The organism is Frigoribacterium sp. PhB24 (assembly GCF_003755185.1).
In the GTDB taxonomy this organism is placed as follows: domain Bacteria; phylum Actinomycetota; class Actinomycetes; order Actinomycetales; family Microbacteriaceae; genus Frigoribacterium.
This window is the reverse complement of sequence record NZ_RKIC01000009.1, coordinates 690,576-746,262: the sequence shown is the minus strand read 5'-3', so window position 1 is coordinate 746,262 and position 55,687 is coordinate 690,576. Positions and strand designations below refer to the sequence as shown.

The following is a 55,687-nucleotide window of genomic DNA, read 5'->3' as shown; positions in this document are numbered from 1 at the left end:
CGCTTTGCTGCTTCTGAACTGCTCGACGACGGACTGGATCGTGTCGATCGTGGCATCCGCGATGAACTGCTGGAACTGTCCGAACTGCCCGACATCAGCAGCTTCAAGCGCGTCGATGTAGAGGTTTTTCTGGTCTGCGAAGATGACCAGCGGCACGCCGGGCTGGCGGTAGAGGTAGATCGACGCCAGTGCACGAGACACCCGGCCGTTGCCGTCAGCGAAGGGATGGATGCATACGAACGCGTAGTGCGCATACGACGCCTGCGCCACGGGATGTGCCGATGCGAACTCGTCACTCGACAATTCGGCGATGAGTCGTGCCATCTCGGGCGGTGTGTCGAGCACCGATGCGTAGGCATGTACCGTCTCGGTCGCGATGTTGAACGGGCTGTTGGCGTGCTTCTTGTATTCACCCTTCGGCATCTCCTGTTTCTGCAGGCCGACGGCCGTCACGACCGAGTGCTCGTCCTGCGACCGGCAGATGATCTCGTGGATCGTCTTGATCAGCATCTCGGAGATCGGCGTCCGTCGAGTCGCCGCGTCGAGGACGAAGTCGTAGGCCTCGAGCGCGTCCTTGATGGCCCGCTCTGTCTGCTCATTCTTGGCCAAGTGGATGTTGTCCCACGCCGCCGCCGTTGCCGCGACCGAGAACGTGAACCCACGGTCGACCTCGTAGAGTCCCTCGATCGCTCCGGTGTCGATGGCCGCCCACTTGGTCGCGGTCTCGATCGCCTCCCTCAATGACTCGGGGTCAGCGCCGTCCTTTGCCGTCGACAGACGGGTGGCGAAGGTCGCGAACAGTCGTTCGTCCATCGAGAAGGACCGCATCCACGTTGCGAAGGACGGGAACGGCGTATACACAGCTTCGGACGAGGAGGCGCGGGTCGGCTCGGCGGCATCGGTCACCCCGTCAGCGTACCCAGCCCGCCCTGCTCGTCGGCGCCCTGTCCGCCGGCTCGACCCGCGCCTCCTGCGCCTCGTCGCACCGCGTTTCGTGCACGGCACCGCGACTAGTCCCGGTGTGCTGCACGGAACGCGGTACGACAGCGCACGTCCGGCCCGTCGCCGGACGACGCGGGTGTGCGCTAGCCGAGCTCGTCGCTGCGGGCGTCGTCGGCGGCCGCGGCGAGGTCCCGACCGCTCACGCCGCCCTTGGACTGGAGCAGCGACTGCAGCGACTCGAGCCGTTCGCGGCCGACGTCGCCGAGCTCACCGGCCTCGACGCGGTCGACGATCTCCCAGTCGTGGGCCTCGGCCAGAGGGATGCCGTCGACCGGTTCGCCCTCGGCCGGGATCGCGTGCGCCGCGAACGACTTGAGGATGTTCTCGGGGTCGACGTGCCCGAGCCCGAACGACCGCACACCCGGGGTGTCGACGATCCAGCCGCCCGTCGGCACCTTGAACGACACCGTCGACGACGACGTGTGCCGCCCGCGCCCGGTGACGGCGTTGACCACGCCCACCTCGCGTCGCGACCCGGTCAGCGCGTTCACGAGGGTGGACTTGCCGACGCCCGAGTGGCCGACCGTGACCGTGACGTGGCCGTCGAGGACACCACGCAGCTCGTCGAGCGCGGGGGAGACCTGCCCGCCGGGCGCGACCTCGTCGAACGAGGTCGACGTCGTCGTGACGATGCGCAGGTCGAAGCACGAGAAGTGCGCCGCGAACGGCGCCGGGTCGGCGAGGTCGGTCTTCGTGATGCAGAGGATCGGTTCGACCCCCGCGTCGAACGCCGCGACCATGTACCGGTCGACGAGGCGCGGGCGCGGCTCGGGGTCGGCCGCGGCCACGACGATCAGCATCTGGTCGGCGTTGGCGACGATGACGCGCTCGACGGCGTCGCTGTCGTCGGCGCTGCGCCGCAACAGGGTGGACCGCTCGTGCACCTTGACGATCCGGGCGAGCGACCCCTCGGAGCCGCTCGTGTCGCCGACGACGCCGACCCGGTCGCCGGTCACGACGCTCTTCTTGCCGAGTTCGCGCGCCCGGGCCGTCGTGATCTCACGCTCGTCGGGAGTGCCCGCGTCCATCAGGACGCCGTAGCGGCCACGGTCGACCGTCCAGACGACGCCCTCCTCGGCGTTCGCGTAGGCCGGCCGCTGCTTGGTGCGCGGCTTGTTGCCCTTGGGGTTCGGGCGCACCCGCACCGAGCTCTCGTCGTACTCGCCGTAGTCGCGCTCGTCGTCGGCGTCGTCGCCGTCGCTCCACCAGCTCATCGCGTTCCGCCCATCGTCGACCGTGCCCCGCTCATCGTCGTCGGCCCGGCGCCTAGAGGAACCCGAGCAGGTCGATGTCGGCGGGGCTCTGGTGGACGGCCCGGCCGAGCATCTCGTCCCACAGCTCGACGAACTGCGGCAGCGTCTTGGCCACGACGCGGACGTCGTCGAGCTCGACCCCCTCGACCGCGAGGCCGATGATCGCCGCGGCGGTCGCCATGCGGTGGTCCTCGTAGGTGCGCCACTGGCCCGCGTGCAACGGGGACGGCTCGATGCGCAGGCCGTCCTCGAGCTCGGTCACCGCGCCTCCCAGGGCGTTGATCTCGGCCGCGAGGGCCGCGAGCCGGTCCGTCTCGTGACCACGCAGGTGACCGATGCCGGTGATCGTGCTGGGACCCGACGCGAGGGCGGCGAGGGCGACCAGCGCGGGGGCGAGTTCGCCGCCCCGCGAGAGGTCGACGTCGACGCCGGGCAGCGAGCCGCCGCCGACGAGGCCGACTCCGCCGTCGACGGTGAGGGTGTCGTCGTCGAGCGTGACGGTCGCCCCCCAGAGCGGCAGCAGGTCGATCAGGTCGGCTCCGACCTGGGTGGTGTCGGCCGGCCAGTGCGCGATCGAGACGGTCCCCCCGGCGACGAGGGCGGCCACGAGGAACGGCGCCGCGTTCGACAGGTCGGGCTCGATGACGACCTCACGCCCTGCGATCGCGGTCGGCGGGACGACCCAGGTGCCGGCGGTGGGCGACTCGACCTCGACCCCACGCCGCGCGAGCGCGTCGATCGTCATCTCGATGTGCGGCAGGCTCGGCAGGCGTTCGCCGGTGTGCGTCAGCGTGAGGCCGCGCTCGAAGCGGGGCGCCGAGAGCAGCAGACCCGAGACGAACTGGCTCGAGGCCGAGGCGTCGATCTCGACGGCGCCGCCCTCGACCTCGCCGGTGCCGTAGAGGCTGAACGGCAACATGCCCCGGCCGTCGTCGTTCACCTCGACGCCGAGAGCACGGAGGGCCTCGATCGTGGTGCGCATCGGGCGCTTGCGGGCACCGGCGTCACCGTCGAACGTGACCGGTCCGAGCGCGAGCGCCGCGACCGGGGGCAAGAACCGCATGACCGTGCCGGCCAGGCCGCAGTCGATCGTGGCGCCGCCCTGCAGCTCGCCGGGCGTGACGACCAGGTCGGGCCCGAAGGGGGAGTCGGACGGGAACTCGGCGACCGTCGTGCCCAACGCCTTGAGCGCCTCGATCATGAGCGCCGTGTCGCGGGAGTGCAGTGGCAGGCGCAACGTCGACGACGACGACGCCAGCGCCGAGAGCACCAGTTCGCGGTTCGTCAGCGACTTCGACCCGGGCAGGGACGTGGAGGCGCGCAGCGGCCCGGAGGCGGTGGGCGCGACCCAGCGACCCTCGTCGACCTCGGGAACCTTTCCGTCGCCGTAGGGGGAGAACTCGGGCCCGGAATACCTGTACACCTGCATCGGTTCACCACAGTAATGCAGCAAGAACCTGGAGGACCTGTGCCTGTCGCACTCGCACCGAGGGAAATCACCGTCGCCGAACTAGAATCGGCCCTGATGAGCACCCCCGAGGGCCACGAGCCCACACCGACCGATGCCGCCGTCGAACCGACCGAGGCCGACGTCGACGCCGCCCTCGAGGCCGTCGACGCCGACGCTGAGAAGCGCGCCCTGTTCGAAGAGCAGGCGCTCCCCTTCATGGACCAGCTCTACGCCGCGGGCATGCGCATGACGCGCAACCCGGCCGACGCCAGCGACCTCGTGCAAGAGACGTTCGTCAAGGCGTACGCGGCGTTCGCGCAGTTCCAGCAGGGCACCAACCTGAAGGCCTGGCTGTACCGCATCCAGACCAACACGTTCATCAACACGTACCGCAAGAAGCAGCGCGACCCCTACCAGGGCACGATCGACGAACTCGAGGACTGGCAGATGGGCGGCGCCGAGTCGGCGACCCGCGCCTCCGGCTCGACGCGCTCGGCCGAGGCCGAGGCGATCGACCACCTCCCCGACAGTGCCGTGAAGGACGCCCTGCAGAAGGTCCCCGAGGACTTCCGCATGGCCGTGTACTTCGCCGACGTCGAAGGCTTCTCGTACCAAGAGATCGCCGACATCATGAAGACCCCCGTGGGCACCGTGATGAGCCGCCTGCACCGCGGCCGTCGCCTGCTCCGTGAACTCCTCGCCGACTACGCACGCGATCGTGGCATCGCCGTGCCCGCCGGCTCGTCGAAGGGCGGAAAGAAATGACCGACTGCGGTTGCACCAAGGCCAAGGCAGAGCTCGAGGACTACCTGCACAACGAGTTGTGCCGCGAGGACGCGGCCGACATCCGCGAGCACATGGCGAACTGCTCCGACTGCTCGGGCGAGCACGAGGTCGGCGTCGTGCTGACCGAGGCGGTCCAGCGCGCCTGCCGCGAGACGGCACCCGAAGACCTGCGGGCCACCGTGCTGGCCCGGCTCCGCGAGTTGCAGTCCGCCCACCGCTAGCCCCGGCCACCAGGCGCACCCGGTCGTCACACGTCGAGCGCCTGCGCTAGCGTCGTGGCATGACCGCACCGGTGCAGCCCCTCGGCATCCCGACCACCAGCGACCTCGACGACCTCGTGTCGTTGATCGGACTGCTGGGCTACACGCTCGACACCGACGTGCTGTCGACCCGCCTGGCGCGGCTGACGGCCGACGCGGGGCACGAGACGTGGGTCGTGCGCGGTGACGAGGGGCGCATCACGGCGGTGGCCGGCGGTCACGTCGTGTGGGCCTACAACGACGACGCGCCGACGGCCGAGCTGTTGCTGCTCGTCGTGTCCGCCGAAGCCCGACGTGACGGCGTCGGCTCGTACCTGCTCGGGCACTTCGAAGCCTGGGCCCGGGGGCACCGGGCGCGGGTGCTCAACGCGGTCTCGGCCGCGGCCACGGATTCGGCCAACCGCTTCTACCGCAAGCGCGGGTACCACGAGGCCGGCGTCCGCTACTCGAAGCTGATCTGACCGCCGCGGTTTCCTGCCGCCGCGACAGCGGCATCACCGTGGGCTGAACCTGCCGCCCGCGGTCGTCGACTCAGGACTCCCGTTGCGCTTCGTGTGAACATGCCCGGACGCGCACATGCTTCCGAGCCACCGCCCCTGCGCTGCCGCCGACGTCCCAGGTCACAGGTCGCGGGGCGCGTGTCGCGGGGGCGTACGTCGGCAACTCCTGGCTGGTGTCGTCGGGCGGCGGTCTGAGGGGTACTGCGCGTGCAGGAGTCCTGAGTTGCCGACAGCAGGGCCGAAACAAGGGCCCGGGCCGAGTTCGGCTCGGAGTGTCGGCGCGGGAGCGAACGTGCCTGCGGGCGTGGTCGGGCGCGTGTCGGCGACTCAGGAGAACGGTCGAGGATCGGGCGGTGGTCGGGCGGCGCGGCGACAGGAGCCCTGAGTTGCCGACGCGCGACGTCGGCGACGGAGACGGAGACGAGAGATGAGAGACGAGGCGGGGACGAGCGGCCACGGTCGTCCGGGCGGTGGGCGTCTACAGGTCGAGCGCCTCGGCGATCAGGGCCGCTTGCTGCACCGCGCTCGCCTTGTTCGACCCGGCGGCCGGCGAGGCCGACGCGGGACGTGAGGCGACACGGATCTGTCGGTCGAGGTGCTTCTGCAGCTCGAGCACGACGAACGGCCAGGCTCCCTGGTTCTCGGGCTCTTCTTGCGCCCAGACCAGCTCGGCCGACGGGTAGCGGTCGAGCACGCGACGGATCTCGTCGAGCGGCAGCGGGTAGAGCTGCTCGAGGCGGACCAGAGCGACGTCGTTCTGGACGCCACGCTTGTCGAGCTCGGTCGAGAGGTCGTAGTGGATCTTGCCGCTGTGCAGCACGACGCGCTTCGTGGACTCGGGCTCGGTCACCCGCGTGCAGTCGAGCACCGGCTCGAAGCGACCCGTGGTGAACGCGTCGACCCCGCTGGTCGCTCCACGCAGTCGCAGCATGGCCTTCGGGGTAAAGACCACGAGCGGACGACGCGGGCGGGCGTAGGCCTGACGACGCAGCAGGTGGAAGTACGACGCGGGCGTCGACGGCCGCGCGATCGTCATGTTGTCCTCGGCGCAGAGCTGCAGGAAGCGCTCCATGCGGGCGGACGAGTGGTCGGGGCCCTGGCCCTCGTAGCCGTGCGGCAGCAGCAGCACGACGCTGGACCGCTGGCCCCACTTCTGCTCGGCCGACGAGATGAACTCGTCGATGACGGTCTGGGCACCGTTGCTGAAGTCGCCGAACTGGGCTTCCCACAGCACGAGCGCGTCGGCCCGTTCGACCGAGTAGCCGTACTCGAAGGCCATGGCCGCGTACTCGCTGAGCAGCGAGTCGTAGATCCAGAGCTTCGCCTGGTCGTCGGCGATGTTCTGCAGCGGCAGCCACTCCTGGCCGTTCTCGCGGTCGTGCAGCACCGAGTGTCGCTGCACGAAGGTGCCACGCCGGCTGTCCTGCCCCGCGAGGCGCACGGGGGTGCCCTCGGTCAGCAGCGAGCCGAAGGCGAGCAGCTCGGCGAAGGCCCAGTCGATGCCGCCGTTGCGGCTCATGTCGACGCGCTTCTTGAGCAGCTGCTGAAGCTTCGGGTGCACCGAGAACCCGGCCGGCGGGTTGTCGTGGGCGTCGCCGATGTCGTGCACGAGCTCGAGCGAGACGCCCGTGCTCTCGGGCTCGCCCCGGGCGTCGTCCTGCTGGGCGGCGGGCCGTTCGAGGTCGGCGACGTCGCCGTCGTCGCTCGTGACGACCGGGATCGAGCCGGTCTGCGCGGCGTGCGTCTCGGCGAAGGCGCGCTCGAGACGGTCCTGGAAGTCGCGGTGGGCGCCGTCGTACTCGTCTTGCGTGATGTCGCCGCGGCCGACGAGGGCCTCGGTGTAGAGGGTGCGCACCGAACGCTTCTGCTCGATGAGGTTGTACATCAGCGGCTGGGTCATCGAGGGGTCGTCGCCCTCGTTGTGGCCGCGTCGGCGATAGCAGACGAGGTCGATGACGATATCGCGCTTGAACTGCTGACGGTACGAGAACGCGAGCTCGGCGACACGGGCCACGGCCTCGGGGTCGTCGCCGTTCACATGGAAGATCGGCGCCTGGATCGTCTTGGCGACGTCGGTCGAGTACACCGACGTGCGCGACTCGGACGGCGGCGTCGTGAAGCCCACCTGGTTGTTGATGACGACGTGGATGGTGCCGCCCACGCGGTAACCGCGCAGCTGCGACATCTGCAGCGTCTCGACCACGACGCCCTGCCCGGCCATGGCCGCGTCGCCGTGGATCAGGATGGGCAGGGTGCTGAACGCACCGGCCGTCCCCCTGTCTTGCTTGGCGCGCACGATGCCCTCGAGCACGCCGTCGCCGGCCTCGAGGTGCGACGGGTTCGCGGCCAGGTACACGGGGATGGTCTCGCCGACGGCACTGGTGAACTCGCCCTCGGTGCCGAGGTGGTACTTGACGTCGCCCGACCCCTGGACGGTCTTGGGGTCTTGCGTGCCCTCGAACTCGCGGAAGATCTGGCCGTACGTCTTGCCGGCGATGTTCGTCAGCACGTTGAGGCGGCCGCGGTGGGCCATGCCGATCGCGACCTCGTCGAGACCCTCGCGGGCGGCGTGCTGCATGACCGTGTCGAGCAGCGAGATGGTGGACTCGCCACCTTCGAGGCTGAAGCGCTTCTGGCCGACGTACTTCGTCTGCAGGAAGGTCTCGAAGGCCTCGGCCTCGTTGAGTTTGGCCAGGATGCGCATCTGCTCGTCGTGCGAGGGCTTCGTGTACGGCACCTCGAGGTGCTCTTGAATCCACGTGCGCTGGGCGGGATCTTGGATGTGCATGTACTCGACGCCGATGGTGCGGCAGTACGAGTCGCGCAGGATGCCGAGGATGTCGCGCAGCAGGGCGTGCGTCCGGCCACCCAGGCCACCGGTGACGAACTCGCGGTCGAGGTCCCAGAAGGTGAGCCCGTGGCTCTCGATGGCCAGGTCGGGGTGCGTGCGCTGGCGGTACTCGAGCGGGTCGATGTCGGCCATCAGGTGGCCGCGGACCCGGTAGCTGTTGATCAGCTCTTGGACGCGGGCCGTCTTGCTGACGCGCTCGGCCAGGTTGACGTTGATGTCGGCGTTCCAGTGGATCGGCTCGTACGGGATGCGCAGCGCCGCGAAGATGTCCTCGTAGAAGCCGCGCTGCCCGATCAGCAGTTCGTGCACCTTCTTGAGGAACTCACCGGAGCCCGCGCCCTGAATCACACGGTGGTCGTAGGTGCTGGTCAGCGTGATGGTCTTGCCGATGCCCAGTTCGACGAGCGTCTTCGAGGCCGAACCCTGGAACTCGGCCGGGTAGTCGAGCGCGCCGGCGCCGATGATGGCCCCCGCGCCCTTCATCAGGCGCGGCACGCTGTGCACGGTGCCGATGCCGCCCGGGTTGGTCAACGAGATCGTGTTGCCCTGGAAGTCGGCGGCCGCGAGCTTGTTGTCGCGAGCACGCTTGACGATGTCCTCGTAGGCGGTAAGGAACTCGCCGAAGTGCATCTCTTCGGCCTTCTTGATGCCGGGCACGAGCAGGGCGCGGGTGCCGTCGGGCTTCGGGATGTCGATCGCGAGGCCGAGGTTGACGTGAGCCGGCGTGACGACCGACGGCTTGCCGTCGACCTCGTCGTAGTAGACGTTCTGGCTCGGGAACTCTTTGAGCGCCTGCACCAGGGCCCAGCCGATGAGGTGCGTGAACGACACCTTGCCGCCGCGTGCGCGCTTGAGGTGGTTGTTGATGACGATGCGGTTGTCGATCATCAGCTTCGCCGGGATCGTGCGGACGCTCGTCGCGGTGGGCACCGTGAGGCTGGCGTCCATGTTGGTCGCGAGCGACTTGGCCATGCCACGCAGCGGCGAGACGACGTTCTCGGCCTCGGGCGTGGGCTGCTCGCCGGGCGTCGCGGGCTTCGCCTTGGCCTTGTCGGGCACCTGGGCCGGGATCGGCTTCGCCGCCGGTTCGACCGAGGTGGTGCGCGCGGCGGCCTTCTGGCCTGCGGCCCCGGCGGCGGGCGCGGCGGCCTCGGCCGCGGGCGCGTCACCGCTCGACGACGCAGAAGGCGCAGGTGCGGTCTCGACGGACGGCGCGGCGGGCGACACGGGGGCGGACCCGCCCTCGGGCGGCGTGTAGGCCTCGAGGATCGGCCACCACGATTCGTCGACCGAGTTCTTGTCGACCACCCACTGCTCGTAGAGCTCGTCGACGAGCCACTCGTTGGCCCCGAACTCCGCCGCAGCGCCGTCGTCAGTTGTACCGGTCACGTGGCTTGACACAGCCGATCGCCCACTCTCCGTTGATTGTTGATCAGTGCGTGGGCAGCGACGCCCACCTCGCCCAGCTTAAGCGCAAACGGCTCGACCTCGGCGGGACGACTCACAGGGATTACCGTGGACCCATGCGGTTCTACGAGACGACCCCCACGCACGATCTGACCTACTCCGACGTGTTCCTCGTCCCGAGCCGGTCGTCGATCACCAGCAGGCTCGACGTGTCCCTCGCCCCGGGCGACGGCACCGGAGCCACGATCCCGATCGTATCGGCCAACATGAACTCGGTCACGGGCCCGCGCCTCGCGGCGACCCTGGCCCGGCGCGGCGGCCTCGGCGTGCTGCCGCAGGACATGCACCTGCAAGACCTCGACGCGGCCATCCGCTGGGTCAAGGCCCAGCCCGTCGACTACGACACGCCGTACTCGCTCGACGCGGCGCAGACCGTCGAGCAGGCGCTCTCCGTCGTCCCGGCGGTCGAGGGTCACGGCATCGTGCTGCACGACGGCACGGGTGCCTACCTGGGCTGCATCGCCACCTCGCGTCTGGCCACGGCCCCGCGTGACGCCGTGCTCGGCGACCTGCTGCACGGGGCCCTGACCTCGCTCGACGCCGACGACGTCGACAGCCCACGCGACGCGTTCGACCGCATGGTCGCGGCCGACATCCACTTCGCCCCCGTGCTCCGGCACGGTCAGGTCGTCGGCACGGTGAGCCGCAAGAGCGCCTTGCGGTCGACGATCTATCAGCCCGCCGTCGACGCCGACGGTCGCCTGCGGGTCGCCGCGGCCATCGGAATCAACGGCGACGTCGCGGGCAAGGCCCGGGCGCTCGCCGCAGCGGGTGTCGACGTGCTCGTGATCGACACGGCGCACGGCGACCAGGACGGCATGATCCGGGCCGTGCAGGCGGTGTCCTCCCTCGACCTGGGCCTGCCGATCGTCGCGGGCAACGTCGTCACCGAAGAGGCCGTCCGGCACCTCGTGGCGGCCGGCGCGTCGATCGTCAAGGTGGGCGTCGGACCGGGCGCCATGTGCACCACGCGCATGATGACCGCCGTCGGTCGCCCCCAGTTCTCGGCCGTGCTCGAGACGGCCGCCACGGCTCGCGCCCTCGGCGCGCACGTCTGGGCCGACGGCGGCGTGCGGTACCCGCGCGACGTGGCGTTGGCCCTCGCGGCGGGTGCGTCGTCGGTGATGATCGGCTCGTGGTTCGCCGGCACCATCGAGGCGCCGGGTGAGCTGGCGAGCGACGAGCGGGGTCTCTACAAAGAGAGCTGGGGCATGGCCTCGACCAAGGCCGTGCGCGGTCGCTTCGAGCGCCTCGACCCGTACGAGCTGGCCCGCAAGACGCTCTTCGCCGAGGGCATCTCGTCGTCCAAGATCTACCTCGACCCGCTCCGACCCGGCCTCGAAGACCTCCTAGACATGATCACGTCGGGCGTCCGCAGCTCGTTCACCTACGCCGGGGCGACCTCCGTCCCCGAGTTCGCCGATCGCGCGCTCGTCGGCGTCCAGTCGGCGGCCGGTTACGAAGAGGGCAAGGCGCTCCCCGTCAGCTGGTGAGGCCGCGTGAGGACGAACGACGGAAATCGTGCACGTGCCGTAAGATCTCCCGTCTATGGATGACCCTCCGTCTCAGACGACCGCACCCTCGCACCATCGCACGCCGCGCCTCCTGACCACGGGCCCCATCACCTCCGAGCGGGGTGAGGGCACCCGGTGAACGAGTGGATACTGCTCGCGTTCGGCCTGCTGCTCACCGTCGGCACCGGCCTCTTCGTGGCCAGCGAGTTCTCGCTGGTCAACCTCGACCGGTCCGACCTCGAGGCCCGTCAGTCCCGGGGTGAGAAGGGGCTCGCGGCGACCATCGGTGCGCTGCGCATCACCTCGACCCACCTGTCGAGCGCCCAGCTCGGCATCACGTTGACCACCCTGCTGACCGGCTACACGATGGAGCCCGCGATCTCGCGGCTCCTCTCGCCGCCGCTCACCGCCGTCGGGGTGCCCGAGGGGGTCGTCGCGGTCGGCGCGCCGATCGTCTCGATCGTCGTCGCCACCCTGCTGTCGATGATCATCGGCGAGCTCGTTCCCAAGAACTTCGCGCTCGCGTTGCCGCTCGAGACGGCGAAGCTGGTCATCCCGTTCCAGGTGCTGTTCACCACGGTGTTCAAACCCGCCGTCGCCCTGCTCAACAACACGGCCAACGCCGTGTTGCGTGCCATGGGCATCGAGCCGAAAGAAGAGCTGTCGGGCGCTCGAACGGCCGAAGAGCTCTCGTCGCTCGTCCGTCGTTCGGCGACCGAGGGCAGCCTCGACCGCGACACGGCGACCCTGCTGGCCCGGACGCTCGTCTTCAGCGACCACACCGCCTCCGACGTCATGACGCCGCGACCCCGCCTGTCGACCGTCGCGCGCGGCGACTCCGCCGAGACCGTCCTCGAGCTGGCTCGGCGCACCGGCTACTCGCGGTTCCCGGTGACCGACGACGGGATCGACGACGTCGTGGGCCTCGTGCACGTCAAGCAGGCCGTCTCGGTGCCGCGCGAGAAGCGGGCCGACGTGCCCGTCTCGGCGCTGCTGACCGACGCCGTCCGGGTTCCCGAGACGATGACCCTCGACAACCTGCTGGGCGAGGTCCGTGGTCGCGGCTACCAGATGGCCGTCGTGGTCGACGAGTACGGCGGCACCGCCGGCGTCGTGACCCTCGAAGACCTCATCGAAGAATTGGTCGGCGAGGTCAGCGACGAGCACGACCGCAGCCGCGTCGACGTGGTGCGGTCACGCAACTGGTTGACCTTCCCCGGTCTGCTGCGCCCCGACGAACTGCTCGAGCGCGCCTCGGTCAAGGTGCCGGAGGACGGCCCCTACGAGACGGTCGGCGGTTGGTTGATGAGCGAGCTCGGACGCCTGCCCAAGATCGGCGACGTGGTCGAGACCGACGACGGGGTCTTCCGCGTCGAACGGCTCGACGGCCGACGCATCGACCGCATCCGCTTCACGCCCACGCCCGACGAGGTGGCCGAGGCCACGGCGATCGAGCCGGGCCGACGGGACGGGCGCGACGGGCGCGACCGCTCGGGCCGACGTGACCCCAAGGTGCTGCCCGAGAAGGTGCGCACGGGCGTCGAGGACGACCGGCGCGCCGTCCGCACGCGAGAGGTGACCCGATGAGCAGCGACTGGTGGGGCATCGTCTGGCTCGTCGTGCTGCTCGCCGGCAACGCGTTCTTTGTGGCCGCCGAGTTCGCCGTCATCTCGGCGCGACGGTCGCAGATCGAGCCCAAGGCCGAGGCGGGCAGTCGGGCCGCCAAGACGACGCTGTGGGCCATGGAGCACGCGACGATGATGCTCGCGACGACCCAGCTCGGCATCACGATCTGCTCGCTGCTGATCCTCAACGTGTCCGAGCCGTCGATCCACCACCTGCTCGAGGGGCCGCTCGGGTGGACGGGGCTCAGCCCCGAGCTGGTCAGCGTCGTCGGTTTCGTCATCACGCTGGTGCTCGTGTCGTTCCTGCACGTCGTGTTCGGCGAGATGGTGCCGAAGAACATCTCGTTCTCGCTGCCGGACCGCGCCGCACTGCTGCTCGCCCCGCCGCTCGTCGCCATCGCCCGCGTGCTGCACGTGGTCGTGCTGGCCCTCAACCATTCGGCCAACGCCGTGCTGCGGGCATTCAAGGTCGAGCCGAAGGACGAGGCGACGAGCGCCTACACGGTCGACGAGGTGGCCACCATCGTCGCCCAGTCGCAACGCGAGGGCATGATCACCGACGCCACCGGTACGGTGCGGGCCGCGTTCGAGTTCACCGAGAAGACCGTCGCCCAGACGGCCGTCCCGATGGACCAACTCGTCACCCTGCCCGAGGACGCGACCCCGCACGACGTCGAGCGCGCGGTCGCCCAGCGCGGCTTCTCGCGCTACGTGCTGGTCGACGACGCAGGAGACCCCACGGGGTACCTGCACCTGAAGGACGTCATCGACCTCGCCGAGGACGAGTTCGCCGACCCGGTGCCGCCGAAGCGCATCCGTCAGCTGATCTCGATCTTCCAGGGCACCGAGCTCGAGGACGCCCTGGCGACCATGCGTCGCAGTGGGGTCCACGTCGCGCGCTCCTTCGACGAGTCCGGCGCCACGCGAGGCGTGCTGTTCCTCGAGGACATCCTCGAAGAGCTGATCGGCGAGGTGCAGGACGCGACCAGGCGTCGCTGAGCGAGCCCGCGCGGACGACACGACCCGCGCCTCCCGACCCCGAGAGGGCGAGGAGGCGCGGGTCGCGTCGTGCGTGGCCGGTACGGCCCCGGCGACTCAGCGCACGCGGAACGGCGCGCGCTGGTACTGCGGTGGGGTGTAGTCCAGTTCGACCCCGAGCTCGGCCGCGGCGCGCAGGGGGAAGTGTGGGTCGCGCAAGAACTCGCGGGCCATCAGGACGACGTCGGCCCGGCCGCTCGCGACGACCTCGTTCGCCTGCTCGGCTCCGACGATGAGGCCGACGGCCCCGGTCTCGACGCGGCCCTGCGTGCGGACGTGCTCGGCGAAGCGCACCTGGTAGCCGAGGCCGACCGGGATGCTCACCCCGGCGACGAGGCCGCCGGTCGAGATGTCGAACAGGTCGGCGCCGGCGTCGCGCGCCCAGGCGGCGACGGTCGCGGTGTCGTCCTCGTTCCAGCCACCGTCGGCCCAGTCGGTCGCCGAGAAGCGGACCAGCAGCGGGTACTCGTCGCCGACCTCGGCACGGACGGCCGCGACGACCTCGAGCAGGAAGCGCGCACGGTTCTCGAGCGGCCCGCCGTACCGGTCGTCGCGCTCGTTGCTCAGCGGCGAGAGGAACTGGTGCAGCAGGTAGCCGTGGGCCGCGTGCAGCTCGATCAGCTCGAAGCCTGCGTCGATCGAGCGGCGCGCGGCGACGCGGAACGCCTCGACGAGGCCCCCCACCGCCTCGGTGGTCAGCGCGACGGGCTCGTCGTAGCCCTCGAAGGCCACGGCCGAAGGGGCGACGGTGGTCCAGCCGCCCTCGTCGGCGGGGACGGTGCCCTGCGTCTCGCTCCACGGGCGGAAAGTCGAGGCCTTGCGGCCCGCGTGCGCGAGCTGTACGCCCGGCACCGAGCCCTGGGAGCGGATGAAGGCCGTGATCGGGCGGAACGCCTCGACCTGGGCGTCGTTCCAGAGTCCCAGGTCTTGCGGCGAGATGCGTCCCTCGGGCGTGACCGACGTGGCCTCGGCGATGACCGCACCCGCGCCTCCTCGGGCGAGCGAGCCCAGGTGCACGAGGTGCCAGTCGGTGGGGACGCCGTCCTCGAGCTCGGCCGAGTACTGGCACATGGGCGCGACCCAGAGCCGGTTGCGGAAGGCCTGCCCGCGGAGGGTGATCGGGTCGAAGAGGCCGACGGGGGCGTCGGAGGGGGTCGTGGGGGCGGGTGCCGTCTGTGCTGCGTTCGTCACGAGGGGGGTCAGCGCCTTTCGGTGGGGAGGGCCGCGAGCTCTTCGACGAAGCGCCGGAGGGGCTCGGGGCCGGTGAACAGGTGCCCGGTGATGCCGAGTTCCTGGGCGGCCTCGACGTTGTCGGACCTGTTGTCGATGAACACCGTGTCGGCGGCCGTTGTTCCGAGTTCGGCCAGGAGGTGCTCGAAGATCGTGGCCGACGGCTTGAGGTCGTCGAGCTCGGCGCTCACGAAGACGCGCTCGAACAGCTCGCCGAGGGGCGAGTGGCGAAACGGCGACGCGAAGTCGAGGCCGGCGTTCGAGAGGACGGCCAGGCGCGTGCCGCCGTCGGCCAGATCCGAGATGACGTCGAGGGTGCCGGGCTCGGGGACGAACCACGACGGGAAGTCGGCGGCCCAGAGTTCGTGCACCCGGGTGCGGGTCCACACGGCGCCGGTGTCCGCCTCGATGGCTCGCCAGTACCCGCCGGCGCCGAGCGTGCCGCGGTCGAGGGCGTGCCGGTGGCGGCCGTAGCTGGGCCAGAGCACGCCCGGGTCGACGCCGGCCAACTGCTCGATGCGGCGGCGGGAGGCCTCGTCGGGGAAGCGCGCGATCACCTCGCCGTAGTCGAAGACGACGGTGCGGCCGGGGAGGGAGATGCTCATCGCTCCACCGTATCGGCGGACCCGGTGCAGGCGGGCCCGACTACCGTCGAGGCGTGACCATCGACACCCGCTTCGCCGACTGGACCCCCTCCGACGCCTCCGACTGGATCGCCGTCCCCTCCGAGAACGACGACAAGTACAGCCGCGGCGTACTCGGTGTCGTGACCGGCTCGAGCGCGTACCCGGGCGCCGCCGTGCTCGGCGTCGAGGCCGCACTGCACACCGGGGTCGGCATGCTGCGCTACCTCGGCCCGGCCCGCGCCTCCGACTTCGTGCTGCACCGTCGGCCCGAGGCGGTGACGAGCCCGGGGCGCGTGCAGGCGTGGTTGCTCGGTTCGGGGGTCGATCCCGACCACCTCGACGACGAGACGCGCGACGGGTTCGCGACCGGCGCCTCCTCGGGGCTGCCGCTCGTGCTCGACGCCGGTGCGCTGGCGCTGCGCGAGCAGGCGACCGGGCCCGTCGTCCTGACACCGCACTTCCGCGAGCTGGCCCGGGCCTCGGGGCGTGAGGTCGACGACGTCGCCGCCGATCCGGCCGGCGCCGCCGAACGGGCCGCGGGGGAGTGGGGCTGCACCGTGCTCGTCAAAGGGCACCGCACGTACGTCGCCTCGCCCGGCGGCACGCGGCTCGTCGCGGCCAGTGCCCCGTCGTGGCTCGCGACCGCGGGGGCGGGTGACGCCCTCGGGGGAGTCCTGGGCGCGCTGGTCGCGACACACGCCGACGAAGTCGCCGAGGACGAGGAGGCGCTGGCCCGGTTGGCCGCGACGGCCGCGGTCGTCCACGGCCTCGCCGCGTCCCGCGCCAGCGCCGGCGGGCCCGTCACCGTGCTCGGCCTGATCGACGCCCTGCCCGCCACGATCGCCGAGCTGCTGAGCCCGGCCTGAGCCCGGCCGTGTGACACGGCCCCACGAACCGAGCGTCGCACCACCGAAGTCGGTGGTGCGACGCCCAGTCGGTGGTGCGACGCCCGCCGACGAGCGCGGGGGTCAGGAGGCGGGGGTCGCCGCCACGAGGAACTCGACCGTTCCCTCGTCTTCGACCTTGACGAAGCCGAGGCTCGGCGCCTCGACGCCGTAGTCCGAGAAGGTCACCGGGATCGACCCGCTCACCTGCACGCCGTCACCCGAGAGCGCCGCCTGCAGCGGGACGGTCACCGTCTTCGTGACGCCGTGCATGGTCAGTTCGCCGGTCGCGTCGACGCTCGCCACCTCGCCGTCGGACGGAACCGCGGCCTCGATCGGCTGGGACAGCGTGAAGGTGGCCGTCGGGTACTGGTTCACCTGCATGGCGGTGCCCCGGAAGTAGTCGTCGCGGTTGCCGCTGTCGGTCGCGATCGAGGCCACGTCGACGTCGATCGTCGCGGCCGAGATGGTCGTGCCGTCGACCGTGATGGTGCCCGACACCTGGTCGGTGCTGCCCACGACGGTGACGTCGGTGCCGTTGAGCACCTCGTCGACGCGGTAGCCGGCGGTGCTGCCGTCGCCGATGGTCCAGTCGCCGGTCAGCTGGTCGGGGTCGAGGGTGCTCGCTCCGGGGGTGAGGGCGGCGGTGGGCGCCGCCTCGGGTTCGCCCACGACGAGGTCGCGGTAGATGACGGGGCCGGCGAAGGCTGCGGTGGCCCCCAACACGACGACGACGGCGGCGACGCCGAGCACGATGGTGGTCTTCTTCTTCATGGTGGTCGTCCTTCGGAGGGGTCGGCGTGACGCGCGGCGAGTCCACGGGGCTGACCCGATGGTGACGCGTCACCCTCGCAGGAGCCTGGGAGGCGCGGGTGAAGACGGTGGGGGTCAGGGCGCGGTGAAGCGGGTGAGGAACTCGCGCGTGCGGGCCTCACGGGGCGCCGTGAAGAGCTGGGCGGGCGGCCCCTGCTCGGCGATGCGGCCGCGGTCGAGGAAGACGACCCGATCGGCGACGTCGCGGGCGAAGGCCATCTCGTGCGTCGCCATCAGGATCGTCGTGCCGACCTCTTTGAGCGTGCGGACCAGGTCGAGCACCTCGCCCACCAGCTCGGGGTCGAGCGCGCTCGTGATCTCGTCGAGCAGCAGCACGGCGGGGCGCGGGGCCAAGGCCCGGGCGATGGCGACCCGCTGCTGCTGCCCGCCCGAGAGGCGGTCGGGATAGGCGCCGGCCTTGTCGCCGAGGCCCACGCGCGTCAGGACCTCGAGGGCGCGCTCGTTCGCGGCGGCCTTCGGCTGGCGCAACACGTGACGGCTGGCGAGGGCGACGTTGTCGAGCACGGTCAGGTGCGGGAAGAGGTTGAAGTGCTGGAACACGACGCCGATGCGGGCCCGCACGGCGTCGACGCGCACGCGGGGATCGGTGATGTCGTCGTCGCCGAGCACGATGCGGCCGTCGTCGACCCGCTCGAGCAGGTTCACGGTGCGCAGCAGCGTCGACTTGCCCGAGCCGCTGGCGCCGATCAGGGCCACGACCTCGTCGCGTGCGACGTCCAGGTCGATGCCGTCGAGCACGACCGTGTCGCCGAACGACTTGCGCACCCCGTCGAGGCGCAGCACGATCTCGGGGTGGCGAGCCGTCGCGGGGGGCTCGACCGTCTCGGGGCCGGTGACGGCGGGGGTGGCGGGCACCGCGCCTCCTGGGGTGGGGTCGGGGGTGTGCGTGCTCATACGACGCTGCCCGCCTGTTCGCGACGACGGAGGCGCGCCGACAGCCAGTCGGTGAGCCAGATCGTCGGCAGGGCGAGCAGGACGAAGAGCAGCCCGGCGAGCACGTAGGGCGTGAAGTTCGCCGCGGTGGCGGTCTCGATCTGGGCGGCGCGGACCGCGTCGACGGCACCGAGCACGGAGATGAGGCCGACGTCCTTCTGCATCGAGACGAAGTCGTTCATCAGAGCGGGCGTCACCTTGCGCAGCGCCTGAGGGAAGACCACGAGTCGCAGGGTCTTGGCGTGACCGAGGCCGAGCGACCGGGCCGCGAGGCGTTGCGACGGGTGCACCGCGTCGATGCCGGCGCGGATGACCTCGGACACATAGGCGGAGTAGGTGAGGACGAGCGCGATCGTGCCCCAGAACTCGGCGGGGAGACGCGGGATGCCGAGGCCCAGCCCCGGCACGCCGAAGCCGACGAGGTAGAGCACGATGATCAGCGGCATGCCCCGGAACAGGTCGGTGTAGCCGCGCACCAGTGCCCGGACCGGGAAGAACACCGGCCCCCGCAGGGTACGGAGCGCCGACAGGACGGTGCTGAGGACGGCCACGCCGACCGCGGCGACCAGCAGCACCCGGACGTTCAGCCAGAGGCCCTCGATCACGCGCGGCCAGGCCGAGGCGAAGGTCGCCCCGTCGAAGAAGCTGAACTGCACGCGAGACCAACCGGGCGTGCTGGTGACCGCCCACCAGGCGAGCGCGGCGAAGGCGACCGTGCTGACGGCGGCGATCACGACGGACCGGGTCGACTGGCGTCGACGGAAGGCACGACGGTCGAGTTCGAGGTCGCTGACCACCACGGGGTCGGCCGCGACCGTGCGAGGCGCTACGAGAGCTCTTTCACGTCGTAGTCGGCCAGCCACTGCTTCTGCAGCTCGGCGAGCGTCCCGTCGGCCGTCAGGTCGTCGACGGCCGTCGTGACGTCGGCGGTCAACGAGCTGCCGAGCGGCAGGACGATGCCGAGCTGGTCGCTGGCACCGTCGACCGCGGGCAGCTGACCGAGCACGACGCCGCCCTCGATGAAGTAGGTGGCGGTGGGGACGTCGAGCACGATCGCGTCGACCTGACCGGCTTCGAGGGCCGCCTTGGCGTCGTCGTTCGAGTTGTACGCCTGGACGCCGTCGTCGGGGTCGATCGCGTTCTCGGCGGCGGTGAAGCTCGTCGTGCCGCTCTGGGCGCCGATCGCGAGGCCCTTCAGGTCGGCGATCGACGTGGCGCCGGCCGCGGCCGTGCCGGGCAGGGTGACGACGGCCTGACGGGTCTCGTAGTAGGCGGGGGAGAAGTCGACGGCCTTCGTTCGCTGGTCGGTGATCGAGAACTGCTGCAGGTTCAGGTCGAAGGTCTTGGGACCGGGCGCGATGGCCTCGTCGAAGGTCGTGCGCACCCAGACGACGTCGGAGTCGCCGTAGCCGAGCTTCTCGGCGACGGCGTAGGCCACGGCGGCCTCGTAGCCCTTGCCCGACGTCGGGTCGTCGTCCTCGACCCACGGGCCGTAGGCCGGTTCGCCCGTGGCGACCGTGATCTTGCCGTCGGTGACGGGGCCGACGGCCGACCCGTCGCCGCCCGAGCCCCCGTCGGACGAGCAGGCGGCGAGCGACCCGGCCAGCACGAGGGCGGCGGCGGTCGCGACGAGTCGGAGGGAGGCGGGTCTGCGCATGAGAGGGATCGTAGCGGCGACGGCCGACGTCGGCCGACGCATGACGTCCGGTGTCGGGGTCGGCGGCTAGCCTGTGGGCATGCCGACCTCCGTCCCGCCCGCGTCGGCCGACCCCGGGGCGCCGCCGGCCGTGCCCGACGCGGGGTCGTCCCGCACCCCTGCCGTGGCCGACGATCGCATCGGCCTGGTCGACCGGGCGAGGTCGCTCGCCGCGTCACCGGTCGTCCTCGGCATCGCCTTCGTGCTGGTGCACGCCTGGCTCGTCCGGCTCAACCTCGTGGGTGGCAACCGCACCCTGGGCGACGTGGACGTCGTCTACCGCACGTGGATGCAGCAGGGCGTCGGGGGCGGCGACTGGGTGGGCGTCGACCGACCGTGGGTCTACCCCCTGCTCGCCGCGGTGCCGATGCTCGTCGCCCGGCTCGGGGGTGACCCGGGCTACGGAGCGGTGTGGCTCGTGCTCGTGTCGTCGCTGAACGCCGGTGCCTTCGGAGTGCTCGTCGCCCGACGACGCGCCGGGTCCGTGGTCGCCGCGTGGTGGTGGCTGGCGTTCCTCGTCGCCCTCGGGCCGATCGCCCTCGGCCGCATCGACGCGGTCACCGTGGCGATCGCGCTGGTGGGTCTGCTGCTGGTCTCCACCCGACCCACGCTGGCGTCCGTCCTGCTCACGATCGCGGCCTGGGTCAAGGTCTGGCCCGCCGCCCTCGTGGTGGTCGCCGTCCTCGCCGTGCGTCGTCGGGTCGAGGTCGTCGTGGCCGCCGCGGTGACCAGCGCCGTCGTGGTGTCGATCTCGCTCGTGCTCGGCAGTGGCTGGAACGTCGTCGGCTTCGTGGGCCAGCAGGCCGGCCGGGGGCTGCAGGTCGAGTCGCCGGCGGCGGTGCTCTGGCTCTGGCGTGCCGCCGCGGGGGTCCCCGGCACCTTCGTCTACTACGACCGCGAGATCCTCACCTACCAGATCGCCGGCGACGGGGTCGGCTTCGCGGCGAAGGCCATGAGCCTCGTGATGGCCGCGGTCGTGCTGGGTGTCGTGCTGCTGGGTCTGCGGGCGGTGCGTCGCGGGGTGACGGCCACGCGCCTCCTGGGCCCGTTGTCGCTGGCCGTCGTCGTCGCGCTCATCGTGACCAACAAGGTCGGCTCGCCGCAGTTCGTGGCCTGGCTGGCCGTCCCCGTCGTCGTCGGCGTCGTGCTCGCCCGGGCAGGAGGGCCGCGGTTCGTCGTGCCGGCGGCGTTGGCCGTGGTCGTCGCGGGGTTGACGCAGGTGGTGTACCCGTTCGAGTACGACGCCCTGCTCGCCGCGCGACCCGACCTGGTCGCCGTGGTCACCGTGCGGGCCGTGCTCGAGCTCGGACTGCTGGCGTGGGCGGTCGTCACGCTCTGGCGCGTCCGCCCCGCACACGCGAGGATGGACGCATGATCGTCGCGTTCTCCGTCTCGCCCAGTGGTGCCGCCCCCGAGGGCGGGCCGTCCGCCGGCTCCGAGGCCGACTCGGTCCATTCGGCCGTGGCCGCCGCGGTCGCGGTGGTGCGCGCCTCGGGGCTGCCCAACCACACCTCGTCGATGTTCACCGAGGTCGAGGGCGAATGGGACGAGGTGATGGCCGTCGTCAAGGCCGCCACCGAGGCCGTCGGTGCCTTCGGATCGCGCGTGTCGCTGGTGCTCAAGGCCGACATCCGGCCGGGGCGCACCGGCGAGTTGAGCGGCAAGGTCGAGCGGCTCGAAGCGGCGCTCGACGCGACCGTCACGAGGGGCTGAACCGCGGGGCCGACCGCCGCGCCGGGTCACCGCCGACCGCGTCGCCCGGGCCCGCCCCGCGGGCCTGCACCGCGGGCCCGACCCTCAGCGGATCAGGATCGGCGTCCCCAGGGGGAGCATCCCGGCCAGGGTCGTGATGTCGGCGTCCAGCAGACGGATGCAGCCGTGGCTCGCGGACCGGCCGACGCTCGCCGCGTCGTCCGTGCCGTGCAGTCCGATCTGCCCCGGGCCGCCGCCGAACGAGTTGAGGACGTCCGAGAACGCCGAGAGCCCGTAGGCGTACGGACCGTAGCCTTCGTTCGTCGGTGCGAGCAGCTCGGTCAGGTAGAAGTCACCCAGCGGGGTGGGGGTCCCGCCCGTCCCCGTCGCCGCGGGGTAGGTGTCGACCAGTGCCCCCGCGTCGAAGAGGCTGAGCTCGTTGGACGAGGTCGAGACGACGAGGGCGTACGACGTCGAGTTGAGCGTCACGTCCGACGCGCGGACCCACCCGGTGCTGCCGTTCGGCCTCTGGGCGAGGTCGACCTCGATGTCATCGCCTCGCTGCTCGACGACACGGAAGACGAGCGGGGTGCCGCTGGGTCGGGGAGGCTCGAGGACGGTCGTCGTCGGGCCGCCCGGGGTCGACGACACCGAGATCCGGGCGACGTCGGCCGTCGCGATCGTCGTCGACGCCGGGACGGGCGTCCCCGCGTCGCCCGACCCGCCCGTCGACGGGGCCGGCGACGGGGACGCTTCGGGCGAGGTGGTCGCCGCCGGAGTCGTGGCCGTGGGCGCGGTCTCGTCGGTCGAGGAGCATCCTGCCAGCAGGACGGCGGCGACGATCGCCGTGAACGCCACGACGGGAACGGACGTCGATCGGCGACGGGTCGGCGTCGCGTCGTGCTTGGTCACCTGGAGCCGTGCCGCCGCCTCAGCCCGTGAACGCCGCGTCGGCTCGGACCGGCGTGGCGATCGGAGCCGGAGGCGCGACCGGCGTCGTCGGTGCGGGCGACACCATGTCGGCCGTGACCGCGACGGTGCTCGCCAGGCTGATGCCCGACTCCGCACCGACGAGCACGAGCGTGTACCCGCCGGTGCGCGTGGCGGTGCCGGCGACGACGTCGCCGGTGACGGAGCCCGCGTCGTCCGCGGTGAACGTGACGACGGTCGTGGGCGTCCCCGAGTCCGATTCCGTCGGTGCGAGAGACGCCTCGACGGTCTCGCCCGGGAAGAACCCGTCGGCGGACACGGCGACGCCGGACGTCCGGAGCTCCGACAGGGCCAGGGTCGACGGGCGGAGGCTGCCGGACGGTGTCGGCGTGAAGTACGTCGTCTGCCCCCCGACCGCGATCGCCTGGACGTAGCCCGTCAGGCCGGTGCCGGCCTCGAACCCGTACGCGGTGATGCGGGCGTCGGCCGACCGGTCGCCGGCCGCGTCCAGGGCGGCGACCTCGGTCTGGAACTCCGCCAGGGGCCGGGCGGCACCGGCGGGGATGGTGCCGAAGGGCTCCGAACTGGTCCAGAGGCCGGCGGAGGAGGGGTCGACCGTCGAAGGGTCGCCCACGGGCGCCAGGATCGTGCTCTCCGTGCCCGACCCCGTGACGTTCTCGTCGAGCCTCAGCTGGAACGAGACCGCGACGTCGCCCCGCAAGGACGCACCGTCGACGAGGGCCGTCAGGTCGGTTGCCGGGGCATCGCGGTCGTGGAGGACGACGACCGTGCCGAGCGCCACGAGCCCGCGCTCGTCGAACGAGATCGTCCCCGTGCTGCCGTCGCCCAGGTACCAACCCGACGCCGGGCGGGCCCCGGCCTCGTCGCCGATCTGCTCGCGCGTGTTGACGACGAGCGCGCCGTCCGGGTCGAAGGCCGCGTTCGCGGCACCGACGGGTGTCACGGTGGCGAGGGCGATCGCCGAGGCGGCGACGATGCCGGCGGCGGTCAGGGCAGGGCGGATGCGGGGCATGAGGACCTCATGTCTGGGGATGCCGTCCGGTCGACGACGCGAGTGGTCGCGCCGATCTGGCGCTGATCGATTCTCACGCAAATCGCGGCGAATTCCAAGGCTCACCCCGCGAGGGGCCGACCCCCCTTGTCGGATGGGCCTCCCTGGGGCATAAACTCGTCATCAGGGCGTCGATCGAATCGATACGACCGCCATCGCAGACGCGTTCCGCCGAGGCGGAACCGCTGCATCGCACCTCCCAGCTCGACGGCGAGCCGTGGCAGGCTCCCTCGCTGACACCCCCTCGATCCTGAAGGCCCCGCTCGTGACCCATCTCTCCCGCCGTCGCCGCACGGCCGCCCTGATCGCCCTCGCCCTGGGCGGCTTCGGCATCGGTTCCACCGAGTTCGTGGCCATGGGCCTGCTGCCCGACATGGCCGGCGATCTGCTGCCCGACCTGTACTCCCGGTCGGCCGACGCCGGCATCGCCCAGGCCGGCTGGTTGATCAGCGCCTACGCCCTCGGCGTCGTCGTCGGCGCCCCGACCATCGCCGCGATGTCGTCGCACTTCCCGAAGAAGAAGCTGCTGCTCGCCCTGCTGGCGGCCTTCACGGTGGGCACGATCGCCTCGGCCCTGCTGCCGTCCTTCGGCTGGGTGCTCGCCGCCCGCTTCGCCGCCGGCCTGCCTCACGGCGCCTACTTCGGCATCGCGTCCATCGTCGCCGCCTCGATCATGGGCCCGGGCAACCGCGGCAAGGGCGTCGCGCTCGTGCTGAGCGGCCTGACCATCGCCAACGTGATCGGCGTGCCCACGATCACCTGGCTCGGTCAGCAGGCCGGCTGGCGCGTCGCCTACCTCGCCGTCGCCCTCATCTTCGCGCTGACCTTCGCCGCGGTCGCCCTCGCGGTGCCGCACCAGGACGGCGACGCGTCCGCGTCGATGAAGCGCGAGCTGCGAGCCTTCAGGCAGCCCCAGGTGTGGCTGGTGATGGGCATCGGAGCCATCGGCTTCGGCGGGTTCTTCGCGGTCTACAGCTACATCGCCAACGCCGTCACGGAGGGGGCGGGAGTGTCCGAGGGCGTCGTCCCCTGGGTGCTCGTCACGGTCGGTGTCGGCATGACGATCGGCAACCTGCTCGGCGGCTGGTTGGCCGATCGCTCGCTCAAGCTCGCCATGTACCTCGGCTTCGTCGGCCTCATCGCCGCGCTCTCGGCCTACGCGCTCACCTCGAGCTCGATCGTCGGCATCTTCGTCAGCACGTTCTTCGTCGGCCTCGTCGGCTCGAGCGTCGGCCCCTCGGTGCAGTCGCGCCTGATGGAGGTCGCGGGCGAGAGCCAGGTCATCGGCGCCGCCCTGAACCACTCGGCCATGAACCTCGGCAACAGCTTCGGCGCCTACCTCGGTGGAGCGGTCATCGCGGCCGGGCTCGGCTTCTCGGCACCCGGCTGGGTCGGCGTCGTGCTGGCCCTCGCCGGAGTCGTCCTCACCACGATCAGCTTCGGCATGCAGCGGGTCGACGACCGACGCGGGGCGGCCCGGGCCACCGCCGACGAACGCGAGTCCGTCTCGGCGTAGGCGGTCCTCGGGGCGCCGCCCGCGCCTCCTGGGGTCGTGCACGACCTCTCGCAGAGGAGGATGCAGATGCTCTGCGCGTTCGGGTGCGGACTGCCGGCCCCGGGGTGACCGCTGACTCGTGCGCCGTGCCGACCCCGATCTCGTGCCGTCGGGCGTGCCGAACCCGACTCGTCTCGGGCCCCCAGGCGTGCCGAACCCGACAGAGAGTGTCCGACACACCGCTCATCTCTGCGGGCCAGGGCGCGGCGGGCGGTGACTCGTCGCGATGTGCACAAGGCAGGAAGGCAGGCAGGCGGCAGGGGCGGGGGAGGGCCGGAGCAGGAGGCGCGGGTGCGGAACCGGCGACGGCCCGGCCCACGAGGGGGCCGGGCCGTCGCGCGGGGTCGCGCCGCAGGTCAGAAGCTGGTCTGTGCCGGGGTGTCGGTCTGCAGCAGGATGCCGTCCTGGATGGCGCGCTTCCGCAGAGCGACCTTGGTGCCCACGTCGTAGCCGGCCACGCGGTACTTCTCGCGGATGCGCTTGAGGTAGCTCTTGGCCGTCTCTTCGCTGATGCCGAGCTGGTAGGCGACGGCCTTGACGGGCTCGCCGCCGCCGTAGAGCGCCATGACGCGGCGCTCTTGAGCGCTGAGCTTCGGCACGCCGCCGACCTCGGCGGCGTTGAGGGCCAGGTCGAGCTCGGCCGAGATGTACGACTCGCCCTTGGCGGCCGAGCGGATCGCCTCGACGATCATCTCGGCGTCCTCGCTCTTGACGAGGTAGCCCAGGGCGCCGGCGGCGAGGGCTTCGCGCACGACGTTCGGCTCGGAGTAGGTGCTCATCAGCACGGTCTTGACTCCGGTGGTCTTGAGCGTGTTGATCTTGAGCGAGATCGGGATGTTGTCTTTCAGGTCGAGGTCGAGCAGCACGACGTCGACCGGGAACTCGGGGTGCGTCAGCAGCTCGGGCCAGGACGCGACGGCGGCGACCATCGAGATGTCGCTCGCGGCACCCCGGATCCATTCGCTGAGGGCGCCCAGCAGCATCTTGTGGTCGTCTACGAGGGCGAGGCGGATGCGGTCGTCGGGGTCTGTCACGTCGGGACCTTCTTTCAGGGCGGAGTGGTGTTCATGCTACGGGCGGAGGCGATGGTCGGGGCCGACCACGCGGGGGTCTCGTCGGCTCAGGCCTCGGCGGGGTTGTCGACGATGCAGTTGACCGAGATCTTGACGCTGGACTCGTGGGACGACACGACGTACTCGCCGGCGCGCTCCAGGGCGTTCCAGGTGGCGGGCGTGACGCGGTTACGGCGGATGCCCGTCGTGGAGATCACCACGGGGACGCACACGCTGCGACCGGCGAACGACTGGGACGCGGCGGTCACGGGGCCGAGGGCCAGCTGGATCGTCGTGCCCGGGGCGCGGCTCTTCGAGTCGCCGAGCAGCAGCCAGACGCCCTGCAGCAGTCCGTCGCGCTGCGGAGGGGCGAGCAGGCCCGCCAACGACGAGGGGTCGACCAACGTGACCGACCGGCCGAGGTACTCGGACTCGGTGACGGCGTGGTGCAGCCAGGTCTCGCGTCGGCCCTCGATCAGGTGCAGCCGGAGTTCGGTGGCGAGCGACGCCGCCTGTGAGGCGACCTTGGGGGACAGGGGCAGCGGGACGTCGCCGTTGGACACGCCGTCGAGCAGCTTCTCGGCCGCGAGGTCGAGACGCGCGAGCTCGTCGCTCGCGAGCATGCCCACGGCGAACCGGGGTTGCGAGACGTTGCTCTGCACGAGCACCCGGTCGAGCTCGACCTGGACCATGAGTCGGAACCGGTGGACGGCGAAGGTGGCGATGGCGCTGGGCAGGACGGCCAGGGCGACGATGCAGATCTGCTGCGGCCCGGAGTCGCTCGTGACGGGCGTCGACGCGGCCACCATGACGACGAAGGCCACGAACAGCAGGGCGGTGGCGACCACGACCTCGCGGACGGGCCGCAGGGTGACGATCGGCAGCAGACCGAAGCCGACGGCGACGCTCGACGTGGCGTAGGCGCCGACGTCGTGCAGGGGCCAGATGGCGACGAAGTCGAGCGCGACGACGACGGCGAGGACGACTCCGATGACGGCGAAGACGCCGGTGGTGAGCCGATCGCCGCGCACGGTCACGAGGACGGCCGTGCCGATGAAGGTCGCGATGTAGAGCAGCCACGCGACCAGCGCGGGGGCGACGTCGGGATACGCCGACAGGTGGCTGAGGAAGAACGTCAGGCCGTACACGGCCTGGAGGGCGGCGACCACGGCCGCACCGACCCCGAGGTAGCCGGTGCCGAGCGTCGCGCCGGCCGCCCGGGCCTGACGGAGCGAGCGCGCGCCGGTCGAGCTGATCGGCAGGCCGCGGGCGGCCCGGCGGCCGCGGACGACGCCGAGCGTGTTCTCGTCGATGCTCATCGTGGTGCCTCCAGGACGACGGTCGTGCCCGAGCCGGGGGACGAGAACAGGCGCGCGCTGCCGCCGACCTCGTGCAGCCGTCCGACGACGGACTCCTTGAAGCCCAGACGCTCTTCGCTGATGCCGGCGAGGTCGAAGCCGACGCCTGCGTCGGTGACCATCGCCCGGACCATCGAGTCGTCGTGGATGATCGTGACGTGCGCCTCGGTGACGCCGGCGTGACGTCGCACGTTCTCGAGGCACTCGGCGAGGGCCAGCAGGAAGGCGTCGAGGACATGGGTGGGCAACAGCACCTGCCCGGTGCCGTGCCAGCTCACCTCGAGGCCCATACGGCCGAAGCGCTGCTTGACCGACTCGAGGGTCTGGCCGAGCGGGGACTCCTCGACGGTCTCGAGGCTGTAGTCGCCCGAGGCCTGTGGCTGGGGCGTGCCGCCGAGGCGCAGGTGGCGCAGCAGGCGCGCGTCCTCGGCCGCCTGGTCCTGCAGGGCCTGGGCCGTGACCCCGAAGCCCGAATGGGCCAGCAGGGTGAGCGTGGCCAGCACGGTGTCGTGCAGCAACCGGGCACCCTGACGACGTTGGGCCTCGGTCTCGCTGGCCTGGCGCTCGGCCCGGTGGGCGTTGCCGATGCTGTAGATGCGACGTGCCGCCAGGGGGACGGCGCGTCCCAGCCAGAGGCCCGTGACGAAGCAGGACACCCAGCCGAGCAGGACGGCCGCCACGGGGAAGGTGAAGGGCGAGCCGGTCGCCAGGGCGACGAGGGTGAGTTCGACGAGGAAGGCCACGATCGCCGTGGTGAGTCGCGGTCGACTCGACGACAGCATCAGGCTGAAGGCGGCGGTCGCGCCGCCGGCCAGAGGGATGATCGCCGTCGCGAGCGGGCCGTCGTCGGGGCCGCCGGCGGGCAACAGGGCGACGACGGTCGCGGCGATGCCGGAGGCCAGTCCGACCGGCACCCAGACACGGGCGCGGGGGCCGGTGACGAAGAGCAGCGAGACGATGAGCAGCGCGGCGAGCGGTGCGATCGCCGCCAGGTGCAGGGGGTCGGTGACGCCGGGGATCGCCAGAGCCACGATCGAGACCGCCGCGCAGGCGAGACCCAGGGTGCGGGTCGTGCTGCTGAGCAGACGATCGCGCTCTTGGGCGAAGATGTCCATGGTTCGTGAGTGGCTTCCGACGGGGTCGTCGCTCGTGCCGGGTGGCTGGCGACCCCTCATGTTTTCACATCCAGCCCCCTCTCAGGGGGTCATGCAGGGTCGGAAACGCCGATCCGACGGGTAACGATCCGGTCGCGGCGCGGAACTGTACCCCGGGGTGTCCACCGAAGTGGGGTCAGTCGAGCAGGCGGCGCAGGTGAGCGCCCACCGCGTCGGCCTCGATGAGGAATCCGTCGTGTCCGTACGGGCTCTCGACGACGGCCACGTCATGACCGTCCAGGCCGTGCCGCAGGTGTCGTGCGACCTCTCGCTGGTCGGACACGGGGAACAGCCGGTCGCTGTCGACGCCGAGGACGAGCGTCGGAGCCGTGATGCGGTTCAGGGCCGCGGCGACGCCGCCCCGGTCGCGTCCCACGTCGTGCGAGTTCATCGCCCCGAGCAACGTCACGTAGCTGCCCGCGTCGAAACGACGGGTGAACTTGTTGCCGTGGAAGTCGAGGTAGCTCTCGACCTGGAACCGCCCCGGGCCGCCCAGCGGCGAGATCTCGCTCTGCCAGCTGCGTCCGAACCGGGCGTTGAGCTCGTCGGGGGAGCGGTAGTTCAGCAGGGCCATGCGGCGCGCGAGGGCGAGGCCGCGGTAGGGGCCGTCGACCGCGTCGTAGTAGTCGCCTCCGTCGAAGGCGGAATCCATGCGGATCGCCTCGTACTGCACGGTGTTGAGGCCGATCTGGTCGGCGCTCACGACCGGCGGCGCGGCCAGCACGGCGAGGCGGGCGACGCGCGACGGGTACGTGATCGCCCACTCGAGGGCGTGCATGCCCCCCATCGAGCCGCCGACGACCGCGGCCCAGCGGTCGATGCCGAGGCGGTCGGCGAGGGCGGCCTGGGCGGCGACCTGGTCGCGGATCGTCAGGTGCGGGAACCTCGAGCCCCATTCGACGGCGTCGGGGGCGAACGACGAGGGGCCCGTGCTGCCCTGGCAGCCCCCGAGCACGTTCGGTGCGACGACGAACCAGCGGTCGGTGTCGATCGCGAGGCCCGGGCCGACGACGCCGTTCCACCAGCCGGCCGTGGGGTGGCCGGGCCCGGCCGGCCCGGCGACGTGGCTGTCTCCGGTCAGGGCGTGCGAGACCAGCACGGCGTTGCCCCGGTCGGCGTCGAGCTCGCCCCAGGTCTCGAACGCCAGTCGCGCCCGGGGCAGCACCACACCGCTCTCGAGCGCGAGCTCGTCCAGTGACCCGAACGACCGCCCTCCGGGGTCGTCGCCGTCACGCCAGGCTCCGGTGACCGGCGGGCGCCCCAGCATCGCCAGCCGGGTGCGCTCGCTGACGACGCTCGACGGGACGGTGTCCTCGGGTGTGCTCTGCCAGTCCATGTGTCGTCCATCCTGGACGAGCCGAGGAGGCGCGGTGCGTTTGTTACGCGCACCGCGCCTCCTCGGGTCCGCCGCGACCCGCGCGACCCGCGCGGCCGTCCTAGCTGCTGCGCAGCGCCTCCCGGGTGACGGCGCGTGCCGCGGCGAAGCCCGCGTCGAGGTCGGCCTTGAGGTCGTCGACGTTCTCGAGGCCGACCGAGAGCCGGACGAGTCCCGGGGTGACCCCGGTCGTCAACTGCTGCTCGGGGGTGAGCTGCGAGTGCGTCGTCGAGGCGGGGTGGATGACGAGGCTGCGCACGTCGCCGATGTTGGCGAGGTGGCTGAACAGTCGCAGGTGGTCGACGAGGGCGCGGCCGGCGTCGACACCCCCCTTCAACTCGAACGAGAGGACGGCCCCGACGCCCCGGGGGGCGTACTTGTTCGCCGCCGCGTACCACGGGCTGGTCGGCAGGCCCGCGTAGTAGACCGCGGCGACGTCGTCGCGGGCGTCGAGCCACTCGGCCACCTCCTGCGCGTTCTGGACGTGTCGTTCGATGCGCAGGCTGAGCGTCTCGATGCCCTGGATCAACGAGAAGGCGGTGTCGGGGCTGTTCGACGCGCCGAGGTCGCGCAGCAGCTGCACGCGGGCCTTGATGACGTAGGCCAGCGCGTCGCCGACCGCCTGGGTGTAGACGGCCCCGTGGTACGAGGGGTCGGGCTGCGTCAACCCGGGGAACCGAGCCGCGTTGGCCGACCACGGGAACGTGCCGCCGTCCACGATGAAGCCGCCGATGACCGTGCCGTGCCCGCCGAGGAACTTCGTCGCCGAGTGCACCACGATGTCGGCGCCGTGCTCGAGCGGTCGGATCAGGTAGGGCGTCGCGATGGTGTTGTCGACGATCAGCGGCACGCCCTCGGCGTGCGCCACCCCGGACACCTTCTCGAGGTCGAGGATGTTGATCTTCGGGTTGCCGATCGTCTCGGCGAAGAACAGCTTCGTGTTCGGGCGCACGGCGCGGCGCCACTCGTCGGCGTCGTCCTGGTTCTCGACGAAGGTCGTCTCGATGCCGAGCTTCGCGAGCGTGTACCTGAACAGGTTGTAGGTGCCGCCGTAGATCGACGACGACGACACGATGTGGTCGCCGGCCTCGGCGATGTTCAGCACCGCGAAGGTCGAGGCGGCCTGACCCGACGACACGAGCAGGGCACCCGTCCCGCCCTCGAGCGCGGCGATGCGCTTCTCCACGACGTCGTGGGTGGGGTTCATGATGCGCGAGTAGATGTTGCCGTTCTCGGCCAGGGCGAACAGGTCCTGCGCGTGCTGCGCGTCCCGGAAGACGTACGACGTCGTCTTGTAGATCGGGGTCGCGCGGGCGTGCGTCGTGGGGTCGGGCTGGGCCCCGGCGTGGATCTGCTGCGTCTCGAACTTCCAGTCGGGCTGGGCGTCGGTCATGGTCTGCTCCTGCGATCGGGGTGCGTGGGCCGGGGTGGTCGGCGGGGTCTGCGGTGACAGCCACGCTACGGACCGTGTCCTCGGGCGTCCACGATGCCGGACACGGGGCGTAACGGGGCCGCTAGCGTGGGCCGGGCGCGTCCGCGACGGGCGACGACGACGAACGAGACGACAGGAGGCGCACATGGTGGGACGGGTCGTGGTGACGGGGGCCAGCTCGGGTATCGGAGCGGCGACGGTACGGCTGTTCCGCTCGCGCGGCTGGGAGGTGCTCGCGGTCGCCCGGCGCGAGGACCGCCTCCGTGCGCTCGCCGACGAGACGGGGGCGACCTGGTTCCGGGCCGACCTCACCAGCGACGACGACGTGGCAGCCCTGCGGGCCCACGTCGAGTCGACCGGGCCGCTGCACGCCCTCGTCAACAACGCCGGCGGCGCCTTCGGACTCGACAGCGTCGAGAACGGCTCGATCGACGACTGGCAGCGCATGTTCGAGGTCAACGTGCTCGGCACGAAGCGCGCGGTCACCGCCCTGCTGCCGTCGCTGCGCCACGGAGCCGAGGAGGCGCGGGGCGCCGACATCGTCACGGTCACCTCGATCGCCGGCCACGTCGCGTACGAGAACGGCGGCGGCTACAACGCCTCGAAGTTCGCCGAGCACGCCCTCGTGGCCGTGCTGCGGCTCGAGCTGGCGGGGGAGCCGATCCGGGTGATCGAGATCGCGCCGGGAATGGTGCACACCGAGGAGTTCTCGCTCGTGCGCTTCGGCGGTGACCGGGACCGCGCGGACGCCGTGTACCGTGACGTCGAGTCGCCGCTGACGGCCGACGACGTCGCCGAGTCGATCGTGCACTCCGTCGAGCTGCCGGCCCACGTCAACCTCGACCTGGTGACCATCAAGCCCGTGGCGCAGGCGGCCACCTACAAGGTCGCCAAGGGCGAGCTGAAGGTCAGGAAGGACTGACTCGCGGGGGGCCGTCCGGGTCGGCGGCATCCGACCGGGCCCGGCGCAGCGCCGCGAGGTCGCCCTCGACGAGGTCGCGCAGCCGTTCGTGACGGCCGTCGTCGTAGTCGTCGTCGGGACGGGCGGCCCAGCCGAGCCGATCGACGACGGTCTGCCCGACGTCGTCCCACGCCCGTGCGCGGGCGGCCGCCACGACCTCGGCCACGAAGTCGTCGTCGTCCCGGCGGGCGGCCAGTGCCCGGGCCACGCCCTTCGAGGCGGCCTCGCGCAGCTTCAACGCGTCGACGTCCTCGGGGCGGTAGTCGAACTGGTGGCGTGACTGCCCGTACGACCGCCCGGTCATCCGGCGCAGCCGGCGCACCCGGACGGCGGCAGCGGTCTGCTCGTCGGTCAACCGGTCGATCTCGTCGCGGGCGGCCCGGGTGGCGACGTCATCGTCGAACGGCAGGTGCTCTTGCAGGGCCCGGCGGATGATCCGGTTCGTCACGGCGACGACCAGGGCCGACCGGACGATCAGGAGCCCTTCGTCGACGGCGCGCTCGAGAGCGGTGCGTTCCGCGCGGCGGCGCGTACCGGGGCCGTGGGGCACTCGTCGACGTCCTCTCGTGTTGGTGGGTCGGTCCCGACCCTACCGGCGCCCGCGCGGGTGCCGACCGGGTGACGGGCCGGGGCCACGGCCGGACGCGCGACGCGTCGCGCGGGTCACCAGGGGGTGGTTCCGACCTGGGGCGACCCGATCGGCGACCGGACGGACGGCAAGGACGGCACCCGCGCCTCCCGCGGTCCCGGGCCCGACGGGCCGCGGAACCGCGCGGGATCGCGGGCCTCACCCGATGCGTACCGGCACGGGTCGGGCCCCACCCGGACGTCACCCGGACGAGGCCCCCTCGAACGGGGGAGGCCCTCGTGTCTCGTGTTCCCAGCGACCCCCGCGTAGCGTTGTCGACGTCAGGACGCCCCGAACCCGAATCCGGGGCGAGCCTCTGCCGCGGTCGCCCGAATCGACCGGTGGCCGACGACGCCGGGCCACCCACCCGACGACGTCACCGAACGCACCCTCCGACGAGGGTCGCCACCCGAACGCGCCCGCCCGCGGCGTGACGGCGACCGTCGACGAACCCCGAGGAACCCCCGTGACCCTCCGCGTCCGCCCGCCCCTGCCGGCTCTCCGCCCGTCCACCCGCCGCACCCCCCGCGGAGGCACCGCGTGAACCGCCCGGCCCCCCGCGTCAGCGTCGTCGTCTGCGCCGACGGCTCCACCCCGTTCGACGGTCTGACGGCCGCACTCGACTCCGTCCTGCGCGACGGGGACGTGCACGACGTCGTGGCCGTCGTCGATCGGGCGCCGCGACTCCGCGACCACCTGCGCCACCGGTACGACGACCTCGTGGTCGTCGACAACACGCGCACACCGGGGCTCGCCGGCAGCCGCGACACCGGGATCGAGTCCGCGCGTGGCGACGTCGTGGCGTTCCTCGCCGCGGACTGCGTCGCCCACGCCGGCTGGGCCCGGGCCCTCGCCGCGCCGTTCGACCAGGTCGACGTGATCGCCGTCGTCGGTCGGACCGAACCGACCTGGCCCGGCACGGCCGCGTCGGCCCTGCCGGACGACCTGCTCTGGGCCGTCGACTGCACGCCCCGCTCGCGACCCGACGGCCTCGTCGGGCTCGACGACGTGGCGGGTGCCACCGTGGCCTTCCGACGGTGGGACCTGCTGCAGGTCGGCGGCCTGGCCAGCGGCCTCGACGCCCGTGAGGGCGTGCCCCGCGGTGCCGAGTTCGTGGAGTTGTGCCTGCGTCTGGCGGCGGACGAGCCGGAGGCGCGGGTCGTCTCGGCCTCGTTGGCCCGCGTCTCGCGCACCGTACACCCCGGCGAGACCCGTCGACGTTCCGTCGTGGGCGCCGCCGTCGACCGTGGTGTCGCCCAGGTCGCACTGCGCCGCTCGATCGGAGGGGATGGCGACGGCGACACCCTCCGGGGCGTCGCGTTCGCTCGCCTGGCCTCGAGCGCGTGGTCGTCGTTCGTCGGTCGCCGTCGGGGCACGACGGTGCTGGCCGCCGCCGCGATCGCCCTCGTGACCGGTCGCCTGCTCGGCCGGGTGCGGGGGACGCGCATCGGCCTGCCGCTCGACCAGCTCGAACCCCTGCGCTCGGCCACCGTCCGCCGGTGACCGTGACCGCCCGGAAGGGGCGCGTCGTCGGTCCCGGCGGCGACACCCGTGGCCAGCTGTGGACCGTTCAGGGGCGGCGTCCGTAGCGTGGCGGGCATGGACCTGACCACACCGGGGGCCGAGCCCGATCCGGTGACCCGCACCGCGCCTCCGTTGCTGCGCCCGGCGTTCATCCGGCAGCACTGGGGCGGGCTGGCCTTCGCGCACTGGCGGGTCGAGCCCGACCGTGTCGCACCGCTGCTGCCACCCGGTACCCGGCCCGACGTGTTCGACGGCTCGACGTGGGTCGGGCTCATCCCGTTCAAGCTGACCGGCAGCGCCTTCGGGCCACTGCCCGCCGTGCCTTGGGCCGGTGACTTCCTCGAGACGAACGTGCGGCTCTACTCGGTCGACGCCCTCGGGCGTCGCGGCGTGGTGTTCCGCACCCTCGAGGCGCAGCGCCTCGTCTCGGTGCTGGCCGCCAACGTCGGGCTCGGACTGCCGTACCGGTGGTCGTCGATGCACGAGACCCGGGCCGACGGGGTCGTGACGTACCGCAGCACTCGACTCGGGCCGGGGGCGAACCCGTCGTCGCGCCTGGCCGTCCGTCCGACCGACGAGGTCGTCGACGGCGACCCGCTCGCCGAGTTCCTCACCGCCCGCTGGGGCATGCACGTCGCCCGGGGCGGCCGCACGCGGTACTGGCCGAACCGCCACGACGCCTGGTCGCTGCGTCGGGCCGAGCTGGTCGACCTCGACGACGAGCTGGTGTCGGACGGCGGCCTGCCGGGCGTCACCGACCGCGAGCCCGACTCGCTGCTCTGGTCCGACGGCGTCGACACCGTCTTCGCGCCTCCCGGGGGTGCCTGGGTCCCCGCGTGACGCGTGGGGGCCTGCGCGCGTTACGGTTGTCGGCATGGTCACCCCACCCGACGACAGCCAGGCCGCCCCCGCACGACCCGAGGTCGAGGCTCCCGAGAGAGAGGTGCTGGGTTGGCTCGAGTTCGGTGAGGCCGCCCGCCACCTGGCCTCGGACGTCGTCCAGGCGGGGTTCGCACCCGACGTGATCGTCGCCGTCGCCCGGGGCGGGCTCGTGCTCGCCGGGGCCGTGGCCTACGCGCTCGACACCAAGATGTGCGGCTCGATCAACGTCGAGTTCTACACGGGCGTCGACGAGCGGCTCCCCGAGCCCGTGCTGCTGCCGCCGACGCTCGACGCACCGTCACTCGAAGGCAAGAAGGTGCTCGTCGTCGACGACGTGTCCGACTCGGGCCGCACCCTCGTGCTCGTGCGCGACCTGCTCGCCGAGGTCGCCGCCGAGGTGCGCACCGTCTGCCTGTACAGCAAGCCTCGCACGGTGCTCGAGCCCGACTTCGTCTGGAAGCGCACCGATCAGTGGATCACCTTCCCGTGGAGCGCGCTGCCGCCGGTGACCCGCGAGGTCGGCTCGGGGGTCGGCGCGTGAGCATCCACCTCGTGGGCGGCGGCTGGTCCCCCGACGACACCGAGCTCTACGACCTCTTCGTGGCCGAGGCCGCCGTGCGCGGTGCCGCCGTCGGCCGCAGCGTGCCCCGCATCGCCGTGTTGATCGTCGTCGCCGACGAGTCGCCGTCGGCAGAGTTCCGTGACGGCTACCCCGCCATGATCGCCGCCGGCGGGCGCTGCGAGGCGCTCACCACCATCGTCACCGCCGGGGACGAGTTCGACACCCGCGTGCTCAGCGACGTCGACGGGTTGCTGGTCGCGGGCGGTCTCACCCCGGCCTACCTCGACGCCGTCGCGCCGCTGATCGACCAGGTGCGCCTGCTCGTCGCCGACGGGCTGCCCTACCTCGGTTTCTCGGCCGGGGCGATGATCGCCGCCGACCGCGCCCTGCTCGGCGGCTGGCTGATCGGCGACGTGCCGGTCTGCCCGGAGGACGCCGCCGAAGACCTCGACGAGGTGACCCTGGCGGACGGACTCGGCCTGGTCGACCTCGCCATCGACGTGCACGCCGCCCAGTGGGGCACCCTGACCCGGCTCATCGCCGCCACCGAGGCCGGGCTGGTCCGGGGCGGCGTCGCCATCGACGAGAACACGGCCCTGGTCGTCGGCGAGGGCGCCCTCGCGGTGCTGGGAACGGGAAGCGTCTGGCGCGTCGAACCGCAGCTCGACGACGACGGCGAGATCGTCGGCGTCTCGGTCGGCACGCTCGGGGTCGAGTGACCGACGCGACCGGCCCCGGCCAGGGCGGCGAGCAGTCCCGAAACGAGGCGCACGACCACCGTCGACCGCTCTCCGAGCAGATCGACCCGTCGTGGGCGTCGGCGCTCGAGCCCGTCGCCGACCGCATCGCCGACATGGGCGAGTACCTGCGCTCCGAGGTGCGCGCGGGCCGCGGTTACCTGCCCGCGGGCGAGAACGTGCTGCGGGCCTTCCGGCAGCCGCTCGACGACGTCCGCGTCCTCGTGGTCGGTCAGGACCCCTACCCGACGCCCGGCCACCCGATCGGACTGTCGTTCGCCGTCGACCCCCACGTCCGCCCGGTGCCGCGCAGCCTCGCCAACGTCTACCGCGAACTGCACGACGACCTCGGCGTGCCGGTCGTCGAGCACGGCGACCTCACCTCGTGGTCACGCAACGGCGTGCTGCTGCTCAACCGGGTGCTCACGGTGCGCCCGGGCGAGACGGCGTCGCACCGCGGCAAAGGCTGGGAGCCGGTCACCCAGCGGGCGATCGAGGTCCTGGCGGCACGCGGAGGCCCTCTCGTGGCCATCCTCTGGGGCCGTGACGCGTCGGCACTCAAGCCTCTGCTCGGCGACGTCCCCTCGATCGAGTCACCCCACCCGAGCCCCTTGTCGGCGTCACGCGGTTTCTTCGGTTCGCGGCCGTTCAGCCGGGCGAACGAGCTGCTGGTCGCCCAGGGCGGCGAACCCGTCGACTGGACGCTCCCGCCCGCGGCCTGAGCCGGGCCCGCACCGGCGTGACAGAGTGGGGTCGTGCTCGAAGAGGAATACCAGCCCCGACGGCGACTGCCCCGGGCCCTGCGGCCCCCGGCTTCGGTCGAGCCCGCGTTCACGTTCGAGATCCGCCCCGCGACGGCCGCCGACCTGCCCTACGTGCGTGAGATCTACAACCACTACGTCGCGAACTCGTCCGTCACCTTCGACGAGGACGCCATGACCCTCGCCGAGTGGCGCCGCAAGCTCGCCTTCGTCACCACTCTCGGCATGCCCTTCCTGGTGGCGGTGAACCCGTCCGGTGAGGCCCTCGGCTACGCGGTCGCGACCCCGTGGGGCGGCAAGGCGGCGTATCGATACACCGTCGAGAGCTCGATCTACCTGCGGGCCGCGTCGACGGGCAAGGGCCTCGGCCGCGCCCTGCTCGAGGCGCTCGTCGAGGCCTGTCGTGACGCGGGCATCCGCGAGATGATCGCCGTCATCGCCGACAAGAACGCCGAGGCGTCGATCGGCCTGCACGAGCGGCTCGGCTTCACCGAGGTCGGCCGCATGGGGCGGGTCGGCTTCAAGTTCGGACGGTGGCTCGGCACGGTCACGATGCAGAAGTCGCTCAAGAAGCGCCGCCGCGGCTGAGGCTCAGGGCAGCGGGCCGACGATCTCGTGCAGCATCCGTTCGGTCGCCGCGACGGTACACGGCTCGCCACGCCAGAGCATGCGGACGATCAAGCCGTCGACGGCCAGGGCGACGACGTCGAGCCGCTCGCCCGGCACGCCGGCCCGTGCCAGCACGTGCTCGAGCGACGAGTACCAGAGCTCGGCGTCCTCGCGCAGCGACGGGTCCCGCATGGCGGTGAAGAGCAGTTCGTACTGCGCCCGGGCCGACCCGCGCTCGGTGATCGCGTACCGGACGAGCGTCTCGGCGAGGTCACGCAAGGAGGCGCGCTCGAGTCGGTCGAACGAGCGCACCCAGTCGATGGTCGCGTGGCGGAGCGCCGCACGCAGCAGGTCGTCCCGGCCGGCGAAGTAGTACGTGGCCGCCGAGACCGGGACGCCGGCCGCACGGGCGACGGCCCGGTGCGTCACGGCCGAGGGGCCGCCCGCCTCGAGGACGGCCAGGACGCCGTCGAGCAGCGCGCGCCTCCTGGTCTCGCCCTTGGGGGTGAGGGCCTGGCCGCCGGGGCCCACGGTGGATCCGCCGGGGCCGAGGGTCGACCCGCCGGGTTCGGGGGCCGGGTCGTCACCCGACGTCGTGTCGCTCACCGGGGTCAGGCCGTGACCTGGTGGCGGCCGCCGAGCTCGAGCATCGTGACTCCGCCGATCACGAGGACGATGCCGCCGAGCTGGACGAGGGTCAACGGCTCCTTGAAGAAGATCCAGCTGATGAGGGCGACCAGCACGACGCCGACGCCGGCCCAGATCGCGTAGGCGATGCCGAGCGGCACGCCCTTGGTCAGCGACTGCGAGAGCATCGCGAAGGCGAAGACGTAGCCGACCACGACCGCCGCGTACTGCCACCACTTGGCGTCGGGGCCGCTGGTGACCTTGAGGAAGCTCGTGGCGAAGACCTCGCCGACGATGGCGAGTGCGAGGAAGAGGTAACCCATGACGGTGTCCTGTCGAGACGTGCGACGGTCCCGGCGGCGACCTGCGGCCGAGGGAGCACGAATGGGACAAATGTACCAGAAAAGGCAGCCCGTGGCCTGGCCTGCGGCCTAGGCTCGACGGGTGTTCGAACTCCATCACCTGAGCGCCCACGAGCAGTGGGACTGGCTGCGCCGCGGCGAGGTCTCGCCCCGCGAGCTGACCACCCACTACCTCGAGCGCATCGCCCGTCTCGACGGCGACCTCGGTGCGTTCGTCACGGTGACCGACGACGCCGCCCGCACGCGGGCCGACGCCCTGGCCGCCGCCGGCCCCTCGGTCGCGCCGCTCTGGGGGCTGCCGCTGGCCGACAAGGACCTCAGCGACCGGGCCGGTGTGCCGACCTGGTCCGGGTCGCGCCTCAGCCGGGGACGGGTGCCCGAGACGTCGTCCGAGATCACCGAGGTGCTCGACGAGGCCGGTGCGATCAGCGTGGGTAAGACGGCGACGCCCGAGTTCGGGCTGACCGCGTACACCGAGACGCTCGTCGGTCCGCCGACGCGCAACCCGTGGTCACCCGGGACGGGCGCGGGCGGGTCGAGCGGCGGGGCCGCGGCCGCCGTCGCCGCGGGGCTGCTGCCCTTCGCCCCCGGGTCGGACGGCGGAGGCAGCATCCGCATCCCGGCCGCCGCCACCGGCCTGGTCGGCCTCAAACCCTCGCGGGGCCGGGTGCCGGCGCAGTCGGGGTTGACCAGCCTCGCGGGCCTTCCCGTCGGTGGTGCGCTGGCCCGGTCGGTCGCCGACGCCGCCTTGCTGCTCGACGCGATGGTGTCGCCCGACGGTCGTCCACCGCGCCACCACCAGGCGCTCTCGGCTCCGCCGTCACCCGACGGGGCGTACCTCGGCACCGCCGTACGGGGCGAGGGACGCTTCCAGATCGCCGTGATGACGACCAGCCCGTGGGACGACGCGTTCGACGTCCGGGTCGACCCGCGCCTCCTGGGCGTCCTCGGCGAGACCGCCGACCTGCTCGCGACGACGGGGCACGGGATCGACGAGACCAGCCTGCCTCCGTCGGACTACCCGGCGCTCTTCCGCACGATCTGGCAGGCGGGGGCGGCGGGCATCCCCGCCGAGACCGAGGCCGAGCTGGCGCTGCTCGAGCCGATCACCCGGTGGTTGGTCGAGCAGGGCCGACGCGTGACGGCACGCGAGCTGTCGACGGCACTCGTCGGGCTGGCGGCGTTCGAGCGCGACGTGATCGAGCGGTTCTCGGCCTTCGACGCCGTCCTGACACCGACTCTCGCCATGTTGCCGCGGCCGATCGGCTGGTACGACGCCGAGGACGCCGAGCGCAACTTCGAGCAGCAGTGCCTGTACTCGCCGTTCACGTCGTTCGTCAACGTGGCCGGGCTGCCCGCGATCAGCTTGCCCGTGGGCGAGGTCGACGGGCTGCCGGCGGGCGTGCAGCTGATCGGACGGCCGGGCCGCGAGGACGTCCTGCTCGCGATCGGCGCGCAGCTCGAGCGTCGGCTGCGGTGGCAGCGCCGGCACCCGTCGATGTGGTGAGCCCGGCCCGGGTGCCCCGCGTCAGTCGAGAGTCGGGACCGACTCGACGAGCGTGCGCGTGTAGGGGTGCTGCGGCCGGCGCAACACGTCGTCGGTGACCCCCTGCTCGACGATGCGTCCGTCGCGCAGCACCGCGACCCGGTCGGCGAGGTGCTGCACGAGCCCGATGTCGTGCGACACGAGCAGAAGCGCCAACCCCCGTTCGTCGCGCAGCTCGCGCAGCAGCTCGAGGATCTGGGCCCGGACGGTGACGTCGAGCGCGCTCATCGGTTCGTCGCCGATCAGCAACCGCGGCCGGTGCACGAGGGCCCGGGCCAGGGCGATGCGCTGTCGCTGTCCTCCGCTGAACTCGTGCGGCCACGACGCCGCGTCCTCGGCGGCGAGCCCGACGCGTTCGAGCATCTCGGCCACCAGGCGGTCGTGGTCGCCCTCGACGCCGAGGGCGCGCAGGGGTTCGGCCACCGTGTCGCCGACGCGCATGCGGGGGTCGAGCGAGCTGTAGGGGTCCTGCAGGACGATCCCGGACTGCCGACGCAGCCAGCGCAGGCGTGAGGCGCGGTCGGGCGCGACCGTCCGGCCGTCGAAGGTCACCGTGCCCGAGGTCGCGCGGTCGAGGGCGAGCAGCAGGCGCACGAGCGTGGACTTGCCCGAGCCCGACTCGCCGATGAGGGCGACGCTCTCGCCGGCCGCGACCTCGAGGTCGGCGTCGACCAGCGCGTGACGCACCGGGCCCGGCTGGAACGGCGACCGGCGCGGCAGCGTGAACGTGCGGGTGAGGCCCCGGGCGATCAGCAGAGGAGGCGCGGGTGCGGTGGTCGTGTCGCTCACGAGGCCCTCCAGGTCGTCGCCCGCGTGGCCTCGACGAGTCCCCGGGTGACCTCGTGCTCGGGGCGGTGGAGCAGTCGCTCGACGGGGCCGCGCTCGACGACGCGGCCGCGCGAGAGCACCGCGGCGTGGTCGGTGATGCGCGAGAGCACGGCGAGGTCGTGCGTGACGAAGAGCAGTGACGTGCGCTGCTCGTCGACGAGGCGTTGGAAGAGCGCGAGCACCTCGGCCTGCGTCGTGACGTCGAGCGCCGTGGTGGGCTCGTCCGCGAGCACGAGGCCCGGGCGGTTGATCAGGGCCATCGCGATGCCGACCCGCTGTCGTTGGCCGCCCGAGAGCTGGTGCGGGTACAGGTCGACGACGGTCTCGGGGTCGGGTAGGCCGACCTCGGCGGCGGCCGCCACGGCCCGGGCGCGGGCATCCCGGCGACCGACGCGGCCGTGCAGGCGGAGGGGCTCGGCGATCTGCCGCCCGACGGTGACGACGGGGTCGAGGGCGGTGCGGGGGTCCTGGAAGACCGTGCCGACGACACGGCCGCGCAGCCCGGCCAGGTCGCGCTCGGACGCCCCGAGCAGCTCGCGTCCGTCCAGCCGGATGCTGCCCGTGGCGCGGGCGCCGTCGGGCAGCAGGCCGAGGACGGCCAGCGTCGTGAGCGACTTGCCCGAGCCGGACTCGCCGATCAGCCCGACCCGCGCACCGTCGGGCACGTCGAGCGAGAGGCCGTCGACGACGCGGCGGTCGCCGATGGTCACGGTCAGGTCGTCGATCACGAGGCTCACGAGACGACCCCCGGGGCGACAGGGCGCGGGGGAGCGGCGGGCGGCGGCGTCGACCCGTCGGCGGGTCTGCCCCGGCCGCCTCGACGCGACCGCAGCCGCGGGTCGGACGCGTCGCGCACGGCGTCGCCCAGCAGGTTGAGCGCCAGGACGGTCAGCGTGATGGCCAGCCCCGGCCAGACGACCGAGCCGGGGTGCACGCCGATGAACTTCTGCAGGTCGCTCAGCAGACGGCCCCACGAGGCGGTGTTGGCCGGGGCACCGTAGCCGAGGAACGACAGGCCTGCCTCGGCGAGCACGCTCGTGGCCATCGACAGCGAGAGCTGGACGACGAAGACGGGCGCGACGTTAGGCAGCAGATGACGTCGCAGCACGGCCCCCGTGCCGAGTCCGTTCGCCCGGGCGGCGAGCACGTAGTCGGTCCGCGCGACCTGCCGGATCTCGGATCGGCTGACCCGGGCGATCGTCACGCCGTAGCCGATCCCGACCGCGACGACCACCACGGTGAGCGACCCGCCGAACGCCGCCGCGAGGGCCATGGCGATCAAGAGCGTGGGGAACGCCACGAGCACGTCGATCAGCACGGCGACCGACTCGCGCACCCAGCGGGACGTCAACGACCCGAGGGCCGCGAGGCCCACGCCGACGACGGTGGCGACCACCCCCGAGGCGACGGCGACCACGACGGTGGTGCCGGTGGCGGCGAAGACGTAGCTGAAGATGTCACGGCCGACCGAGTCGGTGCCGAACGGGTGCGCCAGCGAGGGGGTCAGCCACGCCGAGTAGGGGTCGGTCTCGAAGGGGTCGAGCGGGGTCCAGAACAGGCTGACCAGGGCCGACAGGACGACGAGGGCGAGCCATCCGACGCCGAACAGGCCCTGCGGGCGACGCAGCAGCTCGCGGACGAACGCGCCGCGCCTCATCGGTCGCCCTCGCGCAGGCGCGGGTCGAGTCGTCGGTGCACGACGTCGATCACGAGGCCGATGAACAGCACCAGCGTGGTCAGCGTCATCAGTTCACCCTGCACCTTGGTCAGGTCGCGGCGACCGACGTCGGTCACCAGCATGCGGCCGAGCCCCGGCAGCGTGAACAACTGCTCGATCACGACGGCGGACACGATCAGGCCGGCCACCTGCAGCCCGAGGATCGACACCACGCTGAGCATGACGTTCGGCAGTCCGTGCCGCACGAGGGCACGTGACCGGGTCATGCCGTTGGCGGCGGCCGTTCGCACGTAGTCCTGGTCGAGGGCGCCGAGCGCCGCCGAGCGCGTGAAGCGCAGCAGCACGGCCCCCTCGACGATCCCGATGGTGAGCGCGGGCAGGACGAGCGAGCGCAGCGCCCGCCCGGGTTCGCTCCAGCCGTCGACCGGGAACCCCTGCGTCGGCAGCAGCCGCAGGGTCACGGCGAAGACGCCGATCAGCAGCATGCCCGCCCAGACGACCGGGACGGCGGCCAACAGCTGGGCGCCCGTGCCGAGGACGACACCGGAGGCGCGGCCGCGGCGGAGCGCGCTCGTCACGCCGAGCGGGATGCCGATCAGCAACCCGAAGACCAGCGAGAGGCCGGCGAGCGGGAGGGTGACGGCCAGCTTGTCGAGGACCTCGTCGATCACCGGCGTCCCCGTGACGAGCGACTCGCCGAGGTCGAGGCGCAGCAGCCCGCCGGCCCAGTCGAGGTACTGCACCACGACGGGCCGGTCGAGACCGAGCTGCTGACGGAGGGCGGCGACCTGTTCGGGCGAGCCGGTCGTCCCCGCGATCGCCTGGGCGACGTCGCCCGGCAGCAACCGCAGCGTCGCGAAGATCAGCACGCTCGCGACGGCCAGCCCCCCGACGAAGAGGAGCAGGCGTCCGATGACGAAGCGGGTCACTCCGCCGTGGCCAGGTCGGCCAGGTCGAGGCGGGTCGTGGTCGAACTCGTCGGGAACCCGGTGACGCCGTCGTGGATCGCCGTCAGCGTGGTGGCCGTGTAGAGCCACTCGGCAGGGGCGTCGTCCGAGACGATCCTCGCGGCCTCGGCGAGCTTCTCGTCGGCGACCTGCGGGTCGGTCGCGGCGATCGACTCGGCGTAGAGCTGCTGGACGGGTGCGCTGTCGTAGCCCCAGTAGTAGTCCGGGTTCGCCCAGTTCGCGAAGTCGTGGGTCTCGGCGTGGTTCACCATGCTGAGCTCGAAGTCCTTGTCCACGTAGACGTCGTCGAGCCAGGTGCTGAAGTCGACCTGCTGCACCGTCACGGTGACGCCGACGGCCTTGAGTTGCGTGGTCAGCACGTCGCCGATCGCGGCCGGGTAGACGTTGGGGTACTCGAGGGTCAGTGACAGGTCACCGTCGTGGCCGGCCTCGGCGAGCAGGGTCCTCGCCTCGTCGGGGTCGTAGGCGTCGACGCTCGTGAGGTCCTCGTAGCCGGGGTCGAGCTCGGGGATCGGGCCGCCCTGGTCGACGGCCGACCCGCCGACGGCGGTGATCAGCGCGTCGTTGTCGATCGCGAGCCGCACGGCCTCGCGGACCTTCGCGTCGGTGAACGGCGCGACGGCGTTGTTGAACGCGAGGGTGTACTTGTCGGTCGTCTTGCCCTTCTCGACCGTGATGCCGTCGACGCCGTCGAGCTGGCTCGACAGGGTCGCGTCGACCGCGGTCTGCACGTCGACGTCGCCCGAGATCGAGGCGTTGATCGCGGCGGACGGGTCGGTCACGTAGCGGAAGGTGACGCCCGCGACCTTCGCCGGGGTGCCCCAGTAGTCGTCGAAGCGCCCGAGCTGCAGGTTGTCGCCCTGCCGCCAGCTCGTCAGTTCGAAGGGCCCGGTACCGTTCGCCGTGGTCGAGAGGTCGTTCGTCGCCGACTGCTGCAGCACGAGACCGGCTCGCCCCGTGAGGTTGAACAGCAGAGACGAATCGGGTCGCGAGAGCGTGAGCACGACGGTGTCGGCGGCGGGCGCCGTGACGGTCGAGACGGCGGCGAGGTCGGCGTGGTTGGCGAGCGAGGCGTCGTCCTTGACCTGCGACAGCGACCAGACGACGTCGTCGGCCGTCATGGCGGCGCCGTCGTGGAAGGTCACGCCGTCGTGCAGCGTGAACGTGTAGACGAGGCCGTCGTCGCTGACCGTGTGGTTCGCGGCCAGCACGTCGCGGATCTCGTTGTCCTGCGTGCGACCGACGAGACCCTGGTACACGTTGTCGATCAGCACCTGGTCGAGCGCGATGCCCGCCGTGCTGCGGATGTCGAGGTCGCTCGGCTCGAGCACGAGACCGACCGTGACGGTCGCGTCGGGGTCGGGGGTGCCCGACCCGTCGGGGGACGACGTGGACGAGCAGCCCGTCGCGACGAGCAACAGCGCGGCGACGGCGGCGGAGAGGGGGAGGGTGCGCACCTGGTGGGGCCTTCCGGGGATGGCCGTGGCGGATCGTCCACGGCGACGAGGGACCGGGGGCGCGGGGGAGCCACCCGGTCGTTCGGCGGGGGAGTCCCGGTCGCTGCTGAACCGGTCCACGCGATCCGCCACCGTGTTGCTGTCGGACACGGTACGGCCCCTTGTGCCGGGCGTCGCTGACGGACTCCCGAACCCGTCAGAACCTACCATCACGGCAGCGAGGTCGCTGTCAATCGAGAGACCCGTGTGGCGGATGAGGCAAGCCTTACCTATATTGAAGAGGACATGCTCCTCGTAGACCAGAACCCGCCCCTGCCGCACGACGCCCTGCGCGTCCTCTTCGCCGCAGACGCGACGTCGATCCCCGTCCTGCGAGAGATGCTCTCGGTCCTGCCGATCTGCGCCCGGGGTCAGGTGTTCGTCGAGGTCGACAGCGTCGACGACGTCGTGCCGCTCGCCTCGCCGGGTCGTGTCACCGTCACCTGGCTCGCCCGCGACCGCCGCTCGGGCGTGCCCGGCACCAGCACGGCCTGCGCCCCGGGTCAGGCCCTCGAGCGTGCGGTCCGCGCCTGGCTCGGCGAGATGTACGTCGAACCCGAGACCGTGGCGACGGGTGACCACGTCGTCTGGATCGGTGGCCCGCGCTCGTTCGCCTACGACCTGCGGCACGACCTGCACCAGCTCTTCCACGTCGGCACGCCCGCCGCCGCCTGACCGGCGTCTCTCGATGACGATCACGTCCACCACCACCGTCGAGCGCCCCGCGAAGGCGGCGCACCGTCCCTACCGCGTCCGGGTCGCGGCGGTCCGTCGCCTCGCGCCGTCGTTCGTGCGCATCACCTTCACGGGCGACGACCTCGGCGACTTCGGCGTCGACGGCCTCGACCAGCGCATCAAGGTCGTCCTGCCCCTCGAGGGCACCGGCTACGACACGTTCCCCACCGACGACTGGTACGCCGCGTGGCGAGCGCTTCCGCCCGAGCAGCAGAACACGTTCCGCACGTACACCGCGCGAGCCGCGCGTCCCGCCCTTCGCGAGGTCGATGTCGACTTCGTCTGCCACGGTGACACCGGTCCCGCCTCGGCCTGGGCAGGTCGAGCCCGGGTCGGCGACGAACTCGTGCTGATCGGTCCCGACGCGACCAGCGGTGTCACGGGCAGCGGGGTCGAGTGGTCACCCGGTGACGCGCGCACCGTGCTGCTGGCCGGCGACGAGACCGCGGCCCCGGCCATCTGCTCCATCGTCGAGGCGCTGCCGGCGGACGCCCGGGGGTGCGTCTTCATCGAGATCCCGACCGCGGCCGACGAGCTCGATCTCGTCGCGCCTCCCGGGGTCGACGTCCACTGGCTGCCCCGTCGAGAGGCGACGTCCGGCCACGGTGAGGCCCTGATCGTGGCGGTACGTCGTTGGACTGCGCGGTACGTCACCGCCTGGCACCACGGTGTCGAGGTGAGCGAGGTCGACGTCGACCACGACCTCCTGTGGGACGTCCCCCAGGGCGACGACCCGCGTGGCGCCGCCGTCAGCTCCGACCTCTACGCCTGGTTCGCGGGCGAGGCGGGCGCCATCAAGACGCTCCGCCGCTTCCTCGTCAGCGAGGTCGGCATCGATCGGCGCCAGGTCGCCTTCATGGGCTATTGGCGGGTCGGCAGGTCCGAGTCCTGACGTGAGGCCCCGAGGCGCAGGAGGCGCGACCACGTCGGTCGCGCCTCCTGCGTCTCGTCCTCGGGCCGCGCCTAGACCTCGGCGGGCAGTCCGACCAGCTCGGAGGTGCGCTCCCAGAGTGCTTCGGCGAGCAGAGGGTCGGTCGCCTGCCGGTGCAGGCGGCCGTGTGGCTTCAGCTGGTCGAAGTAGGTGCCGCTCTCGACCGCGATCGTCGTCGGGCCGGCGAGCTGGACCAGCGGCACGGCACCGGCCGAGGCCGAGATGCCGTAGTTGCCGTTCGTCAGCACGTTCGCGACCCGCATGGAGCGTGAGTCCGACCCGAATCCGGTCACCACGATGCCCGGGTGGAACGAGAACGCCTCGAGCCCGGTGCGCTTCGCGAGCTCGCGGATGAACAGGACGGTCTCGATCTTGGTCGTGCCGTACTGACGCCACCCACCGCCCCAGCGCCGCTTCGACCAGTTGAGGTCGTCGAGCCGCACGTGGCCGAGCAGGTTGGCCGTGCTCGCCGTCGAGACGACACGTCCACCGCTCTCGACGAGGCGGGGCAGGAGCAGCCGGGTCAACAGGAACGGCGCGAGGTGGTTCGACTGCAGGGTGCGCTCGAAGCCGTCCGCCGTGACGCCCCGTTCGCTGACGAGACCGCCGGCGTTGTTCGCGAGGGCGTCGATCCGCGGATAGCGGTCGAGCAACCGCTCGGCCAACGACCGGACGTCGTCGAGCCGGTCGTAGTCGACGAGGAAGGCCGTTCCGCCCACCTCGTCGGCCACGGCCTGCGTGCGCTCGGGGTCGCGTCCGACCACACCGATCTCGGCGCCGCCTCTCGCGAGCTCGCGGGCGGCCTCGCGGCCGATGCCGCTGCTCGCCCCGGTGATGATCACGGTGCGGGTCATCGATATCCGCCCTTCTCGAGGCCGGCCTCGATCTCGAATCTGTTCGACAGCGGGTCGCTGCCGGCCAAGAAGTACAGTACGGGCATCAGCATGCCGTACTTCCGCCACTGACGGACGTGCACGGCCTCGTGGTCGAGGACGCGCGGCCCGTCGTTGTCCCGGGTGAGGTACACCCGACCGACGCAGGTGCCCCCGCGCTTGAACGCCCAGCGGGGCAGTCCCCGGCACACGATCAGGTCACCGACGACGCGGACGCGTCCGACGCTGAGCGGCACCCCGATCACGAGGCCGACCGCCGTCGCCCAGGCGCAACCGATCCTCGAGATCGGGGAGTCGACCAGGGGGTTCCTCACGGACGTCCGTACGCGTCCAGCAGGCGCAGCCAGACCTCGCTGACCGTGGGGTACGAGGGCACGGCATGCCAGAGGCGATCGATCGGCACCTCGCCGACGACAGCGATCGTGGCGGCGTGCAGCAGGTCGCTGACGTCCGGGCCGACGAAGGTCGCGCCGACGATCACCTTGCGGGACTCGTCGACGACCAGGCGCGCCTGACCCGTGTACTCGTCCGAGTGGATCGCCGAGCCCGCCACGGCGGCGAGGTCGTAGTCGACGACCTTGACGTCGATGCCGCGCTTGCCGGCGGCGTCGGCGGTGAGGCCCACGCTCGCGACCTCGGGGTCGGTGAAGGTGACCTGCGGCACGGCCGCGTCGTCGGCCGTGGCGACGTGGGCACCCCACGGCTCGGCCTGCACGGGCTTGCCGAACGCCCGAGCGGCGATGACCTCTCCGGCCGCGCGGGCCTGGTACTTCCCCTGGTGCGTCAGCAGTGCTCGGTGGTTGACGTCGCCCACGCCGTAGAGCCAGTCGGTGCCCTTGACGAGCATGGTGTCGTCGACGTCGAGCCACTCACCGGGGGTCAACCCGACGTTCTCGAGGCCGAGGTCGGAGGTGCGGGGCACGCGGCCGGTCGCGACGATGATCTCGTCGGCGATCACCGTCGAGTCGTCGTCGAGGCTGACCTCGACCGTGTCGTGCTCGGTACGCAGCACGTGCGAGGGCGAGACGCCGAGGCGTACGTCGACGCCGAGTCCGCGGAGCGAGTCGCCGACGAGTTCGCCGGCGAAGGGCTCCTGCCCGCCGAGCAGACCGCTGCGGGCGATCAGGGTGACGGTCGAGCCGAGCTGCTGGTACGCCGTGGCCATCTCGGCCGCGACGACGCCGCCGCCGACGATGACGACGCTCTGCGGCATCGATTTCACGCTGGTGGCCTCGCGGCTGGTCCAGGGCTTCGCCTCGGCGAGGCCGGGGATGTCCGGCAGCAGGGCCGACGAACCGGTCACGGCGGCCACGGCGTACTTCGCCTGGTGCGCCTCGCCGTTCACCGTCACCTCCTTGACACCGGTGATGGTGGCGTGCCCGCGGATCAGGTCGATGCCGGCACCCTCGACCCAGTCGGCCTGGCCAGAGTCGTCCCAGTTGCTGGTGAACGAGTCGCGCCGACGCAGGACGGCTGCGACGTCGACGTCGCCCGTCACGGCCTGCTTGGCTCCGTCGAGCGACTTGGCCGCGCGGACGACCGCGCTCGAACGCAACAACGCCTTGGACGGCATGCAGGCCCAGTACGAGCACTCGCCGCCGACGAGCTCGGCTTCGACGAGGCCCACCTTGAGGCCGTTGCGGGTGGCGTAGTCGGCCACGTTCTCACCGACAGCGCCGGCTCCGATCACGATGAGGTCATAAGTCGTCATGGCCCCGACGCTAGTCGCCCGAGATCTCGCGTTCTCAGGCGGTTCCGCCCGGGGGACATGGCCGTTTCGTGAAACAGTCCTGGATGTTTTCTGAACGAGGCGAGCGAGATCGCGGAGGCGCGGGTAGCGTCCCAGACATCAGCGCGCCACCGCGATCGTTGCGGCGGAGCGCGTCAACCTACGAGGAGGCACACATGGGACTCGACGACAAGATCAAGAACGCCGCTCAGGACATCGCCGGCAAGGCGAAAGAGACTCTCGGCGACCGCAAGGGCGACGACGAGTTGAAGGCCGAAGGTCAGAAGGACCAGGCCGGTGCCTCCGCCAAGAAGGTCGGCGAAGACGTCAAGGACGTCTTCAAGTAAACCGATCCGCCTCGTTCTCGAGCCCGTCCACCCTTCGGGGTGGACGGGCTCTTTCGTGCGTCTTCTTTCATGCGTCGCCGATGGGGGAGGCGCGGTCAGCGTCCCGTGAACTCGGCGGCGGTCCGCGAGACGAAGGCCTCGAACCCGATCCGGGCGTCGTCCGAGGCGAGCAACCGCACGAGCTCGGGCTGGAGCCGGGCCTCGGCCGCGGCGTCGCCCTCACGAACGGCCAGCCGGGAGTTCGCGAGCGTGGCCTGGACGGCCAGGGGAGCCTGCGCCGCGATGCGTCGGGCGAGGTCGAGGGCGTGCTCGAAGGCCGACCCGACGTCGACCAGGTCTTGCACGATCCCGATGCGCCGCGCCTCCTCGGCGTCCAGGAGGTCGCCGGTCAACAGGTACCGCATGGCGTCACCCCAGCCGACCCGGCGGGGCAACCTGATCGTCGCGCCACCGAACGGCAGGATGGCGCGGCTGACCTCGATCTGGCCGAATCGCGCGTCGCGGCTCGCCACCACGACGTCGCTCGCCAGCGCGAGCTCGACGCCGAGCGTCAGGCAGGTGCCCTGCACGGCCATGACGACGGGCTTGGACACCTGACGTCCGTGGACCTGCCAGGGGTCGAGGCCCCCCTCGGGGACGACGTCCAGACCCTCGGCGGTCACCGCGGGCACGACGTCGCCGAGGTCGAGGCCGGCAGTGAAGTGGTCGCCGTGGGCGAAGAGCAGTCCGACGCGCAGCTCGGGGTCGCGGTCCAGCTCGCCGTAAGCCAGGGCCAGCTCGCGCAGCATCCGCAGGTCGGCGGCGTTGCGCTTGTCGGGTCGGTCGAGGCCGATCAGCAGCACGTGGCCGTCGCGGTCGACCGTGACGCGCGGACGGTCGGTGCTCATGGGGTCGGCGCTCATCGTGACAGGGCCCCGAGGATGCGCAGGATCGTGCCCATGTCGTCGGAGGCCGCCTCGGCGTCGACCGGCGCGAACGAGCAGAGGCCCGCACCGACGAGGGTGAACCGTTCGGTGAGGGCGGTGATCGTCTCGATCAGCACGCCGAGATCGAGGCCGAACGGCTGGGGGTCGAGCAAGCCCTCGACGACTCCCGGGTCGAGCACGTCGAGGTCGACGTGCAGGTAGACCTCGGTGGCCCCGGAGTCCTCGACGGCGGCGACCACGTCGGCGGGGTCGAAGTCGAGAGACGAGACCGTGCGGACGTGGCGGCTGTCGATGTAGCGGTCTTCGGCGTCGTCGTAGCTACGCGCCCCCGCGAGGATCACCCGGGCGGGGTCGAGCGGCTCGGGCGTCGGGCCGGGGCCCATGGTGGGGAGGTCTTCGCCGTCATCGCCGATCAGGGACCGCAGCACCATGCCGCTGAACGCACCGCTCTCGCTGCTGCGGGGGCTGTGCAGGTCGGGGTGGGCGTCGAACCAGACGACGGCGGCGCGCGGCGTGAGGGCGTGACGGACGGCCGCGAACTCGACGCCGCAGTCCCCGCCGACGACGATGGCGGGGGAGTCGTCGGCTCGCAGTTCGCGACCGACCGACTGGGCGATGGTGAGCACCGACGAGAGCCGGTGCACCCGCGTGCCCAACGAATCGCCCGCACCCACGGGGACCTCGACCAGCGTGGTGGCGGACGACGGCAGATCGCCCAAGATGGCGTACGCGCCTTCGGCGAGCCGCATGGCCCTCGACGACGGAGAACCCTGCCACTGTGGAACCACGACGAACCTCACGGGCGTCAGTCTGTCACGGGCGGGTGCCCGTGCTCCAGGTCCAGGGGCGACTCAGCGCGCCGATCGCCCGCTCGAGGGGCCCACGCCCGACGAAGCGCTGCCAGAGGGTCGCGTAGACGAGCGTGAGGACGGCGGCGGCGACCAGGTGGCCGAGGGGAAGGCCGTAGGCCGCGCTCGGGTCGGACAGCCGGTACAGGGTGAACAGGGGCGCCGTGATGAGCACATGGGCCGTGTAGACGGTCAGCGGTTGCGCGCCCGTCGCCGCGAGAGGCCGCAGGACCATGCGGACGACCGCCGCCGCGCCTCCGCGTCCCGGGCCCTCGGGCGTCACGGGACGGCGAGCGGTGGTGGCGAGCAACAGCAGTCCGAGCACCGCGGCGGCGACGCCGCCCGAGCCCACGATCTCGGCCGGCATACCCTCGTGGTCGGCCGGGTCGAACCAGGGGACCGAGGAGGCGCCGGGCAGGAACCGCGCCGAGTACCCCACGATCGCGGCCGACGTCCCGACGACGAGGAGCGTGACCTGGGTGCGGGTGCGGCTCAGGTCGGAGCGCGCCGCGGCGAGACCGACGAGCAGGAAGGGCGTCCAGACCAGCGCCGGGTAGGCCCCGACGAGCAGGGCCTGGGTCGCGAGGCCGCCGGCGCCGGACAGCGCGGTGTCACCGTAGGCGTCGACGGGGACGGACGAGGCCAGCCACGGGGCCACGGCGGCGAGCAGCGCGGCGGCCGCCAGCAGCACGGCCCGAGGGGCGTAGAGCAGCCCCAGCGCCAGGACGAACATCACGCCGTAGTACGGCAGGATCACCAGCAGGTAGGGGTTCCAGGCCTGCAACGCGAGGCCCAGCACGATGAGCAGGCCGGCCCGGATGGCGATACCGCTCACGACGCGCCCTCGACCGCCGCGCGGCGTCGGCCTGGTGCCTCCCGACATGAGCCCGAGCGAGACTCCGGCGAGGGTCGCGAAGAGGATCGCCGACCGACCGTCGAAGACACGCTCGTCGAGCAGCGGCCGAGGCCACATGTGGGCGGCGAACATGCCGATCACGGCGAGGCCACGGGCGACGTCGACGCCCATCAGGCGGGGTGCCGCCCCGCGCGCCTGCACCGGCGGGTCGTCCCCCGGTGCCGACGTGCGGGGCAGCGGCTGGGTCACTTGTCGAGCGCGCCGAGCTTGAGGGCGGCGAGGCGGGCGTCGACCTCGGTCTGCTCGCCGAGGTCGTCCAGGCTCTCGAACTGGGCGTCGAGGCTCGAGGCGGCGAGCTCTTGACGACCGAGCATCTTGGCCTCCTCGCGGCGCACCTTGTCCTCGAAGCGGCTGATCTCGCTCGTCGGGTCGAGGATGTCGATGCTCTGGACGGCGTCGGCGACCTTGGTCTGGGCCTCGACGGTCTTGGAGCGTGCGTTGAGCTCGTCGCGCTTGGCGGCGAGTTGGTCGAGCTTGGACCGCATGCCGGTGAGCCCGGTCTTGAGCTTGTCGACGACGTCGGTCTGGGAGGCGATCTGCGGTTCGGCGGTCTTGGCTTCTTTCTCGCTCTGCAGCTGCTTGCCGAGGGCCACGCGGGCGAGGGCGTCGAACTTGTCGGCGTCGACCGTGTTGCCCGACGAGCGCAGCTCGTCGGCCTTGTTGCTCGCGGCGAGTGCCTTGCGCTCCCAGTCCGCGGCGGCCGCTACGTCCTCGGTGTGGTCCTGTTCGAGCAGGCGCAGGTTGCCGATCGTGGTCGCGACGGCCTCTTCTGCCTCGGCGATGCTGTTGGTGTAGTCGCGGACCATCTGGTCCAGCATCTTGCTGGGGTCCTCGGCCTGGTCGAGCAGGCTGTTGATGTTCGCGCGGGTCAGTTGCGCGATACGTCCGAAGATCGACTGCTTTGCCATGGTGCGTCCTTTCGAGAGGTGGTGCCGTGTGAGAAGTGCTCGTCGTGCTGCTGGTTCGCGGCGGGAGGGGAGCGTGACGGGCGGGCCTAGAACCGGCCGCCGCCGGAGCTGCGGCCGCCGCCTCCGCCGCCTCCGCCGCCTCCGCCGAAGCCGCCGCCTCCGCCGCCGAAGCCGCCGCCGCCGCCGCCGAAGCCGCCGCCGCCCCCGCTGAAGAGTCCGCCTAGCAGCATGCCGGTGACGATGCCGCCGAGGTCGGCCCCGGACGACCCGCGGGTGCCGACGCCGCCGCCGAACGGGCTCGACCGCTGGTACGACGAGACCTCGGCCTCGGCGCCGGCCGCAGCGGCCTGCGACAACTGGACGGCCTGGTGGGCCTCGAACAAGGCGGCGTCGCGGTCGGACGTCGCGAGGGACACCGCGGTGGCCAGGTGGCGCTCGGCCTCGGACAACCGGGTGCGGGGCTGCGGGCCGATGCCGCCCCGACGGGTCTCGATGAAGTCGCGGGTGGCGCTGATCTGGCTGCGGGCGGTCAGCAGCGCCTGGTCGAGGGCCGCCTGTGCCCGGCGCTGCTTCTCGGTGTCCTCGCGTACGGCGGCCAGCACCTGGTCGATGCGGTCGTTGGCGGCACCGAGCGAGGCGACGACGGCGAGCGGGTCGTCGGTCGTCGTCTCGGCCAGCGCCACGGAGGCCCGTGCGGCCGAGACGGAACCGGCGATGTCGACACCCTGCGGAGCCGAGTCGTCGGGCAGGCCTTCGGCCGTCGCGATGTCCCGCCGCAGGTCGAGGGTCATCGCCGAGATCGTGCTGCCCGCCGTCCGCAGCGACTCGGCGGCGGCGTCGACCGCGGTCAGCAACTGGTCGACCTGCGCCAGCGCCTGACGCGCCTCGCGGATGGCGATGACCGCCTCGGACGTAGAGGACGACGCCACCGCGGTCGCGGCCGTTCCCGTCCGCTCGTCGGCGAACTCGAGCAGACGGTCGGCCTGGTCGTCGTTCTGGTCGATCGACGCGACCGCCCGCGCCGAGTAGATCGTGGTCAGCTCGCCGATGACGGTGCGAGCCTTCGTGAGGCGGGCCCGACGGCTCTCGATCTCGCCCGGCAGGGCCTCGACGTCGCGGGGCGCCCGGCTCTCGGCCTCGCGCAGCTCGTCGAACGCCGCGGACTGCTCGGCGAGCGAGGCGTCGGCCGCCTCGCACAACTCGATGATGCGGGTGGTCCATTCGCGACGTTGCTCGGGGGAGTCGGGGATCGAGTCGTCCAGCTTCTGCTGCAGGGCGAACGCCTCGCGGGCGTGCACCCGGGCCGCGTCGAGCGCCTCGGCGAAGGGCTTGGCGGCATCGTCACCGAACTGCGCGGCGGCGAAGCCGACCTCGTGCGCGCCCGCGGTGAGTTCGTCGTCGAGGGCGACCAGCACGCGTGCAGCACGTCTGTCGAGCTCGTCCTGGTCGGCCTTCCGTGCGTCGAACTCGCGGCGACGTCGCCGCGCCCGTCGGATGACGAACACCACGGCGATCGCGGCAGCCAGGAGGACCAGCACCAGCAGTGCCCAGAGCACCCAACTGAGGTCGGGGCCCGCCTCGTCGCTGCGGATGCCGTCGGCCAGGGCGACGGCGGCGCCGGCCCAGTCGCCCTCACGCAGCTGAGGCAGGACCACGTCGGTCTGGAGCGCCTGGCGGTCGGACTCCGAGAGGACCGAGGTGTCGGCCGAGAGATCG

At 72.0% G+C, this 55,687-nt stretch carries 54 protein-coding genes (2 of these 54 only partly in view); 21 read left to right on the top strand and 33 right to left on the bottom strand.

What is annotated here, in order from left to right; genetic code table 11:
• The 3 genes from EDF50_RS04020 to aroA all read right to left on the bottom strand — a co-directional run.
• Window positions 1-906, bottom strand: the 5' portion of a protein-coding gene (locus EDF50_RS04020) for a Fic family protein (protein ID WP_123518224.1). It extends 519 nt beyond the left edge of the window; 906 of the gene's 1,425 nt are visible here — the first part of the coding sequence; it begins with the start codon at window positions 904-906; the stop codon falls past the left edge of the window.
• A gap of 179 nt (window positions 907-1,085) precedes the next feature.
• Window positions 1,086-2,216 carry a ribosome small subunit-dependent GTPase A gene (rsgA, locus tag EDF50_RS04015; protein WP_123518223.1) on the bottom strand — a complete coding sequence of 377 codons (1,131 nt, stop codon included), beginning with the start codon at window positions 2,214-2,216 and terminating at the stop codon, window positions 1,086-1,088.
• A 52-nt stretch (window positions 2,217-2,268) separates the two neighbouring features.
• Window positions 2,269-3,684: a 3-phosphoshikimate 1-carboxyvinyltransferase gene (gene aroA / locus EDF50_RS04010; RefSeq protein ID WP_123518222.1), complete on the bottom strand. Its 1,416-nt coding sequence runs from the start codon at window positions 3,682-3,684 to the stop codon at window positions 2,269-2,271.
• A gap of 96 nt (window positions 3,685-3,780) precedes the next feature.
• Between aroA and EDF50_RS04005 the strand changes: the two genes are divergently transcribed.
• From EDF50_RS04005 to EDF50_RS03995, 3 genes are read left to right on the top strand one after another with little or no spacing between them, the layout of a single operon-like run.
• Window positions 3,781-4,470 (top strand): sigma-70 family RNA polymerase sigma factor, encoded by a 690-nt coding sequence (locus EDF50_RS04005; RefSeq protein WP_123518221.1) that lies wholly within the window; start codon window positions 3,781-3,783, stop codon window positions 4,468-4,470.
• Window positions 4,467-4,712 carry a zf-HC2 domain-containing protein gene (locus EDF50_RS04000; RefSeq protein WP_123518220.1) on the top strand — a complete coding sequence of 82 codons (246 nt, stop codon included), beginning with the start codon at window positions 4,467-4,469 and terminating at the stop codon, window positions 4,710-4,712. Before EDF50_RS04005 ends, EDF50_RS04000 begins: the two co-directional genes overlap by 4 nt.
• Before the next feature lie 59 nt (window positions 4,713-4,771).
• A complete protein-coding gene (locus EDF50_RS03995; RefSeq protein ID WP_123518219.1) occupies window positions 4,772-5,212 on the top strand; it encodes a GNAT family N-acetyltransferase in 441 nt (146 codons plus the stop codon).
• 517 nt (window positions 5,213-5,729) lie between these two features.
• Here EDF50_RS03995 and EDF50_RS03990 read toward each other — a convergent pair.
• The gene (locus EDF50_RS03990) at window positions 5,730-9,503 is read right to left on the bottom strand and encodes a multifunctional oxoglutarate decarboxylase/oxoglutarate dehydrogenase thiamine pyrophosphate-binding subunit/dihydrolipoyllysine-residue succinyltransferase subunit (RefSeq protein WP_123518218.1); all 3,774 of its coding nucleotides are present in this window, start codon (window positions 9,501-9,503) and stop codon (window positions 5,730-5,732) included.
• Between the two features lie 122 nt (window positions 9,504-9,625).
• Here EDF50_RS03990 and EDF50_RS03985 point away from each other — a divergent pair, with 122 nt between their 5' ends.
• The 3 genes from EDF50_RS03985 (at window position 9,626) to EDF50_RS03975 (ending at window position 13,707) form a co-directional block, all read left to right on the top strand.
• Entirely contained in the window at window positions 9,626-11,062 is a 1,437-nt protein-coding gene (locus EDF50_RS03985; protein WP_123518217.1) for a GuaB1 family IMP dehydrogenase-related protein, read from the top strand.
• A gap of 156 nt (window positions 11,063-11,218) precedes the next feature.
• Window positions 11,219-12,670: a hemolysin family protein gene (locus EDF50_RS03980; RefSeq protein ID WP_123518216.1), complete on the top strand. Its 1,452-nt coding sequence runs from the start codon at window positions 11,219-11,221 to the stop codon at window positions 12,668-12,670.
• Window positions 12,667-13,707, top strand: coding sequence for a hemolysin family protein (locus EDF50_RS03975; protein WP_123518215.1), 1,041 nt, complete (start codon window positions 12,667-12,669; stop codon window positions 13,705-13,707). Before EDF50_RS03980 ends, EDF50_RS03975 begins: the two co-directional genes overlap by 4 nt.
• Window positions 13,708-13,803: 96 nt before the next feature.
• Here the strand turns inward: EDF50_RS03975 and EDF50_RS03970 are convergent, their stop codons facing one another.
• Both EDF50_RS03970 and EDF50_RS03965 read right to left on the bottom strand, forming a co-directional pair.
• Complete coding sequence (locus EDF50_RS03970) at window positions 13,804-14,937, bottom strand: NADH:flavin oxidoreductase/NADH oxidase (RefSeq protein WP_123518214.1); 1,134 nt, start codon at window positions 14,935-14,937, stop codon at window positions 13,804-13,806.
• An 8-nt stretch (window positions 14,938-14,945) separates the two neighbouring features.
• Entirely contained in the window at window positions 14,946-15,581 is a 636-nt protein-coding gene (locus EDF50_RS03965) for an HAD family phosphatase (protein WP_123518213.1), read from the bottom strand.
• 53 nt (window positions 15,582-15,634) lie between these two features.
• On the opposite strand from EDF50_RS03965, the gene EDF50_RS03960 reads away from it, so the two are divergent.
• On the top strand, window positions 15,635-16,468 hold the full coding sequence (locus EDF50_RS03960) for an ADP/ATP-dependent (S)-NAD(P)H-hydrate dehydratase (RefSeq protein ID WP_233570296.1): 834 nt from the start codon (window positions 15,635-15,637) through the stop codon (window positions 16,466-16,468).
• Between the two features lie 102 nt (window positions 16,469-16,570).
• Here the strand turns inward: EDF50_RS03960 and EDF50_RS03955 are convergent, their stop codons facing one another.
• From EDF50_RS03955 to EDF50_RS03940, 4 genes are all read right to left on the bottom strand, one after another.
• Window positions 16,571-17,260, bottom strand: a complete 690-nt coding sequence (locus EDF50_RS03955; protein ID WP_123518212.1) for a YceI family protein — start codon at window positions 17,258-17,260, stop codon at window positions 16,571-16,573.
• A gap of 114 nt (window positions 17,261-17,374) precedes the next feature.
• Complete coding sequence (locus EDF50_RS03950; RefSeq protein WP_123518211.1) at window positions 17,375-18,214, bottom strand: amino acid ABC transporter ATP-binding protein; 840 nt, start codon at window positions 18,212-18,214, stop codon at window positions 17,375-17,377.
• Window positions 18,211-19,050, bottom strand: coding sequence for an amino acid ABC transporter permease (locus EDF50_RS03945; protein ID WP_233570330.1), 840 nt, complete (start codon window positions 19,048-19,050; stop codon window positions 18,211-18,213). Before EDF50_RS03945 ends, EDF50_RS03950 begins: the two co-directional genes overlap by 4 nt.
• Before the next feature lie 29 nt (window positions 19,051-19,079).
• Window positions 19,080-19,910: a transporter substrate-binding domain-containing protein gene (locus EDF50_RS03940; RefSeq protein WP_123518441.1), complete on the bottom strand. Its 831-nt coding sequence runs from the start codon at window positions 19,908-19,910 to the stop codon at window positions 19,080-19,082.
• A gap of 79 nt (window positions 19,911-19,989) precedes the next feature.
• Here EDF50_RS03940 and EDF50_RS03935 point away from each other — a divergent pair, with 79 nt between their 5' ends.
• Both EDF50_RS03935 and EDF50_RS03930 read left to right on the top strand, forming a co-directional pair.
• Window positions 19,990-21,324, top strand: a complete 1,335-nt coding sequence (locus EDF50_RS03935; RefSeq protein WP_123518440.1) for a glycosyltransferase 87 family protein — start codon at window positions 19,990-19,992, stop codon at window positions 21,322-21,324.
• Complete coding sequence (locus tag EDF50_RS03930) at window positions 21,321-21,662, top strand: thiamine-binding protein (RefSeq protein ID WP_123518209.1); 342 nt, start codon at window positions 21,321-21,323, stop codon at window positions 21,660-21,662. Before EDF50_RS03935 ends, EDF50_RS03930 begins: the two co-directional genes overlap by 4 nt.
• Window positions 21,663-21,746: 84 nt before the next feature.
• Here the strand turns inward: EDF50_RS03930 and EDF50_RS03925 are convergent, their stop codons facing one another.
• Both EDF50_RS03925 and EDF50_RS03920 read right to left on the bottom strand, forming a co-directional pair.
• On the bottom strand, window positions 21,747-22,553 hold the full coding sequence (locus EDF50_RS03925) for a L,D-transpeptidase family protein (protein WP_233570295.1): 807 nt from the start codon (window positions 22,551-22,553) through the stop codon (window positions 21,747-21,749).
• A 19-nt stretch (window positions 22,554-22,572) separates the two neighbouring features.
• Window positions 22,573-23,604 carry a hypothetical protein gene (locus EDF50_RS03920; protein WP_123518208.1) on the bottom strand — a complete coding sequence of 344 codons (1,032 nt, stop codon included), beginning with the start codon at window positions 23,602-23,604 and terminating at the stop codon, window positions 22,573-22,575.
• Window positions 23,605-23,908: 304 nt separating this feature from the next.
• Here EDF50_RS03920 and EDF50_RS03915 point away from each other — a divergent pair, with 304 nt between their 5' ends.
• Window positions 23,909-25,159 carry an MFS transporter gene (locus tag EDF50_RS03915; protein WP_123518438.1) on the top strand — a complete coding sequence of 417 codons (1,251 nt, stop codon included), beginning with the start codon at window positions 23,909-23,911 and terminating at the stop codon, window positions 25,157-25,159.
• Window positions 25,160-25,554: 395 nt separating this feature from the next.
• Here EDF50_RS03915 and EDF50_RS03910 read toward each other — a convergent pair whose 3' ends face one another.
• The 5 genes from EDF50_RS03910 to EDF50_RS03890 all read right to left on the bottom strand — a co-directional run bounded on the left by EDF50_RS03910 (window position 25,555) and on the right by EDF50_RS03890 (window position 31,530).
• Window positions 25,555-26,232: a response regulator transcription factor gene (locus tag EDF50_RS03910; protein ID WP_123518207.1), complete on the bottom strand. Its 678-nt coding sequence runs from the start codon at window positions 26,230-26,232 to the stop codon at window positions 25,555-25,557.
• A gap of 86 nt (window positions 26,233-26,318) precedes the next feature.
• Entirely contained in the window at window positions 26,319-27,569 is a 1,251-nt protein-coding gene (locus tag EDF50_RS03905; protein WP_123518206.1) for a hypothetical protein, read from the bottom strand.
• Window positions 27,566-28,723: a sensor histidine kinase gene (locus tag EDF50_RS03900; protein WP_123518205.1), complete on the bottom strand. Its 1,158-nt coding sequence runs from the start codon at window positions 28,721-28,723 to the stop codon at window positions 27,566-27,568. Before EDF50_RS03900 ends, EDF50_RS03905 begins: the two co-directional genes overlap by 4 nt.
• A 175-nt stretch (window positions 28,724-28,898) precedes the next feature.
• A complete protein-coding gene (locus tag EDF50_RS03895; protein ID WP_123518204.1) occupies window positions 28,899-30,098 on the bottom strand; it encodes a homoserine O-acetyltransferase in 1,200 nt (399 codons plus the stop codon).
• Window positions 30,099-30,198: 100 nt separating this feature from the next.
• A complete protein-coding gene (locus tag EDF50_RS03890) occupies window positions 30,199-31,530 on the bottom strand; it encodes a bifunctional o-acetylhomoserine/o-acetylserine sulfhydrylase (protein ID WP_123518203.1) in 1,332 nt (443 codons plus the stop codon).
• Between the two features lie 184 nt (window positions 31,531-31,714).
• Between EDF50_RS03890 and EDF50_RS03885 the strand changes: the two genes are divergently transcribed.
• Complete coding sequence (locus EDF50_RS03885) at window positions 31,715-32,491, top strand: SDR family oxidoreductase (RefSeq protein ID WP_123518202.1); 777 nt, start codon at window positions 31,715-31,717, stop codon at window positions 32,489-32,491.
• On the opposite strand, the gene EDF50_RS03880 is transcribed toward EDF50_RS03885, so the two are convergent.
• On the bottom strand, window positions 32,478-33,080 hold the full coding sequence (locus EDF50_RS03880; protein ID WP_123518201.1) for a hypothetical protein: 603 nt from the start codon (window positions 33,078-33,080) through the stop codon (window positions 32,478-32,480). The two genes, EDF50_RS03885 and EDF50_RS03880, sit on opposite strands and share 14 nt — an antisense overlap.
• Before the next feature lie 618 nt (window positions 33,081-33,698).
• Between EDF50_RS03880 and EDF50_RS03875 the strand changes: the two genes are divergently transcribed.
• The 6 genes from EDF50_RS03875 to EDF50_RS03850 all read left to right on the top strand — a co-directional run bounded on the left by EDF50_RS03875 (window position 33,699) and on the right by EDF50_RS03850 (window position 38,212).
• On the top strand, window positions 33,699-34,661 hold the full coding sequence (locus EDF50_RS03875; protein ID WP_123518200.1) for a glycosyltransferase family 2 protein: 963 nt from the start codon (window positions 33,699-33,701) through the stop codon (window positions 34,659-34,661).
• Window positions 34,662-34,757: 96 nt separating this feature from the next.
• On the top strand, window positions 34,758-35,522 hold the full coding sequence (locus EDF50_RS03870; RefSeq protein ID WP_123518199.1) for a YqjF family protein: 765 nt from the start codon (window positions 34,758-34,760) through the stop codon (window positions 35,520-35,522).
• Window positions 35,523-35,556: 34 nt separating this feature from the next.
• Entirely contained in the window at window positions 35,557-36,105 is a 549-nt protein-coding gene (locus EDF50_RS03865; RefSeq protein ID WP_123518198.1) for a phosphoribosyltransferase, read from the top strand.
• Window positions 36,102-36,845, top strand: a complete 744-nt coding sequence (locus EDF50_RS03860; RefSeq protein ID WP_233570294.1) for a Type 1 glutamine amidotransferase-like domain-containing protein — start codon at window positions 36,102-36,104, stop codon at window positions 36,843-36,845. The genes EDF50_RS03865 and EDF50_RS03860 overlap by 4 nt, the downstream gene beginning before the upstream one ends.
• Window positions 36,842-37,585 (top strand): uracil-DNA glycosylase, encoded by a 744-nt coding sequence (locus EDF50_RS03855; RefSeq protein WP_123518197.1) that lies wholly within the window; start codon window positions 36,842-36,844, stop codon window positions 37,583-37,585. Before EDF50_RS03860 ends, EDF50_RS03855 begins: the two co-directional genes overlap by 4 nt.
• 33 nt (window positions 37,586-37,618) lie before the next feature.
• Window positions 37,619-38,212 (top strand): GNAT family N-acetyltransferase, encoded by a 594-nt coding sequence (locus tag EDF50_RS03850; RefSeq protein ID WP_123518196.1) that lies wholly within the window; start codon window positions 37,619-37,621, stop codon window positions 38,210-38,212.
• A 3-nt stretch (window positions 38,213-38,215) separates the two neighbouring features.
• Here the strand turns inward: EDF50_RS03850 and EDF50_RS03845 are convergent, their stop codons facing one another.
• Together EDF50_RS03845 and EDF50_RS03840 are read right to left on the bottom strand one after the other, a co-directional pair.
• Window positions 38,216-38,839: a TetR/AcrR family transcriptional regulator gene (locus tag EDF50_RS03845; protein WP_158612617.1), complete on the bottom strand. Its 624-nt coding sequence runs from the start codon at window positions 38,837-38,839 to the stop codon at window positions 38,216-38,218.
• A 5-nt stretch (window positions 38,840-38,844) separates the two neighbouring features.
• Window positions 38,845-39,183, bottom strand: coding sequence for a multidrug efflux SMR transporter (locus tag EDF50_RS03840; RefSeq protein ID WP_123518195.1), 339 nt, complete (start codon window positions 39,181-39,183; stop codon window positions 38,845-38,847).
• A gap of 121 nt (window positions 39,184-39,304) precedes the next feature.
• Here EDF50_RS03840 and EDF50_RS03835 point away from each other — a divergent pair, with 121 nt between their 5' ends.
• Entirely contained in the window at window positions 39,305-40,729 is a 1,425-nt protein-coding gene (locus EDF50_RS03835) for an amidase (protein ID WP_123518194.1), read from the top strand.
• Window positions 40,730-40,750: 21 nt separating this feature from the next.
• Here EDF50_RS03835 and EDF50_RS03830 read toward each other — a convergent pair whose 3' ends face one another.
• Genes EDF50_RS03830 through EDF50_RS03810 form a run of 5 tightly spaced genes read right to left on the bottom strand, consistent with a single transcriptional unit; the run spans window position 40,751 to window position 45,699 of the window.
• The gene (locus tag EDF50_RS03830; protein WP_233570293.1) at window positions 40,751-41,557 is read right to left on the bottom strand and encodes an ABC transporter ATP-binding protein; all 807 of its coding nucleotides are present in this window, start codon (window positions 41,555-41,557) and stop codon (window positions 40,751-40,753) included.
• The gene (locus EDF50_RS03825; RefSeq protein ID WP_123518193.1) at window positions 41,554-42,333 is read right to left on the bottom strand and encodes an ABC transporter ATP-binding protein; all 780 of its coding nucleotides are present in this window, start codon (window positions 42,331-42,333) and stop codon (window positions 41,554-41,556) included. The genes EDF50_RS03830 and EDF50_RS03825 overlap by 4 nt, the downstream gene beginning before the upstream one ends.
• Window positions 42,330-43,253, bottom strand: a complete 924-nt coding sequence (locus EDF50_RS03820) for an ABC transporter permease (protein WP_123518192.1) — start codon at window positions 43,251-43,253, stop codon at window positions 42,330-42,332. The genes EDF50_RS03825 and EDF50_RS03820 overlap by 4 nt, the downstream gene beginning before the upstream one ends.
• Window positions 43,250-44,203 (bottom strand): ABC transporter permease, encoded by a 954-nt coding sequence (locus EDF50_RS03815; protein WP_123518191.1) that lies wholly within the window; start codon window positions 44,201-44,203, stop codon window positions 43,250-43,252. The genes EDF50_RS03820 and EDF50_RS03815 overlap by 4 nt, the downstream gene beginning before the upstream one ends.
• Entirely contained in the window at window positions 44,200-45,699 is a 1,500-nt protein-coding gene (locus EDF50_RS03810; protein ID WP_233570292.1) for an ABC transporter substrate-binding protein, read from the bottom strand. The genes EDF50_RS03815 and EDF50_RS03810 overlap by 4 nt, the downstream gene beginning before the upstream one ends.
• 285 nt (window positions 45,700-45,984) lie before the next feature.
• On the opposite strand from EDF50_RS03810, the gene EDF50_RS03805 reads away from it, so the two are divergent.
• Together EDF50_RS03805 and EDF50_RS03800 are read left to right on the top strand one after the other, a co-directional pair.
• Window positions 45,985-46,413, top strand: coding sequence for an SIP domain-containing protein (locus tag EDF50_RS03805; RefSeq protein ID WP_123518189.1), 429 nt, complete (start codon window positions 45,985-45,987; stop codon window positions 46,411-46,413).
• 13 nt (window positions 46,414-46,426) lie between these two features.
• Window positions 46,427-47,365 (top strand): siderophore-interacting protein, encoded by a 939-nt coding sequence (locus EDF50_RS03800; protein WP_123518188.1) that lies wholly within the window; start codon window positions 46,427-46,429, stop codon window positions 47,363-47,365.
• Between the two features lie 71 nt (window positions 47,366-47,436).
• Here EDF50_RS03800 and EDF50_RS03795 read toward each other — a convergent pair whose 3' ends face one another.
• The 3 genes from EDF50_RS03795 to EDF50_RS03785 are packed head-to-tail and all read right to left on the bottom strand — an operon-like array spanning window position 47,437 to window position 50,008.
• The gene (locus EDF50_RS03795; RefSeq protein ID WP_123518187.1) at window positions 47,437-48,258 is read right to left on the bottom strand and encodes an SDR family NAD(P)-dependent oxidoreductase; all 822 of its coding nucleotides are present in this window, start codon (window positions 48,256-48,258) and stop codon (window positions 47,437-47,439) included.
• The gene (locus EDF50_RS03790; RefSeq protein WP_199738563.1) at window positions 48,255-48,611 is read right to left on the bottom strand and encodes a Fe-S oxidoreductase; all 357 of its coding nucleotides are present in this window, start codon (window positions 48,609-48,611) and stop codon (window positions 48,255-48,257) included. Before EDF50_RS03790 ends, EDF50_RS03795 begins: the two co-directional genes overlap by 4 nt.
• Window positions 48,608-50,008, bottom strand: a complete 1,401-nt coding sequence (locus EDF50_RS03785) for an NAD(P)/FAD-dependent oxidoreductase (protein ID WP_123518186.1) — start codon at window positions 50,006-50,008, stop codon at window positions 48,608-48,610. Before EDF50_RS03785 ends, EDF50_RS03790 begins: the two co-directional genes overlap by 4 nt.
• Before the next feature lie 194 nt (window positions 50,009-50,202).
• On the opposite strand from EDF50_RS03785, the gene EDF50_RS03780 reads away from it, so the two are divergent.
• Window positions 50,203-50,373 (top strand): CsbD family protein, encoded by a 171-nt coding sequence (locus EDF50_RS03780; RefSeq protein ID WP_123518185.1) that lies wholly within the window; start codon window positions 50,203-50,205, stop codon window positions 50,371-50,373.
• A gap of 95 nt (window positions 50,374-50,468) precedes the next feature.
• Here EDF50_RS03780 and EDF50_RS03775 read toward each other — a convergent pair whose 3' ends face one another.
• The 5 genes from EDF50_RS03775 to EDF50_RS16775 form a co-directional block, all read right to left on the bottom strand.
• Window positions 50,469-51,260 (bottom strand): crotonase/enoyl-CoA hydratase family protein, encoded by a 792-nt coding sequence (locus EDF50_RS03775; protein ID WP_123518433.1) that lies wholly within the window; start codon window positions 51,258-51,260, stop codon window positions 50,469-50,471.
• An 11-nt stretch (window positions 51,261-51,271) separates the two neighbouring features.
• Window positions 51,272-52,099, bottom strand: a complete 828-nt coding sequence (locus tag EDF50_RS03770; protein WP_233570291.1) for an arginase family protein — start codon at window positions 52,097-52,099, stop codon at window positions 51,272-51,274.
• A 13-nt stretch (window positions 52,100-52,112) separates the two neighbouring features.
• Complete coding sequence (locus EDF50_RS03765; RefSeq protein ID WP_123518183.1) at window positions 52,113-53,252, bottom strand: DUF418 domain-containing protein; 1,140 nt, start codon at window positions 53,250-53,252, stop codon at window positions 52,113-52,115.
• Complete coding sequence (locus EDF50_RS03760) at window positions 53,249-53,971, bottom strand: PspA/IM30 family protein (protein WP_123518182.1); 723 nt, start codon at window positions 53,969-53,971, stop codon at window positions 53,249-53,251. Before EDF50_RS03760 ends, EDF50_RS03765 begins: the two co-directional genes overlap by 4 nt.
• Before the next feature lie 86 nt (window positions 53,972-54,057).
• A protein-coding gene (locus tag EDF50_RS16775; protein WP_123518181.1) for a YgcG family protein crosses the window boundary here: on the bottom strand, window positions 54,058-55,687 show its 3' portion. It continues 368 nt past the right edge of the window; only the last 1,630 of its 1,998 coding nucleotides appear in the window; its start codon lies off the right edge, out of view; its stop codon occupies window positions 54,058-54,060.

What these genes read in the sequence shown, in the direction of transcription:
- rsgA (WP_123518223.1), bottom strand. Translation starts at nt 2,216, where the DNA reads ATGAGCTGGTGGAGCGACGGCGACGACGCCGACGACGAGCGCGACTAC.
- aroA (WP_123518222.1), bottom strand. Translation starts at nt 3,684, where the DNA reads ATGCAGGTGTACAGGTATTCCGGGCCCGAGTTCTCCCCCTACGGCGAC.
- EDF50_RS04005 (WP_123518221.1), top strand. Translation starts at nt 3,781, where the DNA reads ATGAGCACCCCCGAGGGCCACGAGCCCACACCGACCGATGCCGCCGTC.
- EDF50_RS04000 (WP_123518220.1), top strand. Translation starts at nt 4,467, where the DNA reads ATGACCGACTGCGGTTGCACCAAGGCCAAGGCAGAGCTCGAGGACTAC.
- EDF50_RS03995 (WP_123518219.1), top strand. Translation starts at nt 4,772, where the DNA reads ATGACCGCACCGGTGCAGCCCCTCGGCATCCCGACCACCAGCGACCTC.
- EDF50_RS03985 (WP_123518217.1), top strand. Translation starts at nt 9,626, where the DNA reads ATGCGGTTCTACGAGACGACCCCCACGCACGATCTGACCTACTCCGAC.
- EDF50_RS03975 (WP_123518215.1), top strand. Translation starts at nt 12,667, where the DNA reads ATGAGCAGCGACTGGTGGGGCATCGTCTGGCTCGTCGTGCTGCTCGCC.
- EDF50_RS03965 (WP_123518213.1), bottom strand. Translation starts at nt 15,581, where the DNA reads ATGAGCATCTCCCTCCCCGGCCGCACCGTCGTCTTCGACTACGGCGAG.
- EDF50_RS03955 (WP_123518212.1), bottom strand. Translation starts at nt 17,260, where the DNA reads ATGAAGAAGAAGACCACCATCGTGCTCGGCGTCGCCGCCGTCGTCGTC.
- EDF50_RS03950 (WP_123518211.1), bottom strand. Translation starts at nt 18,214, where the DNA reads ATGAGCACGCACACCCCCGACCCCACCCCAGGAGGCGCGGTGCCCGCC.
- EDF50_RS03940 (WP_123518441.1), bottom strand. Translation starts at nt 19,910, where the DNA reads ATGCGCAGACCCGCCTCCCTCCGACTCGTCGCGACCGCCGCCGCCCTC.
- EDF50_RS03935 (WP_123518440.1), top strand. Translation starts at nt 19,990, where the DNA reads ATGCCGACCTCCGTCCCGCCCGCGTCGGCCGACCCCGGGGCGCCGCCG.
- EDF50_RS03930 (WP_123518209.1), top strand. Translation starts at nt 21,321, where the DNA reads ATGATCGTCGCGTTCTCCGTCTCGCCCAGTGGTGCCGCCCCCGAGGGC.
- EDF50_RS03920 (WP_123518208.1), bottom strand. Translation starts at nt 23,604, where the DNA reads ATGCCCCGCATCCGCCCTGCCCTGACCGCCGCCGGCATCGTCGCCGCC.
- EDF50_RS03905 (WP_123518206.1), bottom strand. Translation starts at nt 27,569, where the DNA reads ATGAGCATCGACGAGAACACGCTCGGCGTCGTCCGCGGCCGCCGGGCC.
- EDF50_RS03900 (WP_123518205.1), bottom strand. Translation starts at nt 28,723, where the DNA reads ATGGACATCTTCGCCCAAGAGCGCGATCGTCTGCTCAGCAGCACGACC.
- EDF50_RS03895 (WP_123518204.1), bottom strand. Translation starts at nt 30,098, where the DNA reads ATGGACTGGCAGAGCACACCCGAGGACACCGTCCCGTCGAGCGTCGTC.
- EDF50_RS03890 (WP_123518203.1), bottom strand. Translation starts at nt 31,530, where the DNA reads ATGACCGACGCCCAGCCCGACTGGAAGTTCGAGACGCAGCAGATCCAC.
- EDF50_RS03885 (WP_123518202.1), top strand. Translation starts at nt 31,715, where the DNA reads ATGGTGGGACGGGTCGTGGTGACGGGGGCCAGCTCGGGTATCGGAGCG.
- EDF50_RS03870 (WP_123518199.1), top strand. Translation starts at nt 34,758, where the DNA reads ATGGACCTGACCACACCGGGGGCCGAGCCCGATCCGGTGACCCGCACC.
- EDF50_RS03865 (WP_123518198.1), top strand. Translation starts at nt 35,557, where the DNA reads ATGGTCACCCCACCCGACGACAGCCAGGCCGCCCCCGCACGACCCGAG.
- EDF50_RS03840 (WP_123518195.1), bottom strand. Translation starts at nt 39,183, where the DNA reads ATGGGTTACCTCTTCCTCGCACTCGCCATCGTCGGCGAGGTCTTCGCC.
- EDF50_RS03820 (WP_123518192.1), bottom strand. Translation starts at nt 43,253, where the DNA reads ATGAGGCGCGGCGCGTTCGTCCGCGAGCTGCTGCGTCGCCCGCAGGGC.
- EDF50_RS03805 (WP_123518189.1), top strand. Translation starts at nt 45,985, where the DNA reads ATGCTCCTCGTAGACCAGAACCCGCCCCTGCCGCACGACGCCCTGCGC.
- EDF50_RS03800 (WP_123518188.1), top strand. Translation starts at nt 46,427, where the DNA reads ATGACGATCACGTCCACCACCACCGTCGAGCGCCCCGCGAAGGCGGCG.
- EDF50_RS03795 (WP_123518187.1), bottom strand. Translation starts at nt 48,258, where the DNA reads ATGACCCGCACCGTGATCATCACCGGGGCGAGCAGCGGCATCGGCCGC.
- EDF50_RS03785 (WP_123518186.1), bottom strand. Translation starts at nt 50,008, where the DNA reads ATGACGACTTATGACCTCATCGTGATCGGAGCCGGCGCTGTCGGTGAG.
- EDF50_RS03780 (WP_123518185.1), top strand. Translation starts at nt 50,203, where the DNA reads ATGGGACTCGACGACAAGATCAAGAACGCCGCTCAGGACATCGCCGGC.
- EDF50_RS03775 (WP_123518433.1), bottom strand. Translation starts at nt 51,260, where the DNA reads ATGAGCACCGACCGTCCGCGCGTCACGGTCGACCGCGACGGCCACGTG.
- EDF50_RS03760 (WP_123518182.1), bottom strand. Translation starts at nt 53,971, where the DNA reads ATGGCAAAGCAGTCGATCTTCGGACGTATCGCGCAACTGACCCGCGCG.